Origin of the sequence: Kitasatospora saccharophila (genome assembly GCF_039529925.1) — a bacterium.
Taxonomy (GTDB): Bacteria; Actinomycetota; Actinomycetes; order Streptomycetales; family Streptomycetaceae; genus Kitasatospora; species Kitasatospora saccharophila.
Genome location: NZ_BAAANS010000063.1, coordinates 1 through 43,592, shown reverse-complemented (window position 1 = coordinate 43,592; position 43,592 = coordinate 1). Strand labels below are relative to the sequence as shown.

Genomic DNA, 43,592 nt, shown 5'->3' with positions numbered 1-43,592 from the left:
CAGGCAGTCACACCGAGCCCGGCCGCCGCAGCGGCATGACCCGATCACTGGGCGTCACCACCCCGGCTTGACAATGCCATTGGGAATCTCCTTCGGGCGGACGGACGGGTACCGGCGGTGGCCGCGCCGGACGGCGGGGCCGGACGGGCGCTGCGGCGCGCCCGTCCGGCCGGGGGAGCCGGGCCGGGTCAGGAGCGGCGGGCCGTGAGGTCGAAGCGGTCGAGGTCCATGACCTTGGCCCAGGCGGCGGCGAAGTCGGCGGCGAACTGCCCGGCCCCGTCGGCGCCGGCGTAGACCTCGGCGAGGGCGCGCAGTTCGGCGTGGGAGCCGAAGACCAGGTCGGTGCGGCTGGCGCTCCAGCGGACCGTGCCGGTGGCGTCGCGGCCCTCGAAGACGGCCGGGTCGTGGGCCGAGGGGGTCCAGGTGGTGCCCTGGTCGAGCAGGTTGACGTACCAGTCGTTGGTCAGCACGCCCGGGGTGCGGGTGAGCACGCCCAGTGGGGCGTTCTGGTAGGTGGCGCCCAGCGTGCGCAGGCCGCCGACCAGGACGGTCAGTTCCTGGGGGCTCAGGCCCAGCAGGTCGGCCCGGTCGACCAGGCGGTACTCCGCGGGCAGGGTGTCGTCCTTGCCGAGGTGGTTGCGGAAGCCGTCGGCGGGCGGCTCCAGGTAGGAGAAGCCCTCGACGTCGGTGTGCTCCTGCGTCGCGTCGACCCGGCCGGGGGTGAACGGCACCCGCACCTCGTGCCCGGCGTCGGCGGCGGCCTTCTCCACCGCGGCGGTACCGGCCAGCACGATCAGGTCGGCGAGCGAGACGCCGTGGCCGGCGGGCCGGGAGGAGTTGAACGCCTCCCGGATGCCCTCCAGCTGGCCCAGCAGGGTGGAGAGCCGGTAGGGCTCGTTGACGGCCCAGCCGTTCTGCGGCTCCAGCCGGATCCGGGCGCCGTTGGCGCCGCCGCGCTTGTCACTGCGCCGGAAGGTGGACGCGGAGGACCAGGCCAGCCACACCAGGTCCGCCAGCGGGATCCCGGCGGCCAGGACGCGGGACTTGAGCTGCTCGACGGCGCCGCCGTCCAGCGGGGCCTCGGTGGGCTCGGGCAGCGGGTCCTGCCAGAGCAGCTGTTCGGCGGCGACCTCGGGGCCCAGGTAGCGGGTGACCGGGCCCATGTCGCGGTGGGTGAGCTTGTACCAGGCGCGGGCGAAGGCGTCGGCGAACTCCTCGGGGTGCTCCAGGAAGCGCCGGCAGATCCGCGCGTAGTCCGGGTCGACCCGCATCGCGACGTCAGTGGTGAGCATCGCGGGGGTGCGGCGCCCGGCGGGGTCGTGCGGGTCGGGGACGGTGTCCTTGCCCGCGCCGGCCTTGGGCCGCCACTGGTGGGCGCCGCCGGGGCTGGTGGTCAGCTCCCACTCGTAGCCCAGCAGGATCTCGAAGTAGCGGTTGTCCCAGCGGGTGGGGGTGTCGGTCCAGATCACCTCCAGGCCGGAGGTGATGGTGTCGTTGCCGTGGCCGGTGCCGAAGTCGCTCTTCCAGCCCAGGCCCTGCTGTTCGAGCGGCGCGGCCTCCGGCTCGGGGCCCAGGTGCTCGGAGCCGGCGGCGCCGTGGGTCTTGCCGAAGGTGTGGCCGCCCGCGCACAGGGCCACCGTCTCCTCGTCGTTCATCGCCATCCGGGCGAAGGTCTCGCGGATGTCGGTGGCCGACGCCATCGGGTCCGGGTTGCCGCGCGGGCCCTCGGGGTTGACGTAGATCAGGCCCATGGTGTCGGCGGCCAGCGGCGCCAGCAGCTCACCGTCGTCCTTGTGCCGTTCGTCGGTCAGCCACACCGTCTCCGGGCCCCAGTACACCGCCTCGTCCGGGCCCCAGACCTCCTCCCGGCCACCGCCGAAACCGAAGGTGGTGAAACCCATCGACTCCAGCGCCACGTTCCCGGACAGCACCATCAGGTCCGCCCAGGACAGCGCCTTGCCGTACTTCTGCTTCACCGGCCACAGCAGGCGCCGCGCCTTGTCCAGGTTGACGTTGTCCGGCCAGGAGTTGACCGGGGCGAAGCGCTGCAGCCCGGCCCCGTTGCCGCCGCGGCCGTCGGTGACCCGGTAGGTGCCCGACAGGTGCCAGGCCATCCGGATCACGAACGGGCCGTAGTGGCCGAAGTCGGCGGGCCACCAGTCCTGCGAGGTCGTCAGGACCTGCTCGATGTCGCGTTTGACCGCCGCCAGGTCGAGCGCCCCGAACGCCGCCGCGTAGTCGAAGCCCTCGCCCTCGGGGCCGTGGGTCGCGGCGTGGCGGCTCAGCACGCCGATGTTCAGCCGCTCGGGCCACCACTGGCGGATGCCGTCGCCCTTCATCGGGTCCGCGGCGCTGTCCTTCACCGGGCAGCCGTCGGCGGCCGGGTTCGTGTTCTCGGGGAACGCGTTGGTGACCTGCTGCACGTCGTCGTTGTCGGGCACGGGAGAAGCACCTTCCGGGTACGGGTACGGGTACGGGAGCGGGGGAACCGGACGAGCGGGTGCCGGACGGGACGCGGGAGCGCCCGCGGCTCCGGGCGACGGGGCCTCCACCGGAAGAGCGACCAGGGCCTGCGCCCGGGCGTGGAGCCCGCGTCCGCACCGCCGGAACCCTGACGGAGCGGACGGTCGGCAAGCAGGCGCCGGGTGTCGTCGGCGAAGGCCGAGGAGGAGGTGGCCCGCCGGGAAGCCGCCGCCGAGCACCGGCCCCGCCGGGGCGGGCGCGCCCGGCGGCGGGGCCGTCGGGGTCAGGACGTGAGGAACTCGACCAGGTCCTGGTCGAACGTCCCCTTGTCGCCGGGCACCAGGGCGGTGCCGCGGAATCCGGCGTCGGCGACGGCCCTCAGCCGGCCCTGCCGGGCGTCGCCGTTCAGCGGCCGGCCGTGGACGAAGACGACCGGGCGGCGGCTCCCCCGCCCTGGTAGAGGATCTCGGCACCGTCGCGGGCCGTGCGGTGGGGCATGCGTGACTCCCGTTCCAGCTGCAGGGGACAGCCGGACGTACCGGCCGGAGAACGCATCGGCCCTCGTACGGACGGCCGACTGAGGCACCGGCCCCGTGCGGCACGAAGCGGGACGGCGTCCGGTGCGGAACCAGCCAATCCCACAGCAGCTACCCTCCGCACCCGACACACCGAGCCGTTGGACCGACCGGGTGGCTCCCGCCCCGGCGGTGCGTCCGCCCGGGCCGGACGCACCGCCGGCACCCCGTCCGGCGTCACCCACTGCAACGGCATCGGCTCCGGTGACGGCTCGGCGGTCCGCCGCTCCGACGGCGAACCGGAAGGTACGGCCCGCTCCATGGAAGCGCGAGGTCGAGGAGCCGTCCTCGCGGCGTTCACCGCTCCGGGACGCGCAGGGCGGCCAGCAGCCGTTCGGCCTCGCCGCGGTGGCGCTGGGCGAGCAGCACGGAGCGCATCCGGTCGGCGGCCCGCTCGACCCGGGCGGAGGCGACCCGGGCCCGCAGGTCGACGAACTCCTGCCAACTCGCACAGGCCGCCTCCAGCTGGCCCCGGGCGGCGAGCGTCTCGGCGAGCCGGGCGTGCACCAGGGCCTGCGACCGGCGCTCGGTGCCGGGGCGCAGGCGGACGGAGGCGCGCAGGGAGCTGACCGCCGCCGGGATGTCCCCGAGCCGCCGGTGGACCTCTCCGCGCTGGTACGCCAGCGTCGCGCCGTGGTAGCGACCGGTGGCGGCGGACGCGGTGGCGCCGGGCAGGGCGTCCTCCGCCCCCTCGACGGCCCGCAGCGCGTCGCCGGGCCGGGCGCGGGCGGCGAGTGCGACGGCGTACTGCCCCAGGAGGAAGGCACGGCTGTCGGGGAGGTGGCGCCCCGCACGGAGGGCGGCTTCCGCGAGGTCGAGGGCCGGGCCCGGGTGGCCGAGTTCGAGGGCCTGCACGCTCAGCGCGCGCAGGGCCAGGGCCAGGGCGCGGGCGTCGGCGGCCTCGTCGGCCAGCGCGGCGCTCAGCCGGTACCAGTGCTGGGCCTCGCCGTGCCGCCACTCGTCGAAGTTCGCGAACCCGCAGAGGTAGGCGAGCCCGGCGGCGCGCTGGAGCAGGGCGCGGCGGTGGGCGTCGGTGCCGGGCAGGCCGAGCCAGGGCCGTACGGTCAGTTCGAAGTAGGCGGTGGCCTGTTCGCGTACCGCGCCGGCGCCCAGCTGGTGGTCGACGCGGGATAACAGGGCGAGCATCTTCCCCGCCGCCTGGACGTGCGGGGCGACCAGCCGGGTGGGCCCGGGTGAGCGGACCCGGAGGTACTCGGTGCCGGTGACGCGATCGGGTATTCCGGCCAGTGCCGACAGCCGGTAGGGGAGGTTCGCGCGGGGAGCGCCGGCGTCGGCCGACGGGCGGCCGCGACGTGGTCCGGGGAGGCCGTGCCGCGGGGCGAACCCCAGTTCCTCGGCGGTGACGCCGCGGTGCAGCCGCCGGCTGAAGGCTTCGGCGACGAGCGGAGGGACGGGATCGCGGGGGACCGACCCGGCGAGCCACTGCGCCACCGACGGGCGGCGGTAGCGCAGGTCCAGGCCGTTCTCCCGGCCGACCGCGTTGACCGCGGCCGCGAGCGCGTCGCCGCTCCACCGCGCTTCCTGCAGCAGCGCGCGCAGCCGGGCGTTGGGTCGGCGGGTGGGAGTGCCCGCCGCGGCGGGCAGGGGGACGCGGGGCGTGGGGTGGTTCGCCATGGTGGAGGATCCCGTCCTGGTGCCGGCAGGGGAAGCGGGGCGCGGGTGTTCGGCGGTCAAGGCTTGCCCGGTGCGGCGACGGCGCTGCGCTCCGGCGGGGAGTACACGTCCGTGACGGTCTCGCTCGTGCTCCGGCGCCGGACGACGCTGAGCGGGCCGAGCCCCGACAGGCAGCGGGCGAGGGCGGTGGACAGGGCAGCGGTTCCGGGACGGTGGAGCGGTCCGGTCAAGGTGATCGTCGCCGCCCGGGCCAGGACCACGGGGTCGAGGTCGGCGGCTGATCCGACCGGGACGAGCCGGTGGTGGGCGAGCCAGTGCCGGGGGCGCCGGCCGTGGGGGTGCCGGTCGTCGACGAGCAGCACGAGATCGCTCGCCGCAGCGGCGGACCGTACCGCGTCGCGGGTGTCGGTGGGACGGTGGCACCACTGGTCCGGGTGCTGCCCGCGCAGCAGCGGGAACCGCGACCGCAGGACGTCCAGGATCGCGGTGAGCTCCTCGACCGGCGTGCAGGGACGTTGGAGGAAAGCCAGTTTCGCCGGGGCCGGCACCTCGACGGTCGTCGCGCGCCGCACCGAGGCCACGGGCACCACCCCGGCCCGCCGGGGTGACGGCCGGGGCGGGCGGTCGTCCCAGGCGCCCCGCCCGCTCCCCACGACGAGCACGGTGTCGCCCCGTTCCAGGTAAGCGGCCAGGGTGGCGTCGGCGCGCCCGGCCCGGCAGGCGGAGCGGGGTGGTAAGCGGGTCTGGGCGAGGACGAGGAGACCGGCGGCGCGCGGTGCCGGGAAGCAGGCGGGGGCGGGTACGGGCAGCAGCAACCTCCTGGTGCGCAAGGCGTCGCTCCAGCGGCGCAGTTCGGCGACGGCCTCGTCCAGGAGGGCCGGGAGCGTCGGGTCCGCGACCACCGCCAGGCCGACGACCTGTCCGTCGACGTCCACGTAGGTGGTGGCGACCAACCGCGGCCCCGTCGACGCCCCGGTCGGCGGTGCTCCGACCAGCGGGCCGGGCCAGGGGGCCAGGTGCACCGGGACGCCGCGCCGGACGAGTCCGGCGGCCAGCAGCGGCCCGGCCGCATCGAACGCCTCGGTCGTTCTGGTCCTGTTCATGGCGACGGGTCACGCTTCCTTCCGTGAGCCGGGCGGCAGGATGCCGTGTGCACCACCGGCCGGTGGGGACGGTTCGTCGCCGCACTCGTGACCGGATTGCCGTGCCACTCTCCCGGGTCGGTCGTGGTCCCCGCCCGCCAGCAGCGCGGGGAACCGGAGCAGTTCGGCGGCGACGCGGTTGACCGGGTCGCGGACCGACCGCGCCCGGCACGGGGTCGCGGCGTGCCACCGGGGCCGTCGGCGGGTCCGACCGGTGCGCGGACGCGTTCCGTCAACTCGTCGAAGATCCCCGGGACTTCGGTGCGCGTGCCCGCACCGTGAAAACAGCCGGCCATGGCAGCGGTCCTTCTCCTCCGTACGTGGGCTCGCCCGGAGTTCGTTCCCGTGCGGGGAGCGGCGATGCCCCGGAGCGCGGCAGCGCGCGTCAATCATCGGCCCGGTGTTAAGAATTCCTTCCACCGGAGAACCGGGAAGCCGACGAGGGGACTTCGAAGCGCCGGGTGGTTCTGCCGCAGGGCGGCCGGACCGCGCGCCGCCGCCGGTCCGGCAGGGCTGAGGCACGGAGTCGTCCTGCGCCGGGCCGTGGTCGTCGCCGGCCCTGAACAGGTGTTTCGCCTCGGCTTCGGGGCTCGTGTCCGGCCGCGGGCCGGGCCCTCCCCCCACCGAGCCGGAGGTTCCGGAGACTGCTCGTCGCGAGGCGGGCCACGGCTTCGGAGCGGGCCGGGAGAGCCTCGCGGCCGCGGGCGGGACGGCGGTGCGCCATGAGCCGCCCCCGTTCCGGCCTTGACAACCGGCCGCGGTATCGCCAGCGTCTTCGTCCCCGGCCACTCCGCCGGCTTCCGTCACTCCACCCGGTTCCCTCGGCCCGCCCCGCGTCCGCCGCTCCTCGCCGGCCCGTGCGCCGTCCACGCGACACCCGACAACCGTTCCCGCGTCACCCCGGGCGATGCGGTACGCCCCGGGAAGACGCGGCCCCACCAGGTTCCAACACCCGGAGGACTCCCCGTGCACACCGACACACTGCGCCGCCGCACCACGGTGGCCCTCGCGACGGCGGCGCTGACCAGCGCCCTCCTCGCCGGCTCCGCCCACGCCGCCCCGCTGGACGCCACCTGCGTCGGCACCGACACCACCACCTACACCCCCGGGCTGACCAACACCCCCGGAGCGTGGCCATCGCCGGCACGATCAGCCTGACCTGCCTCTCCGCGTCCCACCCCGCCATCACCGCCGGCACCATCAGCGGCGGCGGCACCGCCCCCGAACTGACCTGCGCCGTCCTGGAGCAGCCGTCCTCCGGTTCTTCCACCATCGCCTGGAACGACGGCTCCCACAGCGCCTACACCTACAGCACCGCCCTCGGCCCCGGGACCTCCGGCACCCAGGTCCTCACCGTCACGGGCACCGTCGCCTCCGGCACCTTCACCGGCGACGGCCTGCTCATCACCGTCGTCTTCGCCAACGCCGACCTCACCGCCTGCGACAGTCCCGGCGGCCTCACCAGCCGCAGCGGACCCGCCACCCTCCTCCTCTCCTGAACGTCCACCGCCACCTGCCGCCCGTCGGCACCGGAGGGCGGCGGCGAGGAACAGCACCGCGTGACAGCAGATCCGACGAGCAGGGAGAAGGGCATGCGCTTCATCAGCGGCGAGAACCCGCCGTACGAACTGACCTTCGCCGATGTGTTCCTGTTGCCGCAGGACTACGCGGGGGGCTCCCGACAGTCGGTGGACATCACCCCCACCGACCCGCTGCCCACCACCTTGCCGCTCGTGGCCGCCGACATGCTGGCGGTGACCGGCCGGCGCACGGCCGAGACGCTGGCTCGGCGCGGCGGGGTGGCGGTCCTCTCCCACGACCTGGCCGAGCGCGACGTGCGGGAGTGCATCGACTCGGTCAAGGCCGCGCACCCGGTCTGGCAGTCGGCCCCGGCCGTGTGCGCCGACACCCGGGCCGCGGACGTGCGGCACCTGGCGGACGCCCACGGGCACGGCTTCACCGTGGTGACCGACGGTTCGGCACACGCGGTGGGGACGGTGCCCGCCGGGCGTCTGAGGGCGGCGCAGGGCCACGAGCGGCTGGGGGACCTCGCCGTCGACACCCCCGTCCTCGACCCCGGAACCCCGCTCCGGGACGCCTTCGCGTTCCTGACCGAGCGGGGCGCCGACGTCGCCCTCGTGCACCGCCCCGGGCACCCGGGCACCATCGCCACACCACGGGGAACGGTGCGGTCCCTGGTCTTCCCACCCGCCCTGGACGACTCCGGCCGCCTGCTCACCGCCGTGGCGGTCGGCATGACCGGTGACGCGGCGGGGCGGGCGGAGCGCTGCGCGGCCCACGGCGCCGACGTGGTGGTGCTGCACACGCCCCACGCCGCCCAGGCGCCCGCCCGCGAGGCGGTGGCACGACTGCGCGAACGCATCGGCGACCGCGTCCTCGTCGCCGGTGTCGCCGTCACCGGGGAGGCCACCGAAGCCCTGATCGGCGCGGGTGCCGACGTCGTCAAGGTGGGTCTGGGCGGTGGCGCGATGTGCACGACCCGGATGATGACCGGCGTGGGGCGGCCGCAGTTCACCGCCGTCCAGGAGTGCGCCCGAGCCGCCCGTGCCCTGGGGCGGACGGTCTGGTCCGACGGCGGGGTGCGCCACCCCCGTGACGTGGTACTGGCCCTGGCCGCGGGCGCGTCCTCCGTCATGGTGGGCTCGTGGTTCGCCCGGACCCTGGAGAGCCCCCCGCCGCTGCTGCGCGGTGCGGCGGGGGAGCCGTACAAGGAGTCCTTCGGCATCGCGTCGAAGAAGGCCGTGGCCGACCGGTCCGCGCGCATGGAGCCGCTGGAGCGCGAACTGGCCTCCTACTTCGACGAGGGCCTGAGCACGAGCAGGCTCGGGATCGACCCGGAGCAGCCGGGACTGGAGGACGTCATCGACCGCATCGCAGCCGGACTGCGCAGCGGCTGCACCTACACGGGGGCCACCTCGCTCGCCGAACTCCACGAGCGGGCCGTGATCGGCCTGCAGTCCGGCGCCGGATACGCCGAGGGCGCCGCCCTCCCCCGTGGATGGTGACGCGGTGCGGCCGGTCCGCCGGGTCGGCTCAGGGCAGGATCGACAGGGTCGCCGTACCCGTCTGGGAGGACACGCCGGCGCCTGCGCAGGCCGTCAGGCTGAGTGCGGGCAGCACGATCACCCGAGTGGCGAGGCTCCCCTGGCCGAGTCCCGCGGTGACGCTGCCGAGCGAAGTGACGGTCGTGGTCCCGTCGACGGCACGGACCACGTTGCTCACGGTGAAGGTGATCGTCGAGGTGGCCGAGGTGTCCCACGTGTAGGTGGTCACCGCGGTGTGCGCGGGCTGGGCGGTGAGCAGGCAGCCGGCGTCCTCGGCGAAGACTGCGCTGGTGCTTCCGCTGCTCACTGCGGTCGACAGCGACGTGCAGCTGTAGTTCTCCGTGATGCTCGCCGACGTGGGCTGCGTGGTGTTGGTCATCGCCGGGCTGTAGGAGGCGGTCTGGCTTCCCACGGCGCAGGTGATGTCGACCGGTGAGGCATGAGCGGCCGTGGAGAGGCCCAACAGGCCCCCGACCAGGCCGACGGCGAGCGATGAGGTGACTGCTGCACGCGGCGGGAACGTCATCTTGACCTTCTTTCCGAGGTGGGTGGAGCACGACGAGCGAAACCGGACGGAGTGGATGGTGGTGCGGGTGGGCCCGGGGCCTGCGGACGGAGTCAGGGTTTTCCGCCGTCGATGACGATCTCGGTGCCGGTGAGATAGCTCGCGGCGGGTGAGAGGCAGAAGGCGGCGGTGCGGCCGAACTCCTCGGGCCGGCCGTAGCGGCGCAGGGCGGTGCCCGAGGAGCTCTCGCCGGGTCCGAGAGGCGCCCCTTCGGTGGGGAAGCGGCCCGGGAGCAGGGACAGGACGCGGACGCCGCGGGGACCGAGTTCGGCGGCGAGGCTGCGGGCGGCCATCGCCAGCCCCGGGCGCAGCCCGGTGGAGAGTGCGAAGCCGGGGAGCGGGGACCTGGCGGAGGTGGACAGGAGAAGGGCGAGTGCCCCGTCGGCGGGCAGCGCGGGGACGACGGCCCTGGCGCACCGCAGCACGGCGAGGAACAGCAGTTCGAAGTGGGCGCGCCAGTCCTGGTCGCCGGCGTCGAGGACGGTGCCGCGGCTACTGCTCCCGGTTCCGAGCAGGGCTCCGTCGAGTCGGCCGAAGGCCCGGTGGGCAGCCTGGACGAGCAGCTCCGGCGTGGCCGGGGCCAGGAGGTCGGCGGCAACGCCCACCGCGTGCCCCGGGGGGAGCCGGTCGACGGCCCGGTGCAGGCGGTCGGGGTCGCGTGCGCACAGCACGACCCTGGCGCCCTCGTCCGCCAGAGCCCGCGCGGTGGCGAAGCCCAGTCCGCTGCTCGCCGCGGTGAGCAGGTAGCAGCGGCCGTCGAGTCCGAGGTCCACGGTCTCAGCGGTCCGAGTCCGGGGGGAGGGCGAAGCGGTGTTCCTCCCCGTGCCGCCAGGGGAAGTAGTGAAGGGCCCAGCGGCGCAGGCAGTTGACGTACAGGGCGAGGGCGGCCGTCACCGATCGGAACTCCTCCTTGGTGCGCAGGGCGGGCAGGACGCGGTGGGTGCGGTGCACGAGGTCGTGGAGGTCGTGGAAGCCGCAGTGGCCGAGGAAGTCGGTCTGCATGGCGGTGAGCCGCGGCAGCAGCGCGCGCAGCGCGCCGACGGGGACGTCCGGGTCGAAGGTGGCGGCGACGAGCGGGTTGAGGGTGGTGGAACCGAGCAGCCGCAGTTCCCCGTTGACGTAGACCAGGGTGGAGAAGTACTGGCCGCGGCTGCCGAGCGGGACGTCTCCCCGGTGCAGGGCGAGGAGGTCGGGGGGCGGGGTGAGCCAGGCGCGTTCGGTGTGCGCGTGGAGGGCGTCGAGGAGGGCTTGGGCGTCGGGGTCGGCGACGCCGGGCTGGCGGGGCAGCTGCCAGTGGCCGGCGTCGCCGCCGTGGCGGGTGACGCGCACTTCGAGGACCTGCTTGGTCCGGTAGACCGATTCCCAGGACCGTTCGGCGACCTGGCGCAGGGTCGCGAGGTCTTCTTCGGGGACGCGGGCGATACGGGCGCATACGGTGGGTTCGAGGAGTGGCGCGTACTTGATCAGCAGGTGTTGGAGCCGGGAGAGGTAGACGCTGCCGTCGGGGGCGAGGCTGCGGTCCTCGGCGGTCCGGTGCGGGGCGTGGACGGGTTCGGAGCCCGGGGCGAGGTGGTAGAAGTGGCCGTCGGCCACGACGGCGTGGCTCTGGACGCTGCGGTAGGGGAGCATGTCCCACCAGACGCGGGCGAGTTCGGGGTTGAGGTCTTCGGTGAGGATCGCGGTGACCTTCGCGTCGAGGGCGGGCCAGGCGATGTCCACGCGTTTCACGGCTTCCTCCGGGGGAGGCGGGGCCGGGGCCGGCGGGCGGGCCGGAAGTCCGGCGGGCGGGTCAGGACGGGTGTCGGGGGCCGAGGGCGGCCGGGACCCGGGCGGGGCCGCGGAAGACGCTGGTGCGGCCGGAGCGGTGGGCGGGGTCGTCACCGGAGGTGCGCGCGCCGGGGAACCGGAGGGCGAGGGTGGAGAGCAGGGCGTCGGCCAAGGCGTACACGAGTGGCACGCCGATGCAGCGGTGGGCTCCGTGGCCGAACTGGAGGTGGCGGTTGGGCGTGCGCTCCGGATCGAGGCGCGCGGGGTCGGGAAAGACGGCGGGATCACGGTCGGCCAGGGCGAGCGAGACGATCACGATGTCGCCGGCCGAGACCGGGGTGCCGGCCAGGACGGTGTCGGTGCGGGCGAAGCGCCACACCCCGCGCACGATCGGACCGTCGAGCCGCAGGTATTCGTCGGTGACCAGACGGCGGCCGCGCGGCGTGCGGCAGCGTGCGGACCAGTCCTCCCGGGAGAGGACGCCCAGCAGGAGCGTGGCGAGGAAGTCGGTGGTGCTGCGGCGCCCGGCCCCGTACATCTGCAGCAGGACGTCGGCCCACTCGTCCGACGGCGCGTCACCGCGCAGCCCCGCGGCGGGCCGGCACCCGGGCTCCTCCGGCGGCGGGCCGGTACGGACGCGCCGCCGCAGTGCCCGGCGGGCCTCGGTGATCTCCGTCCGCGCGGCGGCGCCGGTCATCGGTTGCAGGAGGTGGTCGGCATGGGTGCGCAGCACGGTGTCGGTCTGGTGCGGGAGGCCGAGGAACTCTCCGAGGGTCTCGTCGACGAGCGGCTCCACCAAGGCGGTGACGAGGTCGGTGGTGTGCTGCGGGACCAAGGCGTCGACGAGTTCCGCGCACCGGTCCGCGGTGTGTCGGCGGAAGGCCGGAAGGACGCCGCCGGAGGACGCGCGCAGGGCTTCGGCACGCAGCCGGGTGTGGTCGGGCGGATCCTTGTCGATCAGGCCCAGGCGCATGGGCGACACGTACCGGGCCAGGTCCGGGTGCGCGTACCGCTGGTCGCTCGCGAGTTCGGGGGCGCCCAAGGCGGCGACGGCGGCCGTGTACGTGGTGACCCACCACACGTCGAACTGCTCGTACAGCCGTACGCGGACGACCGGTCCGACGCTCCGCAGGCCTTCCAGTACTGGGTAGGGGTCGATCAAGGACCCGGGGTCGTCGGACAGGTGGCGGACCGGGCACCGCTGATCACGGTCCGCCGGAGCACCTGTTGTCTCCTGGCACATGAGTTGGTCCCGTCGAGGATGAGGACGGAGCCCAGCGGGCCGGCGTCCACCAGTGGCGTGCCGGACACCCGCTCACCTCTCCGTCCGTGCTGACAGCGCCGTCATTCACCGGCGACGACGGAATCGAGCCGTCCTGCCGCCTGCACGTCCTTCCGAGTAGAGGCTGTTCCGTCTTGCTGTTCAACCGACCACCCCGCGAGCGAGACGGGTGGAGCAGGCGTTCCCGCGCCACCGCCGTGACCATGGCATCCAGAACACCCGGACCGCCGGGGGTGGTTCACTCAGGCCGTGCGAAGGGCCGGGTGCCGGAAGAAGCTCCCACGCCTGGGTGCTCGGGCCGGGAACCGCGAGGTGAGGCCGGATCAGGTGGATCCGCCCGCTGCACGGGTGCGCAGGAGGCCCGATGCCGTGCTCGCCGTGCGTCACGACCGGAGGGACGTTCCCATGGTGACTCGTCGAAGGTCCGGTGACCAGCAGCCCGGTGTCGGATCCTCGCTAAGTTCCACGGGTGTGTTAAGGAGCGGTTCTCCCACTCGTCCCGGTGAGCACCCCGCCTCGGACCGCCGGCCGCCGTCATCCCTCGATCTTCGTGCCGGCACCGGCCGCATGTGCCGTGCTCGCGGCCGCGAAGCCACTGTGCGCCCGCGTCCTGGGGTGACGGGCCCCCTCCACCTTGTTCCCGACCTGTGGAAACACCCGAGGTCGACGGTCAGGCGCCTGTCCGGCTCGTGGTCGGGCGGTCGGTGTTCGCCGTCGCGGACCGGCGGATCGTGGCCGAGTGCTCCCGCAGGCGTGCCATGGTCAACTCGGCCTCGGCCAGTTCGTCCGGGAGCAGGTAGACCGCGCGGGGGCGCCAGTGTCCTGCTGGGACATCTCGACTTCGAGTCCGATCAGGCCGGGGTGCTTTGTGGACGTCATGTCGGGAGCTCAACGGTGGTTCCGGGTAGCAGGACCATGGCACCGGGGTGCGGTGCCGGTGGCGTGTGCCCCGCCGTCGACGTGGAGGATCTGGCCGGTGGTGGCGGGCAGCAGGTCGGAGAGCAGGGTGACGCAGGCGAGGCCGACGGGGTGGGGGTCCTTGGGGTTCCAGGACAGCGGGGCACGGGCGGTGAAGTCGGCGGCGATGGCGGCGGAGTGGGGTTCGCCGGCGGCGGCGACGGTGCGCAGCGGGCCGGCGGCGACGAGGTTGACGCGGATGCGGCGGGGGCCGAGTTCGGCGGCGAGGTAGCGGGCGGCGGCTCCCAGTCCGGCTTTGGCGACGCCCATCCAGTCGTAGCCGGGCCAGGTGCGGGTGGCGTCGAAGTCGAGGGCGACGATCGAGCCGGGGCCGGTCATCAGCGGCAGGACGGCGTGGGTGACGGCGGGCAGGGTGTGGGTGGAGGCGTGCAGGACGGGGCCGGCCCGGGTCAGCGGGCGGGGCGCCGCACGACGCCGCGCGGGCGGTACTCCACGATCGTCAGGGCCAGGCTGACGTACCGCTCCACCAGGTCGTCCTCGCCGAGTTCGCCGCCGGGGCGGTACCACTGGGCGACCGCGTTGCACATCGCGATGACGGCGCGGCGGGCGTCGTCGGGGTGCGGGGTGGTGAAGACGCCCTGGTCGAGGCCGGCCTGGATGATGCCGGCCCACTGCTGGGTGGCCCCGGCGATGCGGGCCTCGTAGGCGGCCAGGTGCTCCGGTTCCAGGCTGCGCTGCTCGGTGATGGTGATGCTGCTCTTGGCGGGGTGCTCGGCGCGGAACCGGACGGTGGCCTCCACCAGGGCGGCGAGCCGCTCGGCCGGGTCGTCCCCCGCCTGCTCCAGCGCCTGGTCGCAGGAGTGGAAGTACTCGTCCATGCCCTCGTCGATGATCGCCCGCAGCAGCTCCTGCTTGCCGGGGTAGTAGTGGTACAGGGCGGACAGGCTCATGCCGGAGCGGCGGGCGATGTCCCGGATCGAGGTGGCGCCGTAGCCGCGCTCGGCGAACTCCTGCCGGGCCGTCTCGATGATCAGCTTCTGGGTGGTGGAGCTCATCCGGGTGCGTCCTCGCGGTTCCTGGGCGTTTCGCCCTCCGATCATAGGGGCGCCGCCGTCCCGGGCCCGCCCGTGCACGGGACGGCCGCCGGGGTGGCCTGCGCCGCACGGGGGTGGACAGGGCGGCACCGCCGTTCTGGTTTAACGATCGTTCGAATGGTCGTTTGGCTGATCCCCGCACTCCTGGGGGCCCCCGTGTCCGATGCGGTTCTGACCGAGTACGGCGACGGCGTCGCCGTGATCACCGGCACCGGCGGCACGTTCTGCGCGGGCATGGACCTCAAGGCGTTCCTGCGCGGCGAGCGCCCCGTGGTCGAGGGCCGGGGCCTGGCCGGGCTCACCGAGGCGCCACCCGCCAAGCCGCTGATCGCCGCGGTCGAGGGCCACGCGCTGGCCGGCGGCTGCGAGATCGTCCTCGCCTGCGACCTGGTGGTCGCCGCCGAGGGCGCCCGGTTCGGCCTCCCCGAGGTCAAGCGCGGCCTGGTCGCCGCCGCCGGCGGGCTGATGCGCCTGCCCGAGCGGATCCCGCGCCAGGTCGCGATGGAACTCGCCCTCACCGGCGGTTTCCTGGACGCCCCCAGGGCGCACGCCCTCTGCCTGGTCAACCGGCTCACCGCGAACGGCGGCGCGCTGGCCGGCGCCCGCGCCCTCGCGGCCGAGATCGCCGCCAACGGCCCGCTCGCCGTCCGGGCCACCAAGCGGATCGTCACCGAGGCCCCCGGCTGGCCCGCCGCCGAACGCTGGCGACGCCAACGCGCCCTGATCGACCCGGTGTTCGCCTCCGAGGACGCCAAGGAGGGCCCGCGCGCCTTCGCCGAGAAGCGCGCCCCCCGCTGGACCGGCCGCCGCCAGCCGCGCCGCCCGGACGCCCGCCTCCGCGGCGAAGCCCACCTGGAGCGCCTTGGCGTCGGTCCCGAACGCCCGCTGCACGCCGCCCGCCGCGGGCAGCGCCAGGGCGATCGCCCGGGCCAGGCCGTCGGCGTCCAGCCCGAGGGAGAGCCCGGCCGCGACGGCCGCCGCCGGGGCCCCGGCGGTGCAGGCGGCGTGCCAGCCCGAGGTGTAGTGCGCCCAGCCCAGCGCGCTGCCGAGCCGGGCCATCACGCCCGCGCCCGCGAGGTAGCCGCGGGCGTCGCCGGCCGCGGCCAGCACGGCGGGGACGCAGACCGTGCTGATGTGGGTGGTCGACGGCAGGTGCAGGTCGTCGAAGTCCAGGACGTGCGCCACCGCGGCCCAGCGGGCGGCGTCCGGCAGCGAGGCGGCGAGCGCGGCCATCGGGTGCTCCCGGGCGGCCAGGGCGACCGCCACGGTGTCCCGCAGCGCCCGCTCGGCCAGCAGCAGGTCCTCGGGGGAGGGGGTGAACTCGGCGGCCCACCGGGCCAGCCTCTGCGCGCTCTGCACCATGCGGACTCCTGACGCGCGCTCGGGTGATCGAACGATCGTTAAATTATCAGGTCGGGCCCCCGGCGCGGGAGGGACGGGCGTCACACCGCGCCGGCACCGCACCCGTCCGCCGGCCCGCCCGGGGGTGCACCCCGCCGTTCGGCCCACCGGCGCGCCCGCTACCCGCCGGTACCCCGGCAAGGTGGGGAGGGAGGAGCGGAGAGCGGAGAGGAAGGCAGCGGATGGTGAAGGCATTCGGGTTCGTCGGGTACGGCGGGCCGGAGCAGCAGGAGTTCCTGGACCGGCCGACGCCCGCCCCCGGCCCCGGCACGCTGCGGATCAGGGTGGTGGCGGCCGGGGTCAACCCGGCGGACTGGAAGAAGCGGCAGGGCCGCTTCGGCACCGACGCCGCCCCGCCGGTGGTCATGGGCAGCGAGGCGGCCGGCGTGGTGACCGCCCTCGGCGCGGACGTCCGGGGCTTCCGGGGCGGCGACGAGGTGTTCGGCACCACCCCCGACGGCGCCTTCGCCGAGGAGGCGCTGCTCACCGCCCGCTACCCGCTGGAACGCGCCGCCGAGGCGATGGCCGAGGTGGAGGGCGGACACGCCCGAGGGAAACTGATCCTGGAGATGAGCCGACCGTGAAGATCACCGAACCGAGCCCCGGCGCGCCCTGCTGGGTCGAACTCGCCACCAAGGACCCGGCCGCCGCCAAGGTCTTCTACCACGAGCTGTTCGGCTGGCGCGCCGAGGTGGTCCCCGACGAGAAGGCCATGGGCTACACCAAGCTCTACCTGGGCGATCAGCTCGTCGCCGGACTCAGCGGGCTGATGCAGCCCGACCAGCCCACCGCCTGGACGATCGGTTTCCACACCGCCGACACCGACATCACCGCCGACGAGGTCGCCGACGCCGACGGCAAGGTGATCGTCCCGCCGACCGTCGCCCTGGACTGGGGGCGGTTCGCCGTCGCCGCCGACCCCACCGGCGCGGTCTTCTCCACCTGGGAGCCCGCCGCCCTGCGCGGCGTCGACCTGCGCGACGAGCCCGGCGCCCTCGGCTGGGTCGAACTCGCCACCCGCGACCCGCGCGCCGCCGCCGAGTTCTACGCCCGGGTGTTCGGCTGGAGCGTCAACACCGGTGAGATGTACACCCAGTTCGGCCTGGGCGGACGCGACTTCGGCGGCATGATGGACATGTCCGACCAGTTCCCGGCCGAGGTCGCGCCCTACTGGATGCCGTACTTCGCGGTCGCCGACGTCGACCTCGGCGCCGAACGCGCCGCCCTGCTCGGCGCCACCGTCACCCTCCCGCCCACCGACGTCCCCGACGGGCCCCGGCTGGCCGTGCTGCACGACCCGCAGGGCGCGCTCTTCGGCATCCACGCGGCGGAGGCGGCGCGGTAGGAGGAGCGGAAGAGGGCCGCCCCGGGGTCGGGGCGGCCCTCCGTGCGCGGGGTCAGACCCGGGCGGGCGGGGCGCCGGCGGGGGTCGCGGACGGCGGCGGTCCCGGGCGGCGGCGTTCGCGCAGCACCGGCGCGGCGGCGCACACCGCGGCCGTCAGCACCACCGCCAGCGCCGTCAGCGGCACCCAGTCGCCCAGCCGCACGTACCAGGTGCGGGCCGCCGGATCGGCCAGCGCCAGCCGGACCGTCACCGCGCCCGACCCGTCGGTGTCCATCCGGACCAGCCGCCGCCCCTGCGCGTCGTACGCCACCGACTCGCCGGTCAGGGCGGCCTGCACCACCGGGCGGCCGGTCTCCGCGGCCCGCAGCGCCCCCAGCGAGGCGTGCTGGGCGGGCGCCCAGGTGGACTGGAAGGTGGAGGTCGCGGACTGGTAGACGATCAGCTCGGCGCCCTGCCGGGCCGCGGTGCGCGACATGTCGGGGAACGCGGACTCGAAGCAGATCAGCGCGCCCACCGGCAGCGCCCGCCCGCCGCGGTCCACCACCGGCAGCAGGTGCACCGAGCTGCCGGGCACCCGGTTCTCGCCCGCGGCCGCGCTCACCCCGGCGATCCAGCCCAGCAGCGGGCGCAGCGGGATGTACTCGCCGAACGGCACCAGCCGGATCTTGCGGTAGCGCGCCAGCACGCCCGAACCGTCCACCAGCACCGCGTCCTTGGAGATCCGGCCGTCCGCCTTCCGGGCGTCCTCGCCGACCAGCAGCTGCGCCCCGGTGGCGCTGGACAGCGCGGCCAGCCGGGCCACCGTGTCCGGCTGCCGGTCCAGGTCCTCGGTGGTCGAGCTCTCGCCCCACACGACCAGGTCCACCGGACGGGCGGCCAGGGTACGGGTGATCCGCACGTTCGCCTCCAGCCGGGCCCGCTCGTCCGGGGTCGGGCCCGCCTGCACCAGCGCCACCGTCGCCGCGCCCGAGGTCGCCGGGGCGGCCTGCGCGGCGAACGCCAGCGGGCCCGCCAGCAGCGCGGCCAGCGCCGCCGTCCCGGCCAGCGCGCGCACCCGCAGCCCGTGCGCGCGGAGCAGCACCAGCAGCGCCGTGTTCGCCGCGACCAGGACCCAACTGACCAGCCACACACCGCCGATGGAGGCCAGGCCGAGCACCGCCGGGTGCTCCCACTGGGTGGCGCCCAGCAGTGCCCACGGCCCGCCCAGCGCGTGCCAGGAGCGGGCGTACTCGGCGCACACCCACACCGCGGGCAGCACCGCCAGCGCCGCCGCCGTGCGGCGCGGCGTCGGCTCGCCGTGCAGCAGCCACCAGGCGGCCAGGCCGAACGGCGCCTGCAGCACGCCGAACAGCACGGCCAGCACCGGCAGTGCGGGGCCGATCGACGGCACCAGCCAGTACATCCCGGTGAGGATGAACCCCGCGCCGAACCACCAGCCGCGCACCGCGGCCTCGCGGGGCCCGGCCGCGGCCCGCATCAGCAGCAGGCCCGGTACCAGCGCCGCCCAGGCCAGCCAGGCCAGGCCCGCGCCGGGGAAGGTCAGGACGGGCAGCGCGCCCGAGGCCAGCGCGCCGTAGCGGGCCGGTCGGGTGAGGGCGGTTCGCAGGTTCATGGGCAGATTGTCCGTCCGGCCGGGCCGGAAGGCACCCCTATTCGATCATCGGCATGTCAAGGTCGCCCCCAGCCTGCCCGGATCCCGCCCGTTCACTCGCTCGGGGCGCCGTCACTCGCCCTCCAGGTCGCCCTCGGTCTCCAGCAGCACCTGCCGCAGCCCGTCCAGCAGCGCCGGGTCCGGCTCCGCCCACAGGCCGCGCCCGGCGGCCTCCAGCAGGCGTTCGGCGATGCCGTGCAGGGCCCACGGGTTGGCCTCGGCGAAGAACTCGCGGTTGACCGGGTCGAGCACGTACTCCTCGGTCAGCTTCTCGTACATCCAGTCGGCGACCACGCCGGTGGTCGCGTCGTAGCCGAACAGGTAGTCGACGGTCGCGGCCATCTCGAACGCGCCCTTGTAGCCGTGCCGGCGCATCGCCTCCAGCCAGCGCGGGTTGACCACCCGGGCCCGGAAGACCCGGGCCGCCTCCTCGGTCAGGGTGCGGGTGCGCACCGTCTCCGGGCGGGTGGAGTCGCCGACGTACGCGGCCGGGGCGGCGCCGGTCAGCGCCCGCACGGTGGCCACCATGCCGCCGTGGTACTGGAAGTAGTCGTCCGAGTCGGCGATGTCGTGCTCGCGGGTGTCGGTGTTCTTCGCCGCCACGGTGATCCGCCGGTACGCGCTCTCCATCTCCTCGCGCGCGGGCCGCCCGTCCAGGCCGCGCCCGTACGCGTAGCCGCCCCACACCGTGTACACCTCGGCCAGGTCGGCGTCGGTGCGCCAGTCCCGGCTGTCGATCAGCTGCAGCAGGCCCGCGCCGTAGGTGCCCGGGCGGGAGCCGAACACCCGTACCGTGGCCCGGCGTTCGTCGCCGTGCTCGGCCAGGTCGGCCTGCACGTGGGCCCGGACGAAGTTCTCCGACTCCGGCTCCTCCTGGCGGGCGGCGAGCCGGACCGCGTCGTCCAGCAGCGCCACCACGTGCGGGAAGGCGTCCCGGAAGAAGCCGGAGATGCGCAGCGTCACGTCGATCCGCGGCCGGCCCAACTCGGCGAGCGGGACCGGCTCCAGGCCGGTGACCCGGCGCGAGGCGTCGTCCCACACCGGGCGGACGCCGAGCAGCGCGAACGCCTCCGCGATGTCGTCGCCCGCGGTGCGCATCGCGCTGGTGCCCCACAGGGACAGGCCCACCGAGGGCGGGAACTGCCCGTCGTTGTCGGCCCGGTAGCGCTCGAGCAGGGACGCGGCCAGCGCCTGGCCGGTCTCCCAGGCGAGCCGGGACGGGACGGCCTTCGGGTCCACCGAGTAGAAGTTGCGGCCGGTGGGGAGCACGTTGACCAGCCCGCGCAGCGGCGAGCCGGAGGGCCCGGCCGGGACGAAGCCGCCCCGCAGGGCGTGCAGCACCGCGTCCAACTCGTCGGTGGTGGCGGCCAGTCGGGGCACCAGCTGGGTGGCGGCGAAGGCCAGCACCTCGGCGACGGCGGAGGGCAGGCCGGCGGAGACCTTCGCCACCGCGGCCGGGTCCCAGCCCTCGGCCTCCATCGCCTCGACCAGCGCACGGGCCCGCGCCTCGGCCGCGTCCGCCGCGCCCAGGGTCGGCGCCGCCTCGTCCAGGCCCAGCGCCTCGCGCAGGCCCGGCAGCGCGCTCACGCCGCCCCAGATCTGCCGGGCCCGCAGGATCGACAGCACGAGGTTCACCCGGTCGGTGCCGGTCGGGGCCTGGCCCAGCACGTGCAGGCCGTCGCGGATCTGGGCGTCCTTCACCTCGCACAGCCAGCCGTCGACGTGCAGCAGGAAGTCGTCGAAACCGTCGTCCTCCGGCCGCTCCGCCATGCCCAGGTCGTGGTCCAGCTTGGCGGCCTGGATCAGCGTCCAGATCTGCGCCCGGATCGCGGGCAGCTTCGCCGGGTCCATCGCCGCGATGTTCGAGTGCTCGTCGAGGAGCTGCTCCAGCCGGGCGATGTCGCCGTAGGAGTCGGCGCGCGCCATCGGCGGCACCAGGTGGTCCACCAGCGTGGCGTGCGCCCGGCGCTTGGCCTGGGTGCCCTCGCCCGGGTCGTTCACCAGGAACGGGTAGACCAGCGGCAGGTCGCCGAGGGCCGCGTCCGGGCCGCACTCGGCGGACAGCGCCGCGGTCTTGCCCGGCAGCCACTCCAGGTTGCCGTGCTTGCCCAGGTGCACCACCGCGTGCGCGCCGAAACCGCCGTCCGCGCGGTCCGCCGCGATCCACCGGTAGGCCGCCAAGTAGTGGTGGCTGGGCGGCAGATCGGGGTCGTGGTAGATCGCCACCGGGTTCTCGCCGAACCCGCGCGGCGGCTGGACCAGCACCAGCAGGTTGCCCGAGCGGATGCCCGCCAGCACCAGGTCGCCGTCCGGGTTCCGGGAGCGGTCCACGTACAGCTCGCCCGGCGCCGGGCCCCAGTGCTCCTCCACCCGCTCGCGCAGCGCCGCCGGGAGGGTGGCGTACCAGCGGCGGTAGTCGGCGGCCGGGATCCGCACCGGGTTGCGGGCCAACTGCTCCTCGGTCAGCCACGCCTGGTCGTAGCCGCCGGCCTCGATCAGCGCGTGGATCAGCGCGTCGCCCTCGTGGCCGTTCTCCGTGTCCGTGTGGAAGCCCGGCAGGGCGTCGCCCAGGTCCATGCCCTCCGCGCGCAGCCGCTCCAGCAGCCGGACCGCCGACGCCGGGGTGTCCAGGCCCACCGCGTTGCCCACCCGGGCGTGCTTGGTCGGGTACGCCGACAGCACGAGGGCCAGGCGGCGCTCGGCCGCCGGGGTGTGCCGCAGCCGCGCGTGCCGCACCGCGATGCCCGCCACCCGGGCCGCCCGCTCCGGGTCGGCCGCGTACACCGTCAGCCCGTCCTCGTCGACCTCCTTGAACGAGAACGGGACGGTGATCAGCCGGCCGTCGAACTCCGGCACCGCCACCTGCGTCGCCGTGTCCAGCGGGGACAGCCCGTCGTCGCTGCCCTCCCACTGCGCCCGCGACCAGGTCAGGCAGAGCGCCTGCAGGATCGGCCGGTCCAGCGCGGCCAACTCGCCCGCGTCCCACGCCTCCTCGTCGCCGCCCGCCTGCGCGTCGGCCGGCCGGGTGCCGCCCGCCGCCAGCACGGTGGTCACGATCACGTCGGCCGCGCCCAGCTCCGCCAGCAGCTCCGGCTCCGCCCCGCGCAGCGAGGCGCAGAAGTACGCCCGCACCCGGGCCCCCCGGTCCTCGACCGCCCGGCACAGCGTCTCCACGAACGCGGTGTTCCCGCTCATGTGGTGCGCCCGGTAGTACAGCACCGCGACGGTCGGCCCCCCGCCGTCCCGCGCCTCGCGCTCCAGCGGGCCCCAGGACGGCGCCGAGGCCGGGGGCGCGAAACCGTGGCCGGTCAGCAGCACCGTGTCGGACAGGAACGCGCCCAGCTCCGCCAGGTTCGCCGGACCGCCGTGCGCCAGGTACGCGTGCGCCTCCGCCGCGATGCCCGCCGGGACGGTCGACAGCTCCATCAGCTGTGCGTCCGGCGCCTGCTCACCCGTCAGCACCACCACCGGCAGCGGGCCCGCCAGCAGCGCGTCCAACCCCTCCTGCCAGGCCCGGCGCCCGCCCAGCAGCCGCACCACCACCAGCTCCACGCCGGCCAGCAGCGCGGGCAGTTCCGCGGGCGACAGCCGCGCCGGGTTCGCCCAGCGGAACGGCACCGGGCCGTCCGCCGCCCGGGCGCTCAACAGGTCGGTGTCGGACGTCGACAGCAGCAGGATCATGCGGAAGCCCTCCCGGGCGTCTCGGACGGCACGGGGCGGGCAGGCGGCACGGGGCGGCCGAACGGTGCGGGGCGGGCGGGCGGCCCGGGCAGCGCGGGGCGGACGGCACGGGACGGCCCGGCGACGGCGGGCACCCGCCGGGACGCGGGCATGCGGCAGCGCATGGAACGGCCTTCCTCGGGGTCCTCGCCCCGGGCAGTGGAGGACGGCCGGAGTTCCTGGCTCCCGCGGCTCAGTGAGCCGCGGTCACAGTGGCGGGACCGCACCGGATTCGCACCGGACTTCCTCCGCTGTGCCGTCGCTGGCAGCGGACGCCCCGAGAGGCGCCCGCCAGCATCGTACGGGGTGATCGGCGATCGGGGGAGTGTGAGCTGCGACGCTGACCGAAACCCGACCACCCGCACCCCCGGACCCCGGCCCGCACCGCCCTGAGCTGCGCAATCACCGCCCCGGCCGGGGCCGGCACCCGGCGCCGGGTGTGACGCACGAGGCGGTGGCGCGCCCGCGGCCGATGGGTATGCTCGCCGCCATGCCACCCACACCCGACGCCGCCCAGGCACCCTCCGTCGGGCCCGACCGAGGCCGCGCCGACGCCTGCCCCGGCGCGCTCCGCCTGCACTCCGCCGAGGACGGGCACCTCGCCCGACTCCGGCTGCCCGGCGGCCACTTGACGCACCGTCAGATCCTCGCCGTGGCCGACGCCGCCGACGCGCTCGGCGACGGCGGCGCCGAGATCACCTCGCGCGGCAACCTCCAGCTGCGCGGCCTCGCCGCGGGCTGCGCCGCCGACCTCGCCGAACGGCTGCGCGCCGTCGGCCTGTTGCCCTCCGACACCCACGAACGCGTCCGTAACATCGCCGCCTCCCCGCTCGCCGGACTCGACGGCCGCGGCGCGGCCGGAAACCAACTGGCCGATTGGGTGAGGGAGTTGGACGAGGCGCTGTGCGCCGCGCGGTGGGCCGCCGGACTGTCCGGCAAGTTCCTGTTCGCCCTCGACGACGGCCGCGGCGACGTCGCCGCCCTCAACGCCGATGTGACCTTGATCGCAGTCGGCGGCGGCCGCGCCCTGCTCCGGCTCGGCCGCGCCCGCCGCGCCACCGCCGTCGACGCACCCGTGCCCGCCGCGCTCGACGCCGCCCGCCGCTTCCTCGACCTCGCCGCCGGACGCGCCTGGCACCCGCGCGAGATCCAGGCCGAACTGCCCGAGGGCGACGTCCCGCTACCCCCCTTCGCCGGCGAACGGCCCGCCCTCGGCGCGCTCACCGGCGCCCTCAGCGTCGGCGTGCGCCTCGGCCGGGCCGACAGCGCCCAGTGGCGGCTGCTCGCCGACACCCTCGGCACCGGGGAGAGCGCCCGGCTCACCCCCTGGCGCGGCGTCGTCCTGCCGCACGCCGACCCGGCCCGGCTGCCGGACCTGGCCGCCGCCGGACTGCGCACCACCCCCGGCGGCCCCTGGGAGGGCGTCACCGCCTGCACCGGCCTGCCCGGCTGCAACAAGTCCCTCGCCGACGTCCGCGCCCAGGCCGCCCGCGCCCACACCGACGTCCCCGCCGAGGGGCTCCCCGTCCACTGGTCCGGCTGCGCCCGCCGCTGCGGACACCCCGCCGGCCGCTGGGTCGACGTCCTGGCCACCGCGTCCGGACACCGCGTCACCGTCGACGGCACCGTCCGCGACACCGAAGAGAACGACACGGCCGAGGCAGTCGCCGAAGCCCGCAACGCCCAATGGCGGAGGCCCAAATGATCGACTACGAGAAGGACGGCGCGGCCATCTACCGCCAGTCGTTCGCCACCATCCGGGCCGAGGCGGACCTCGACCGGCTGCCCGCCGACGTCGCCCGGGTCGCCGTCCGGATGATCCACGCCTGCGGCATGACCGACCTGGTCGACGACCTGCTCTGGTCGCCGAACGCCGTCGCCGACGCCCGCCGCGCCCTGCTGGCCGGCGCGCCGATCCTGTGCGACGTCAACATGGTCGCCAGCGGCGTGACCCGCAAGCGGCTGCCCGCCGACAACGAGGTGGTCTGCACCCTCACCGACCCCGCCGTCCCCGAACTCGCCCGCGCCCTGGGCACCACCCGCAGCGCCGCCGCGATGGAACTCTGGCTGCCCCGCCTGGAGGGCGCCGTCGTCGCCGTCGGCAACGCCCCCACCTCGCTGTTCCGCCTGCTGGAGATGATCGAGGCCGGGGCGCCCCGCCCCGCCGCCGTCATCGGCGTCCCGGTCGGCTTCATCGGCGCCGCCGAGTCCAAGCAGGCCCTCGCCGACCACCCCTCCGCCCTGGAACACCTGGTGGTCCGGGGCCGCCGAGGCGGCAGCGCCATCGCCGCCGCCGCCATCAACGCGATTGCGAGCGAAGAAGAATGACGGGCAGTCAGAGGACCGGAAAGCTCTACGGCGTGGGCGTCGGACCCGGCGACCCGTCGCTGGTCACCGTGCGCGCCGCCGAACTCATCGGCAAGGCCGACGTCATCGCCTACCACTGCGCCCGGCACGGCCGCTCGCACGCCCGGGCCATCGCCGAGCGCTACCTGACCGGCGGCCAGCTCGAAGAGCGGCTGATGTACCCCGTCACGGTGGAGACCACCGACCACCCCGGCGGCTACCGCGGCGCCCTCGACGACTTCTACCGGGACGCCTCCGAACGGCTCGCCGCCCACCTCGACGCCGGACGCGACGTCGTCGTCCTCGCCGAGGGCGACCCGCTGTTCTACGGCTCCTACCAGCACATGCACAAGCGGCTCGCGCACCGCTACCCGACCGAGGTCGTCCCCGGCGTCACCTCGATCAGCGCCGCCGCCGCCCGCCTCGGCACCCCCCTGGTCGAGGCCGAGGAGATCCTCACCGTCATCCCCGGCACCCTCCCCGAGGAGGAGATCGCCGCCCGGCTCGCCGCCACCGACTCCGCCGTCGTCATGAAGCTCGGCCGCACCTTCCCCGCCGTCCGCCGCGCCCTGGAACGCGCCGGCCGGCTGGACGACGCCCGGTACGTGGAACGCGCCACCATGGACGGCGAGCGCACCGGGCGACTGGCCGACGTCGACCCCGACGGCGTCCCGTACTTCGCGGTCGCGGTGCTGCCCAGCAAGGTCGCCGCGCTCGACTCCGCCGGGCAGCCGTACGCGGCCCCGGCCGACGCGGCCCCGACCGACGCCACCCCGGCGGACGCCACTCCGGCGGACGAGGCCCCGGCCGACGCCACTCCGGCGGACGAGGCCCCGGCCGTCGGCGAGGTGGTCGTGGTCGGCACCGGGCCCGCCGGGCCGCTGTGGCTCACCCCCGAGGCGCGCGGCGCGCTGGCGAACGCCACCGACCTGGTCGGCTACACCACCTACCTGGACCGGGTGCCGGTGCGCGCCGGGCAGGTCCGGCACGGCTCCGACAACAAGGTCGAGGGCGTCCGGGCCGAGTTCGCGCTCGACCTGGCCCGGCGCGGACGCAGGGTCGCGGTGGTCTCCTCCGGCGACCCGGGCGTCTTCGCGATGGCCACCGCCGTCCTCGAAGCCGCCTGCGAGGACCCCTACCGGGACGTCCCGGTCCGGGTGCTGCCCGGCATGACCGCCGCGCACGCCGCCGCCTCCCGGGCCGGGGCGCCGCTCGGCCACGACTACGCCGTGATCTCGCTCTCCGACCGGCTCAAGCCCTGGGCGGCGATCGCCCGCCGGCTGCGCGCCGCCGCCGAGGCCGACCTGGTCCTGGCGCTCTACAACCCCGGCTCCCAGTCCCGCACCACGCAGGTCGGATCGGCCCGCGACCTGCTGCTGGAGCACCGCGCCCCGGACACCCCGGTGGTGCTGGCCCGGGACGTCGGCGGCCCCACCGAGCGGGTGCGCACCGTCACGCTCGCCGAACTCGACCCCGCCGAGGTCGACATGCGCACCCTGCTGCTGATCGGCTCCAGCCAGACCCGGCGGGTCGAGCGCGGCGGCGGACACGAAGTGGTGTGGACGCCGCGCCGCTACCCCGAGCAGTAGCAGGGGAGTTGACGGTGCGTCAGCCGCGCAGGCGCCGCAGCCAGTCGGCCGCCCCGGCGACGTCCGGGGCGGTGCGCACCCCCGCCGGGGCGGCCGGGCGCTCCACCACCACGACGGGCAGGCCGAGTTCGCGGGCCGCGGCCAGCTTCGGGGCGGTCGCGGCGCTGCCGCTGTCCTTGGTCACCAGCACCTCGATGCGGTGTGCGCGCAGCAGCGCCCGCTCCCCGTCCAGGGTGAACGGGCCGCGCTCCAGCAGGACTTCGGTGCGCGCGGGCACCGGCGGCGCCGGCGCCTCCACCGAACGCGCCAGGAACACCAGGCCGTCCAGGTGGGCGAACGCGGCGATGCCCTGGCGCCCGGTGGTCAGGAACACCCGGCTGCCGAGCGCGGGCAGCGCCTGCGCGGCGGCGGCCAGGTCGGGCACCCGGTGCCAGCGGTCGCCGTCCCGCGCCGTCCAGCTCGGGCGGCGCAGCGCCAGCAGCGGGACGCCGGTCTCCTCGGCGGCCAGCGCCGCGTTCCGGCTGATCCGCTCGGCGAACGGATGGGTGGCGTCCACCACCGCGTCCACCGCGTGGGCCCGCACCCAGGCGGCCAGCCCCGCCGGGCCGCCGAAACCGCCGATCCGGACCTCCCCGGCGGGCAGCCGCGGCCGCTCCACCCGCCCGGCCAGCGAACTGGTCACCCGCAGCGCCGGATCGGCCACCAGCACGTCCGCCAGCCGGCGGGCCTCGCCGGTGCCGCCGAGGATCAGGACGTGCATGCGGGCTCCCGGGCCGGTGCGATCAGGACACACCACCTTAGGCCCTGTCCGGCCGATCTTGCCGGGCGCGCGACGCCGGATCGCCCCCAGCCCCGAGGGGGGCTGGGAGGTGCCCCCTCCGCCTGGAAGCACCGGCCCCACACCCAAGTACATCCAGTACGAGGGCGTCGGGCCGGCACTCCCAGCCGGGCGCCCGACGCCGCACGCTGATCCGACAAGATCGACCGGACAGGGCCTAACCGGCCCGACCGGGCGCCCGACGGGGGCGGCGTGGGACGGTGGGGGCAGCGAGGAGCACGGGAGGACGAGGAGTGAGCGGTGAGTAGCGCGGCGCAGGACGGCCCGGTGGGCGGCGGGCGCGCGGGGCAGTTGCGCAGCAGCGGGCTGCGGCCCGGCTGGACGACGGGGGCGTGCGCGACGGCCGCGACCAAGGCGGCGTACACGGCGCTGCTCGGCGGCGGTTTCCCCGACCCGGTGGTGATCACGCTGCCCCGGGGTGAGCGGCCCGCGTTCGCGCTGGCGGTGGAGGAGTCGGCGCCGGGCCGGGCCACCGCCGGCGTGGTCAAGGACGCGGGCGACGACCCGGACGTGACGCACGGCGCGCTGGTGCGCTCCACCGTGCGGATCGGACCGCCGGGCAGCGGCGTGGTGTTCCGGGCCGGGCCGGGGGTGGGGACGGTGACCAAGCCGGGCCTGCCGCTGGCGGTGGGCGAGCCGGCCGTCAACCCGGTGCCGCGGCAGCTGATCCGCGCGGCGGTCGCCGAGGTGGCGGCGGAGTTCGGCGGGACCGGGGACGTGGAGGTGGAACTCTCCGTCGACCACGGCGAGGAGATCGCCCGGCACACCTGGAACCCGCGGCTGGGCATCCTCGGCGGCCTGTCCATCCTCGGCACCACCGGCATCGTCGTCCCGTACTCCTGCTCGGCCTGGATCGACTCGATCCGCCGTGGCATCGACGTGGCCCGCGCCGCCGGGCGCACCCACGTGGCGGGCGCCACCGGCTCCACCTCGGAGAAGGTGGTGGTCGCCGAGTACGGCCTGCCCGAGGACGCGCTGCTCGACATGGGCGACTTCGCCGGCGCCGTCCTGAAGTACCTGCGCCGGCACCCGGTGCCGCGCCTCACCGTCTGCGGCGGCTTCGCCAAGCTCTCCAAGCTCGCCGCCGGCCACCTCGACCTGCACTCCGGCCGCTCCCAGGTGGACAAGGCCGGGCTCGCCGCGCTGGCCAGGGAGGGCGGCGCCACCGAGGAGCTGGCCGCCCGGGTCGCCGCCGCCAACACCGCCCTGGAGGCCGTCCAGTCCTGCGCGGCGGCGGGCGTCCCGCTCGGCGACCTGGTGGCCGAACGGGCCCGCGCCACCGCGCTCGGCGTGCTGCTCGGCGCGCCCGTCACGGTCGACGTGATCTGCATCGACCGCGCGGGCACGATCGTCGGCCGGGCCGCCCCGAAGGGCCCCCGGTCGGACGGGGGAGCGCCGGTCAGCCGGTGACGACGGCCTGGGCGTCGATCTCCACCAGCATGGGCTCCTGGGGGAGTTCGACGAAGATCGTGGTGCGGCAGGGCTTCACGCCGCCCGGGGCGACGTTCTCCTCGATGAACTGGGCGTAGACCTCGTTCATCAGCGGGAAGTCGGCGCGCTTGGTCAGGTAGACGCGGAACATCACCACGTCCTCGATGGTGGCGCCGCCCGCCTCGACGATCGCCTTGACGTTCTCCAGCGTCCGCCGGGTCTGCGCCTTCACGTCGCCGTGGTACAGGTACTCGCCGGTCGCCGGGTCCTGCGGGCCCTGGCCGGAGACCTGCAGGATCGGGCCCTTGCGCACGCCCTGGGAGAACATCCAGGCCGGGGCGGGCGCGCCGTCGGTACGGACCTCGATCTTGTCGCTCATGTGACTTGCTCCATGGGGTAGTTGACGGTGGGTCAGTGATGGCTTCCGCGGGCCGGGAGGCCCGCGTCGGCGGAGATCGCCCGGGTGCAGGCGAGCAGCTGGGGGAGCAGGTCGAGCACCTGCTCGTAGGGGAGGACCACGTCCGGCACGGATATCGACGCGGCGGCCACCACCCGGCCCGAGGCGTCCCGGATCGGCGCGGCCACGCAGTTGATGAACGCCTCGTGCTCGGCGTGGTCCTGCGCCCAGCCCTGCGCGGCGACCTGGTCGAGCTCGGCCAGCAGCGCCTGCGGGCTGGTGAGGGTGTTCGGGGTGTGCACGGTGAACTCGACGCCGTCCACCACCCGGCGGCGCTCGGCCGGCGGCAGGTCGGCCAGCAGCACCTTGGCCACCGCCGTGTTGTGCAGCGCCGCCCGCAGGCCGATCCGCGAGTACATCCGCACCGGGTGCCGCGAGTCGTACTTGTCGATGTAGACCACCTCGCCGCCCTCGTACGCGGCCAGGTGCACGGTCTGGCCGGTCGCCGCGTTCAGCTCGGCGAGGTGCGGGGCGGCGGTGCGGCGGATGCCGCGCTGCTCCAGCGCGAGGCTGGAGAGCGCGAACAGGCCCGCCCCGAGGTGGTAGCGGTACTGGGCGTCGCGGTGGACGAAGCGTTCCTCCTCCAGGCTCTGCAGCAGCCGCAGCACGGTCGTCTTGTGGACGCCGATCAGCTCGGCCAGCTGGTCGAGGGAACGCTCGCCCTCGCCGAGTTCGGCGAGCAGGCGCAGGGCGCGGGTGACGGTCTGGCTCATGGGTGTCCCGAGGGTCTTCGAGGGTGCCGGGAGGGGGTCTCAGGGGGCGTGGACGGGGGCGTGGACGGTCGCGGGCAGGGCGGGGGAGTCGAAGCCGGACGCGGAGACCCGGGTCGCCGCCCAGGCGTCCTCGTCGGCGGCCAGCAGCGCGGCCACCGTCGCCGCGTCCGGCAGTGCGCCGTGGTCGGCGCGGGCGGTCAGCGCGCCCGCCGCCGCCAGGTGGCCCAGCCGCAGCCGGGAGCGCTGGTCCAGGCCGCGCAGGGTGCCCGCCAGGTAGCCGGCCGCGAACGCGTCGCCCGCGCCGGTGGGCTCCACCACCTCGACCCGCAGCGCCGGTTCGGTGACCGTCGCGCCGTCCCGGTCGACCGTGCTGACCAGGTGCCCGGAGTCCTTGACCACCAGGGTGGCCGGGGACGGGAAGAGCCGGCGCAGCGCCCGCGGGTCGCCGGTGCCGAACGCCTCCTCGGCCTCGTCCGCGCCCAGCAGCAGCACGTCCGCGGCGTCCAGCAGCTCCGGCAGCACCGCCGGGTCGCGCCGCCGCCACAGCGCCGGGCGCCAGTTCAGGTCGAAGGAGACCAGCCGGCCCGGGCGGCGGCGGGCCAGCAGGGCGCGCACCAGGGCCAGGCAGTCGTCGGACAGCGCGGGCGTGATGCCGGTCAGGTGCAGCAGCGGCGCGGCGTCCAGCAGGGCGGCGGCGGCCGGGTCGTCCAGCAGGGCGGGGGAGAGCGCGGAGGCGGCCGAGCCGGTGCGGTAGTAGTGCAGGCGGGAGCGGCCCGGGCCCAGGTCGTGCGGCAGGGCGGAGCCGCCGGTCTCCTTCAGGTACACCCCGGTCGGGCGGTGCGGGTCCACGGCGACGGCCGACACGTCCACCCCCGCCGCGGCCAGGTCGCCGGTCAGGCGGCGGCCGAAGCCGTCCGCGCCGACCCGGCTGATCCACGCGGTGGGCACGCCCAGCGCCGCCAGCGCCGCCGCCACGTTGGACTCGGCGCCCCCCACCGAGGGGTGGAACGCGCCGACGGCCTCGAACGGCCCCGGCCGGTCGGGCAGCAGCACCGCCATCGACTCGCCCAGGCACACGGCCCGGGCGGCGGCCGCATGGTCCTGGCCCGCCCCGTCCTGATCCGCCATCAAACCCGCTCCCTCACCCTCGGGCCCGTGCCCCGCTCCCGCCGCCGACGGCCCGCGCGGCCCGGTGCTCGGCGGTGAGCCCGGTGCTGCGTGCCTGGTGGGAGGGGTGGACGGGCCGCGTCGCGGTCCGTTGACCGCCGTCCGGCGTGAATGCTAGAACCGTATCACCAACATGCGCAATACAGGTTGCGCATGTTGCAACTTCCCAGCTCGCGAGTGGGCCGGGGTTTGCTACGGAGGCAGCGCGATGAGCGGAACGGCAGGAACGGCAGGAACTGCGGCGGCGGACGGGGTGGCGGCGGACGGGGTGGCGGGCGCTGGCCCGCGGTACTTCGCCGACCCCGTCGACGGCCCCGGCATCGACACCGCCGCCGTCGCCGCCCTCGCCGACGAACGGCTCGACTTCCGGTTCAAGGCCGTCCCCGCCGCCGCCCACGGCCGCAGCGTCCGCGACTGGCTCGCCACCCGCCCCGCCCTCGACGGCCTCGGCACCCCCCTGCTCACCCTCGACGCCGCCGCCCTCGACCACAACCTGCGCACCATGGCCGCCTGGTGCCGCGCCGCCGGCGTCCGGCTCGCCCCGCACGGCAAGACCACCATGGCCCCCGCCCTCTGGCAGGCCCAACTCGCCGCCGGCGCCCACGCGATCACCCTCGCCAACCTCCCCCAGCTGCGGGTCGCCCGCGCCTTCGGCGTCCAGCGCCTGCTGCTCGCCAACACCCTGCTCGACCCCGCCGGACTCGCCTGGATCGCCGCCGAACTCGACCGCGACCCCGGCTTCGCCTTCGCCTCCTGGGTCGACTCCGCCGACAGCGTCCGGCAGATGGACGCCGCGCTGCGCGCCGCCGGAGCCCGCCGCCCCGTCGAGGTCCTGGTCGAACTCGGCGGCCCCGGCGGCCGCACCGGCGCCCGCGGCGTCCCCGCCGCCCTGGAGGTCGCCGCCGCCGTCCTCGCCGCCCCCACCCTGCGCCTGGCGGGCGTCGGCGGCTACGAGGGCGCCCTCGCCCACGACGCCTCCGACCCCGCGCTCGCCGCCGTCCGCGGCTACCTCGCCGACCTCGCCGACCTGCACCGCCGCCTCGCCACCGACTACCCCACCGGCACCCCCGTGGTCACCGCCGGCGGCAGCGCCTACTTCGACACCGTCGCCGAGGAACTCACCCCCCTCGCCCGGCAGGTCCCCGGCACCACCGTCATCGTCCGGGCCGGCGCCTACCTCGCCCACGACGACGGCTTCTACCGCGGCATCTCCCCGCTCTCCCGCACCGCCGACGCCACCCCGCTGCGCTCCGCCATGCACGGCTGGGCCCGGGTCGTCTCCCACCCCGAACCCCGACTCGCCCTGCTCGACGCCGGGAAGCGCGACCTCCCGTTCGACGAGGGCCTGCCCGAACCCCAACTCGTCCGCGGCGCCGGCCCGCTGACCGGCGCCACCGTCACCGCCCTCAACGACCAGCACGCCTTCCTGCGCGACGCCGGACCCGCCGCCCCCGTCGGCGCCGTCCTGCGCCTCGGCCTCTCCCACCCGTGCACCGCCTTCGACAAGTGGAGCCTCATCCCCGTCCTCGACCACGCCGACGCCGAGAACCCCCGCGTCGTCGACCTGATCCGGACGTACTTCTGATGGCCGACCTGTTGCTGCGCGGCGCCACCGTCATCGACGGCACCGGCGCCGACCGCCGCCACGCCGACGTCACCGTCACCGACGGCCGGATCGACGGGATCGGCCGCGGACTGACGGCCCGCCGGGTCATCGACGCCGACGGACTCGTCCTCGCCCCCGGCTTCATCGACATGCACGCCCACTCCGACCTGCGGCTGCTCCTCGAACCCGACCACCCCTCCCGGATCACCCAGGGCGTCACCCTCGAAGTCCTCGGCCAGGACGGCCTCTCCTACGCCCCCGTCGACGACACCACCCTCGCCGCGCTGCGCCGCCAACTCGCCGGCTGGAACGGCGACCCCGCCGACGAGGAGTTCGACTGGAACTGGCGCACCGTCGCCCAGTACCTCGACCGCCTCGACACCGGCGCCGCCGTCAACACCTGCTACCTCGTCCCGCACGGCTCGGTCCGGATGCTCACCACGGGCTGGGACAACCGTCCCCCCACCGGAGCCGAACTCGACCGGATGAAGCGGCTGTTGGACGAGGCACTGACCGACGGCGCGGTCGGCATGTCCACCGGGCTCACCTACACCCCCGGCATGTACGCCGACACCGCCGAACTCGTCGAACTGTGCACCGTCGTCGCCGCCCGCGGCGGCTTCCACGCCCCGCACCAACGCTCCTACGGCGCGGGCGCGTTGGAGGGCTACGCGGAGATGGTGGAGATCTCCCGGCGCTCCGGCTGCCCGCTGCACCTCACCCACGCCACCATGAACTTCGGCGTCAACGAGGGCCGCGCCGGACAGTTCCTCGCCCTGGTCGACGCCGCCCTCGCCGACGGCATCGACATCACCCTCGACAGCTACCCCTACCTGCCCGGATCCACCACCCTGGCCGCCCTGCTGCCCAGTTGGTCCACCGAGGGCGGCCCCGCGGCCACCCTCGCCCGGCTCGCCGACCCCGCCGCCCGCGACCGCATCCGCGCCGACGTCGAGGAGCACGGCAGCGACGGCTGCCACGGCGTCGTCACCGACTGGGACACCATCCAGATCTCCGGCGTCCGCGACGGCGCGCTGTCCGCCGCCGTCGGCAGGAAGGTCTCCGAGCTCGCCGCCGAACAGGGCCGCACCGGCACCGAGGTCTTCTTCGAGCTGCTGCTCGCCGACCAGTTGGGCACCACCATCCTCCAGCACGTCGGCCACGAGGAGAACGTCCGCGCCATCATGCGCCACCCCGTGCACACCGTCGGCAGCGACGGACTGCTGGTCGGTGCCCGCCCGCACCCCCGCGCCTGGGGCACCTTCCCCCGCTACCTTGCCCGCTACGTCCGCGAGTTGGGCGTCCTCACGCTCGAACAGGCCGTCGCCCGGATGACCGGACGGCCCGCCCGCCGCCTCGGCCTCGACCGGCGCGGCCTGATCCGCCCAGGCCACCACGCCGACCTGGTCCTGTTCGACCCGGACACCGTCCGCGACACCGCCACCTTCGACCACCCCCGGCAGGCCGCCGACGGCATCCGGCACGTCCTGGTCAACGGCGTCCCCGCCCTCACCGACGGCAAGCCCACCGGCGACCCGGCCGGGCGGGCGCTGCGCCGCGGCGCCGACCACAAGGTCCGGGCCGTCGACTGACGGTCCGTCAACTTCGCTGCGGGACAACGCCGTTCCGCCGCACCGATTCGAAGACCCCCCGTACACCGTGTGTGAAGAGGAGCTGCCCAGAATGGGAACGGAAACGACGGACCTGCGCGCGGCACTGGCCCGGCAGCCGGTGATCGCCGTGGTGCGGGCCCCCGTGATCCCCGACGCGGTCGCACTCTGCGAAGCGCTCGCCGAAGGCGGCATCGCCTGGACCGAACTCACCTTCACCACCCCCGACGTGACCCGCCACCTCGCCCGCGCCGCCGGAGCCGGCTGCCGGATCGGCGTCGGCACCGTGCTCACCGCCGACCAGGCCCGGGCCGGGATCGCCGCCGGCGCCGGCTTCCTGGTCACCCCCGGACTGCGCCCCGCCGTCGCCGACGTCGCCCGCCAGGCCGGGATCCCGGTCGTGATGGGCGCGTTGACCCCCAGCGAGGTGGCCGACGCGGTCGACCTCGGCGCCGCCGCGGTCAAGGTCTTCCCCGCCAAGGCGTTCGGCCCCGGCTACTTCAAGGACCTGCGCGGCCCCTACCCCGACGTCCCGCTGGTCGCCTCCGGCGGCGTCAACGCGGGCAACGCCAGGGCCTTCCTCGACCACGGCGCGCTCGCCGTCTGCGCGGGCACCGACGTCGTCCCGCCGCAGGCCGTCGCGGACGGCGACTGGGCCGACATCACCCGCCGCGCCAAGGAGTTCGTCGCCTCGCTGGGCTGAGCCCGGCACCGCGTGCCCGCACCGCCGCCCGCTCCTGCCGCCGCCCGCCCCTGCCGCCGCCGCGGCACGGGCCGGTGAGCGGTGCGCCGCCGGTTTCGTTCCCGGGTGGGCGCGGGGCGGTTCTCACGGCAGGCGGGCCGGGTCCGTCCGTCCGGCGGGCCGGTGCCCGGCGGCCAGGGCGAGGACCTGGTCGACGGACCAGTGGTCGGCCGCGTGGGTGCCGTAGTGCGCGGCGACGACCCGCCCGTCCGCGGTCAGCAGGAAGTCGGCGGGCAGGCCCAGCCGGCCGCCGAGCGGACGGGACGCGGGCGGGCGCTCGCGGCCGCGCAGGACCAGCGGAACGCTCCGGGCCAGCCCGCGGAGCACGGACGGCCAGGCCCGCGGGTCGAGCAGGGCCCGGGCACCGCGCTCCACCCCGTACGCCCGGTACAGCTGCTGCTCCGGGTCGGCCAGCAGCGGGAACGGCAACCCGTCGGCGTACGGGCGCAGTTCGCCGGCGGGCGAGTGGAAGGCCGCCAGCTCCCGCACCCCGGCCGCGCGCAGCTCCGGGTGCCGGACGGCGAAGCCGCGCAGGTGCAGGTTGCAGATCGGGCAGCCCGCGAAGCGGCGGAACTGCAGGTGCGTCAGGCCGTCCGCGGGCACCGGCGGCAGCGGGCGGCCGGCGGCGTCGTCGGCGGGGAGGGCGGGGGCGGTGGTGCCGGTCCGGAGTCGGGACACGGTGGCTCCTCGGTGGCGCCTCGTAGGTGTATGCCGTACGCCAAAACTGTAGGCGTATGGCGTACGCTGTCAACCCGTGCCCCGCCCACGCTCACTGACCACCCACCAGATCGCCGCCGCCGCGCTCACCGTGATCGACCGCGACGGCCTGCCCGCCCTCTCCATGCGCACCGTCGCCGCCGAACTCGACCGCCGCACCATGGCCCTCTACCGCTACGTCGAGGACCGCGAGGAACTGGAGTGCCTGGTCGTCGACCTCGCCCTCGGCCCCGTCCTCGACCGCGCCGCCGGCAGTTCCGCCGACGGCTCCGACGACCCGCCCGCGCCGCGGGCCCGGCTGCTCGCCCTGCTGGAATCGATGCGCGAAGCCGTCGGCGCCCACCCCGGCGTCCTACCGCTGGCCGTCCGGCACCACGGCGGCTGCCTGCCCGTGCTGCGCTGGCGCGAACGGCTGCTGGAAACCCTCGCCGAAGCCGGACTCGACGGACCGCGCCGGGCGGCCGCCCTGCACGCACTGGTGTCGTACGTGACCGGGGCACTCGAACTCGAACACCGGGCGCCCGCCACCACCGCCACCCCCGGCCCGGCCGTCCCCGAGACCTTCCCGCTGCTCGCCGCGGCCCTCACCACCCGCGCCGCCACCGACCCGGCCCGCGCCTTCGGCGACGGCGCACGCACCGTCCTCGACGGCCTGGCCCTGGAGCCGGGCCCCGACTGAGCCGGGTCCGGGACACGATCTGCTGGACCAGAGCCCACTGCGAGGGAGGAACCCGCCAATCGATCACCACCAGATAAGCGCGCCAAGGGTTGTTCCTGCGGGTGCAAAGGTGGTGGGGGCGGAGGGCGGCTGATTTCTGCGGGTGCGGAAAGTGCATCTTGCGGAGCGAGTGGCCTCGCAGCAGACGAGAGCGGGAGCGCCGCCATGAGTCAGCCCGAGCACGACGGGGTCGAGCTGATCCCCCGGCCCGAACAGAACCCGGCCGCGCTCAAAGCCGCCCTGGCCGTCGTTGCGGGGACCGCCTCCCCGAGATGATCGACGGACAGACGAAGGCCATGGCCGAGGCCATCACCAGCGGTGACACCCGACCCATCCAGGCATTCGTCGCACACCGGGCCGCCGTGGTGGAGATCGAACGGCACCCGGCCACCGCCCGCGCCCACCACCGGGCGAACCACCTCGCCAACCACGCCGGCACCGTCCAGGAGCGCAGCGAGCACGCCATCGCCGTCGCCGAGATCTACCGCGCCGCCTACACGACGGTGAACGGATGACCCGGAGCTGGGAGCACCTGCCCAGCAAGCAGCACGTCACCGCCGGAGCGCCGGCCGACTTCCTCGCCGCTGTCGAGCAGAGGGCCGCCGAGCTCGTCCGTGCCGCCCAAGCCCTCCACCCGGACGGGACCGCCTACCAGGGCAGCGGCGAGCCGGTGCACTACCTCGACCTCGCAGGCGTCCTCCCCGCCCACTACGCAGTCCCACACCTGGAACTCGTCGTCCTCTGCCAGATCACACCACCAGCGCTCCGACCACACACCCACCCCTCCGGTAAACCAGAATCGGGAGCCACCCCCACCCAGGCGGGGAGCAGTGCGGTTCGGCGTACTCCGGTGACTTGCCGTAGGGACCATCCCCGCGGGCGCGGGGAACAGCAGAGCGGCCCTGTGGCCCACGCTGTCGGCTCGGGGCCATCCCCGCGGGCGCGGGGAGCAGGGTGCCGGCCGCAAGCCTCTCGCCGCGAAGCAGGGACCATCCCCGCGGGCGCGGGGAGCAGCGACCAGGAGGAGGAGCCATGCAGCTGCCCGACGGACCATCCCCGCGGGCGCGGGGAGCAGCCAACCCTCCTCGATCAGTACGCGCAACGCCTGGGACCATCCCCGCGGGCGCGGGGAGCAGAAGCCGACCAAGTCGTACACCTGGAAGTCGAAGGGACCATCCCCGCGGGCGCGGGGAGCAGTGGTGCGTGCCACCCGGCCCTCCTGGTGAGCTGGGACCATCCCCGCGGGCGCGGGGAGCAGCAGGGCCTGCTGGTCGCGGGCGCCGCCGGGACGGGACCATCCCCGCGGGCGCGGGGAGCAGTCGTAGCCGTTCTGCACGAGGGTCAGCACGCCGGGACCATCCCCGCGGGCGCGGGGAGCAGATCGGAACTCGCACCGAGCGATGCTGCGGTGGAGGGACCATCCCCGCGGGCGCGGGGAGCAGGGTCACCTGGGACGGCGAGTGCGCGACGGAGGGGGACCATCTCCGCGGGCGCGGGGAGCAGATCGCGCTCAAGCCCGCACTCAGCGACCTCAAGGGACCATCCCCGCGGGCGCGGGGAGCAGCCGGGAGGCGGCGGCGGCGATCGCCGAGTCGTGGGACCATCCCCGCGGGCGCGGGGAGCAGCAGGCGCTGCCGGCCGCGGCGATGAGCGCGGTGGGACCATCCCCGCGGGCGCGGGGAGCAGCCATGGGCCTGCTCCAGGTGTCCAAGTACGTCGGGACCATCCCCGCGGGCGCGGGGAGCAGTGTCCAGGAGTCCGGACGAATTCCGTGAATTGAGGACCATCCCCGCGGGCGCGGGGAGCAGTCGCCGGAGTCGACATGGCCGCCGGGCAGCGCGGGACCATCCCCGCGGGCGCGGGGAGCAGGGCCTGGTCGATCGAGTCGATCGCGTGCCGGAGGGACCATCCCCGCGGGCGCGGGGAGCAGGCCGCTTCACCTGCGCGGCCTGCCAACCGGCCAGGGGACCATCCCCGCGGGCGCGGGGAGCAGTCGTCGCCGATGGAGGCCCTGCGGTCGATCCTGGGACCATCCCCGCGGGCGCGGGGAGCAGCGCCATCAGGCAGCCTCCAAGTACAAGTCGACGGGACCATCCCCGCGGGCGCGGGGAGCAGACCGTCTGCACCCGCCACGACTTCGCGCCGTCGGGACCATCCCCGCGGGCGCGGGGAGCAGCCTTGGTGTCCGCAAGACGGGGTGCAACCGTGGGGACCATCCCCGCGGGCGCGGGGAGCAGCGCCCGCGTCAGCGGCTGCTCCACCGGCGCCCTGGGACCATCCCCGCGGGCGCGGGGAGCAGTGATTCGACGTCGGGGAGCTCGTGTTCGCCGAGGGACCATCCCCGCGGGCGCGGGGAGCAGGGCACCGTCCCCGACCCCGAGCAGCGCGGCCGGGGACCATCCCCGCGGGCGCGGGGAGCAGCTCCCCGGGCGCGGTTGTGACGCTGATCAGCTGGGACCATCCCCGCGGGCGCGGGGAGCAGGTGTACTCGGCGAGGGCGAGCTCGCGGGTCCAGGGACCATCCCCGCGGGCGCGGGGAGCAGCGTGTGCCGTTGCGGCACGTCGGCGCCGGCCCGGGACCATCCCCGCGGGCGCGGGGAGCAGGTGGTGTTCTCCACGGTGGTGGAGCCCACGGAGGGACCATCCCCGCGGGCGCGGGGAGCAGCCGTGGCCTGTCCCGCGCTGAGCAGGACAGGGTGGGACCATCCCCGCGGGCGCGGGGAGCAGCCCGGCACATGACGTTCGGCGGCGGTCGGGTCGGGACCATCCCCGCGGGCGCGGGGAGCAGGACTTCCTGCTGGGAACCTCCCCCTCGCTCGGGGGACCATCCCCGCGGGCGCGGGGAGCAGCGGCCGCCGCGCTCGACCCGTACGTGCGGATCGGGACCATCCCCGCGGGCGCGGAGAGCAGGCCGGGGCCGGGGCCGGGGCGGGGGCGGGGGTGGGACCATCCCCGCGGGCGCGGGGAGCAGCGACTGCGGCACCTCATGGCCAAGGAGTCGGGGGGACCATCCCCGCGGGCGCGGGGAGCAGGGTCTGGGCGTCCATCGGGGTCTCCTTCAGAGGGGACCATCCCCGCGGGCGCGGGGAGCAGTCTTGTTGACCTGCGGTGTTATGTGCGGGTGGGCCGGGAATCTGCAAGCTTCAGGGATTCGGACATTAGCGACATCGAGTTGCTTCCTTTCCTGGGGCGGGGGGCTGGTAGTCCTTCGGGACGTGGGTGGGGCGGGGATTGGTGGTCGCCTGGTTCTGTGTCAGGAGGCCGGCGTTCGGCATGGCGGCGGTCGGTCGTTGTCGGTGGTGCTTGTGGAGGTGTCAAGGAGCGCGGTGGTGCGGGCGCATGCTTTCACGGCCCTCCGACACCAGCTGCCAGCTCCCCCGCAGGCGCGGGGAGCGGACGACGGCACCTCCCGCAAGGGGCCATCTCCGCGCGGGCTGGGAGCAGACGTTCTCGGCGCGGTTGCGTGCGGCGAGTCCGGGGCCATCCCCGTGCGAGTGCGGGGGTAGGTGGGAGTGCGGGTGGGTTGTAGAGCGTGGAGTGTTGGCCTGGGTTTGGGGTGGGAGGATGGCGGTATGGCTGAGTTCCGTGTTCCTGAACGCCACGCGCAGTTGTTGGAGTTCGCGCAGAGCCTGACACCTCCTGCTGGCTGGAAGGTCGAGGTGTCGGGTGATGAGATCATCATGATGGCTGGGCCGTCGGTGATCCATCAGCGGAACCTGCTCATCGTGCGGGAGCAGTTCGACGCTCACCGGCCGGCGGGGCTGATGCCCAGCGAGAACACGGATCTGGCCTCGCCGAACGTCGGCAAGCTCCGCAACCCGGACCTCACCTACATCCCAATGTCAGTGGTGGAGCTTGGCGGGAACGAGGTTTCGGCGGACCTCGCCGAGATCGCCGTGGAGATCGTCTCCGTGTCGAACCCTGAGAACGACCTGGTCGGCAAAGTCCGCGACTACCCGCTGATGGGCATCCCCCTCTACTTGATGGTCGATCCGCGTGAAGGCACGGTCGTCCTGTTCTCCGAGCCATCAAACGGGTCGTACCGTCAGCAGTGGACCGGCAAGTTCGGTGACACCGTCCCGATCCCGCCGCCCTTCGACTTCGGCCTCACCACAACGAACCTGATCCGCTATACCACCTGAACCTGCAGAGGCCATCCCCGCGGGCGCGGGGAGCAGCAGGGTGTTTTTACCGGGGTGAAGTAGAGCCACGGATTCGGTCTGTTGGGGAGCCAGCGGTTCTTCGGTGAGTTTGGGAGCCAGTCGGTGTGATGGTGTGGAACATGCCGCTTTCGGAGTAATCGCGGTGGCTTGGGCTATTCGGCCGTCACGCTGTGCCTGTTGATCACGGTCCAGGTCAGGGAGACCGCTGGTGCACAGGTCACGGGAGTGGCTGTTCGAGAGGATCCGCCGGGCTCACCGCGAGCAGGGGCTGTCGGGGCGGGAGCTCGCGGTGCGGTTCAAGGTGTCGCGGAACACGGTGAAGAAGGCGTTGGAGTCGCCGGTGCCGCCGAAACGTAAGGCGCCGCCGCCGCGCAAGAGCGTGCTGGAGCCGGTGAAGGGCTTCATCGACGCGATGCTGCGCGAGGACCTGGACGCGCCGGCGAAGCAGAAGCACACGATCCCGCGGATCATGGAGCGTCTGGCCGCGGAGCACGACTTCGAACTGGGTCGGCAGACCACGGTGTGGGAGTACGTAAGGAAGCGGCGCCCCGAGATCAAGGCGGAGGCCCTGGAGGGGCGCCGGCACCTGGAGGGGATGGTGCCGCAGGCGAAGCGGCCGGGCGAGGAGGCGGAGGTCGACTTCGCGGACTTCTGGCTGGACCTGGCCGGGCAGCGGCGCAAGTGCGTGCTGTTCACGCTGCGGCTGTCCTACTCGGGCAAGGCGATCCACCGGGTATACGCCACCGCCTCGCAGGAGGCGTTCCTGGAAGGGCACGTGGAGGCGTTCACGGTGCTGGGCGGGGTGCCGTCGGCGCACATCCGCTACGACAACTTGAAGCCGGCGGTCAAGCAGGTGCTGTTCGGCCGCTCCCGGCTGGAATCGGCCAGGTGGGCGTCGTTCAAGTCCTGGTACCAGTTCTCGGCGTTCTACTGCGCGCCGGGTGAGGACGGTGCCCACGAGAAGGGCGGGGTGGAGCACGAGGGCGGGCGGTTCCGCCGCAAGCACCTGGTCCCGCCGCCGCAGGTGGAGTCGCTGGCGGAGCTGAACGAGCGCCTGGCCGCGATCGATATCGCCGAGGACGCCCGGCACATCCACGGTCGGCCGACCTCGATCGGGTTCGACTTCGAGGCCGAGCGCGAGCGGCTGCGGCCGCTGCCCGCGGACGACTACGACTGCGGGATCGACCTGACGCCGGTGGTTGCGCGCAACTCCCGGATCACGGTGCGGCAGTGCTACTACTCGGTGCCGGCGAAGTTCATCGGCGCGAAGGTCCGCGTCAAGCTGCGGGCGAACGAGTTGTGGGTGTTCGACGGGCGCAAGGTCGTCGCACGCCACCCGCGCCTGACGCGCCGTTACACCTACCACGACTTCCTGGACCACTACCTGGAGATCCTGCTGGTCAAGCCGGGCGCGTTCGCGGGAGCCTCGGCGCTCGCGCAGGCCCGCGCGGAGGGCGGCTTCACCAAGGTCCATGAGGCGTTCTGGGCGGCGGCGAAGAAGAAGGCCGGCGACCGCGAGGGCACCCGAATGCTGATCGAGGTGCTGCTGCTGCACCGCCAGCTGCCCGCCGAGGCGCTGGTTGCGGCGATGGAGACCTGTCTGCGGATCGGGTCGGTCTCCACCGACCTGGTCGCCATCGAGGCCCGCAAGGCGATGGAGGGCACCGACGCCGACGACGCCGAGCTGCTGGCCGACGTCGAAGCGGAGACCGAGGACGGCCCGGCGGCCACGGACGGCGGGGCCCGTGTGATCTCCCTGCACGCGCGCCGCCTGCCGCCCGACCCGCGCCAGGGCTTGCCCGACATGAGCAAGTACGACCGGCTGCTGAGCCCGCTCGCCAGCCGCGACAGCCAGACCCAGAAAGGCCACGGCGCATGAACCCGACCATCACCGTCACCGACCAGGACGACGAGCCGGACACCGGCGGCAAGGTCCCCGGCCGCCGGCTGTCACTGCCCGGGGATCCGGAGGACATGCTCATCGACGAGGCATGCCGCGAGCTTCGCCTTCCCGCGTTCCGCGAGCGGTTCATCGACCTGGCCGCCAGCGCCCGGCGCGACCAGGCCACCTACAAGCAGTTCCTGCTGGACATGCTGCAGGCCGAGCTCACCGACCGCGACCTCCGCCGCCAGCAGCGCCTGCTGCGGCTGGCCCGCTTCCCGCTACCCAAGCGGCTGGAGGACTTCGACTTCTCGAAGAACCCGAACGTCACCCCCGAGGTCGTCGCGGACCTGAAGTCCCCGACCTGGGTTCGCGAGGGCCGGCCGCTGGTGCTGATCGGCGACTCCGGCACCGGCAAGTCCCACCTGCTGATCGGCATCGGCACCGCGATCGCCGAGACCGGCCTGTCGGTCCGCTACACCACCACCTCGGCGCTGGTGAACGAGCTCGCCGAGGCCGACGCGAACCGCCGCCTGTCCTCGGTGATCGCCCGCTACAGCAAGATCGATCTTCTGTGCCTGGACGAGTTCGGCTACCTCAACCTGGACCGCAAGGGCGCCAAGCTGCTGTTCCAGATCTTCACCGAGCGCGAGGAGCGCAAGGCCACTGCGGTCGCCACGAACTCGCCGTTCACCGAGTGGGACAAGACCTTCGGCGATGCCCGCCTCTGCGCGGCCATCGCTGACCGGATCACCTTCCGCTGCACGCTGATCCAGACCGGCACCGAGTCCTACCGCTACCAGGCCACTCAGGAATCCCTCTTCACCGCTCAGAGCTGACAACCCGCCAGGCAGCGCGAAGGACTGACTCCCACCGATGGCTGGCTCTGAGCATAAGAAGCGGTTCTGGCTCAGCTTTCGATTGCGCCGTGAGGCGCCGTTGGTTCAGTGCTGGAGAGCGCAGTCATCCGCTGTCAGGTGCAGGTGCCGA

At 74.9% G+C, this 43,592-nt stretch carries 33 protein-coding genes, 2 pseudogenes, 1 CRISPR repeat array and 1 riboswitch; of the genes and pseudogenes, 18 read left to right on the top strand and 17 right to left on the bottom strand.

What is annotated here, in order from left to right:
- Positions 1-188: 188 nt before the first annotated feature.
- The 3 genes from katG to ABD345_RS32905 all read right to left on the bottom strand — a co-directional run bounded on the left by katG (position 189) and on the right by ABD345_RS32905 (position 5,776).
- Complete coding sequence (katG, locus tag ABD345_RS32915; RefSeq protein ID WP_380276559.1) at positions 189-2,423, bottom strand: catalase/peroxidase HPI; 2,235 nt, start codon at positions 2,421-2,423, stop codon at positions 189-191.
- 912 nt (positions 2,424-3,335) lie between these two features.
- Positions 3,336-4,673 (bottom strand): NsdA family TPR-like regulatory protein, encoded by a 1,338-nt coding sequence (locus ABD345_RS32910; protein WP_344557553.1) that lies wholly within the window; start codon positions 4,671-4,673, stop codon positions 3,336-3,338.
- A gap of 56 nt (positions 4,674-4,729) precedes the next feature.
- Positions 4,730-5,776: a hypothetical protein gene (locus ABD345_RS32905; protein WP_344557551.1), complete on the bottom strand. Its 1,047-nt coding sequence runs from the start codon at positions 5,774-5,776 to the stop codon at positions 4,730-4,732.
- 1,005 nt (positions 5,777-6,781) lie between these two features.
- Here ABD345_RS32905 and ABD345_RS32900 point away from each other — a divergent pair.
- The 3 genes from ABD345_RS32900 (at position 6,782) to ABD345_RS32890 (ending at position 8,841) form a co-directional block, all read left to right on the top strand.
- Positions 6,782-6,973, top strand: coding sequence for a hypothetical protein (locus ABD345_RS32900; protein ID WP_344557549.1), 192 nt, complete (start codon positions 6,782-6,784; stop codon positions 6,971-6,973).
- Positions 6,946-7,314, top strand: coding sequence for a hypothetical protein (locus ABD345_RS32895; RefSeq protein WP_344557548.1), 369 nt, complete (start codon positions 6,946-6,948; stop codon positions 7,312-7,314). The genes ABD345_RS32900 and ABD345_RS32895 overlap by 28 nt, the downstream gene beginning before the upstream one ends.
- Before the next feature lie 93 nt (positions 7,315-7,407).
- Positions 7,408-8,841 carry an IMP dehydrogenase gene (locus ABD345_RS32890; RefSeq protein ID WP_344557547.1) on the top strand — a complete coding sequence of 478 codons (1,434 nt, stop codon included), beginning with the start codon at positions 7,408-7,410 and terminating at the stop codon, positions 8,839-8,841.
- A gap of 28 nt (positions 8,842-8,869) precedes the next feature.
- Here the strand turns inward: ABD345_RS32890 and ABD345_RS32885 are convergent, their stop codons facing one another.
- The 6 genes from ABD345_RS32885 to ABD345_RS32860 form a co-directional block, all read right to left on the bottom strand.
- Positions 8,870-9,406, bottom strand: a complete 537-nt coding sequence (locus ABD345_RS32885; protein ID WP_344557546.1) for a hypothetical protein — start codon at positions 9,404-9,406, stop codon at positions 8,870-8,872.
- A gap of 92 nt (positions 9,407-9,498) precedes the next feature.
- Positions 9,499-10,218: an SDR family oxidoreductase gene (locus ABD345_RS32880; RefSeq protein ID WP_344557545.1), complete on the bottom strand. Its 720-nt coding sequence runs from the start codon at positions 10,216-10,218 to the stop codon at positions 9,499-9,501.
- A 4-nt stretch (positions 10,219-10,222) separates the two neighbouring features.
- Positions 10,223-11,173, bottom strand: coding sequence for a cucumopine synthase-related protein (locus ABD345_RS32875; RefSeq protein WP_344557544.1), 951 nt, complete (start codon positions 11,171-11,173; stop codon positions 10,223-10,225).
- 61 nt (positions 11,174-11,234) lie between these two features.
- Positions 11,235-12,374 carry a cytochrome P450 gene (locus ABD345_RS32870; protein ID WP_344557543.1) on the bottom strand — a complete coding sequence of 380 codons (1,140 nt, stop codon included), beginning with the start codon at positions 12,372-12,374 and terminating at the stop codon, positions 11,235-11,237.
- 1,008 nt (positions 12,375-13,382) lie between these two features.
- Complete coding sequence (locus tag ABD345_RS32865) at positions 13,383-13,979, bottom strand: SDR family oxidoreductase (RefSeq protein WP_344557557.1); 597 nt, start codon at positions 13,977-13,979, stop codon at positions 13,383-13,385.
- A complete protein-coding gene (locus tag ABD345_RS32860) occupies positions 13,862-14,467 on the bottom strand; it encodes a TetR/AcrR family transcriptional regulator (protein ID WP_344557542.1) in 606 nt (201 codons plus the stop codon). The genes ABD345_RS32865 and ABD345_RS32860 overlap by 118 nt, the downstream gene beginning before the upstream one ends.
- Before the next feature lie 156 nt (positions 14,468-14,623).
- On the opposite strand from ABD345_RS32860, the pseudogene ABD345_RS32855 reads away from it, so the two are divergent.
- Positions 14,624-15,301: pseudogene (locus ABD345_RS32855) on the top strand (crotonase/enoyl-CoA hydratase family protein); the annotation flags it as partial.
- Here ABD345_RS32855 and ABD345_RS40375 read toward each other — a convergent pair.
- Positions 15,299-15,739, bottom strand: a pseudogene (locus ABD345_RS40375) (MmgE/PrpD family protein); the annotation flags it as partial. The pseudogenes ABD345_RS32855 and ABD345_RS40375 sit on opposite strands and share 3 nt — an antisense overlap.
- Positions 15,740-16,089: 350 nt before the next feature.
- Here ABD345_RS40375 and ABD345_RS32850 point away from each other — a divergent pair.
- Positions 16,090-16,491 (top strand): alcohol dehydrogenase catalytic domain-containing protein, encoded by a 402-nt coding sequence (locus ABD345_RS32850; protein WP_344557540.1) that lies wholly within the window; start codon positions 16,090-16,092, stop codon positions 16,489-16,491.
- A complete protein-coding gene (locus ABD345_RS32845; RefSeq protein ID WP_344557538.1) occupies positions 16,488-17,252 on the top strand; it encodes a VOC family protein in 765 nt (254 codons plus the stop codon). The genes ABD345_RS32850 and ABD345_RS32845 overlap by 4 nt, the downstream gene beginning before the upstream one ends.
- Before the next feature lie 52 nt (positions 17,253-17,304).
- On the opposite strand, the gene lnt is transcribed toward ABD345_RS32845, so the two are convergent.
- Both lnt and cobN read right to left on the bottom strand, forming a co-directional pair.
- Positions 17,305-18,864 carry an apolipoprotein N-acyltransferase gene (lnt, locus tag ABD345_RS32840; protein WP_344557536.1) on the bottom strand — a complete coding sequence of 520 codons (1,560 nt, stop codon included), beginning with the start codon at positions 18,862-18,864 and terminating at the stop codon, positions 17,305-17,307.
- A gap of 111 nt (positions 18,865-18,975) precedes the next feature.
- Positions 18,976-22,584: a cobaltochelatase subunit CobN gene (gene cobN / locus ABD345_RS32835; RefSeq protein WP_344557535.1), complete on the bottom strand. Its 3,609-nt coding sequence runs from the start codon at positions 22,582-22,584 to the stop codon at positions 18,976-18,978.
- A gap of 216 nt (positions 22,585-22,800) precedes the next feature.
- A riboswitch (cobalamin riboswitch) is annotated at positions 22,801-22,865 on the bottom strand.
- 248 nt (positions 22,866-23,113) lie between these two features.
- Here cobN and ABD345_RS32830 point away from each other — a divergent pair.
- Genes ABD345_RS32830 through ABD345_RS32820 form a run of 3 tightly spaced genes read left to right on the top strand, consistent with a single transcriptional unit; the run spans position 23,114 to position 26,558 of the window.
- Entirely contained in the window at positions 23,114-24,328 is a 1,215-nt protein-coding gene (locus tag ABD345_RS32830; RefSeq protein WP_344557534.1) for a hypothetical protein, read from the top strand.
- On the top strand, positions 24,325-24,951 hold the full coding sequence (locus ABD345_RS32825; protein WP_344557533.1) for a precorrin-8X methylmutase: 627 nt from the start codon (positions 24,325-24,327) through the stop codon (positions 24,949-24,951). The genes ABD345_RS32830 and ABD345_RS32825 overlap by 4 nt, the downstream gene beginning before the upstream one ends.
- Positions 24,948-26,558 (top strand): precorrin-2 C(20)-methyltransferase, encoded by a 1,611-nt coding sequence (locus ABD345_RS32820; protein ID WP_344557532.1) that lies wholly within the window; start codon positions 24,948-24,950, stop codon positions 26,556-26,558. Before ABD345_RS32825 ends, ABD345_RS32820 begins: the two co-directional genes overlap by 4 nt.
- 19 nt (positions 26,559-26,577) lie before the next feature.
- Here ABD345_RS32820 and ABD345_RS32815 read toward each other — a convergent pair whose 3' ends face one another.
- Positions 26,578-27,318: a cobalt-precorrin-6A reductase gene (locus tag ABD345_RS32815; protein ID WP_344557531.1), complete on the bottom strand. Its 741-nt coding sequence runs from the start codon at positions 27,316-27,318 to the stop codon at positions 26,578-26,580.
- A gap of 318 nt (positions 27,319-27,636) precedes the next feature.
- Here ABD345_RS32815 and ABD345_RS32810 point away from each other — a divergent pair, with 318 nt between their 5' ends.
- Positions 27,637-28,806: a cobalt-precorrin-5B (C(1))-methyltransferase gene (locus tag ABD345_RS32810; RefSeq protein WP_344557530.1), complete on the top strand. Its 1,170-nt coding sequence runs from the start codon at positions 27,637-27,639 to the stop codon at positions 28,804-28,806.
- On the opposite strand, the gene ABD345_RS32805 is transcribed toward ABD345_RS32810, so the two are convergent.
- The 3 genes from ABD345_RS32805 to ABD345_RS32795 are packed head-to-tail and all read right to left on the bottom strand — an operon-like array spanning position 28,796 to position 31,125.
- Positions 28,796-29,206 (bottom strand): RidA family protein, encoded by a 411-nt coding sequence (locus ABD345_RS32805; protein ID WP_344557529.1) that lies wholly within the window; start codon positions 29,204-29,206, stop codon positions 28,796-28,798. The genes ABD345_RS32810 and ABD345_RS32805 overlap by 11 nt on opposite strands.
- A gap of 32 nt (positions 29,207-29,238) precedes the next feature.
- Entirely contained in the window at positions 29,239-29,997 is a 759-nt protein-coding gene (locus tag ABD345_RS32800; RefSeq protein ID WP_344557528.1) for an IclR family transcriptional regulator, read from the bottom strand.
- 39 nt (positions 29,998-30,036) lie between these two features.
- Entirely contained in the window at positions 30,037-31,125 is a 1,089-nt protein-coding gene (locus tag ABD345_RS32795) for a sugar kinase (protein ID WP_344557527.1), read from the bottom strand.
- Between the two features lie 247 nt (positions 31,126-31,372).
- Between ABD345_RS32795 and ABD345_RS32790 the strand changes: the two genes are divergently transcribed.
- The 3 genes from ABD345_RS32790 to ABD345_RS32780 all read left to right on the top strand — a co-directional run bounded on the left by ABD345_RS32790 (position 31,373) and on the right by ABD345_RS32780 (position 35,083).
- The gene (locus ABD345_RS32790; RefSeq protein ID WP_344557526.1) at positions 31,373-32,749 is read left to right on the top strand and encodes a type III PLP-dependent enzyme domain-containing protein; all 1,377 of its coding nucleotides are present in this window, start codon (positions 31,373-31,375) and stop codon (positions 32,747-32,749) included.
- The gene (locus tag ABD345_RS32785) at positions 32,749-34,362 is read left to right on the top strand and encodes an N-acyl-D-amino-acid deacylase family protein (protein ID WP_344557525.1); all 1,614 of its coding nucleotides are present in this window, start codon (positions 32,749-32,751) and stop codon (positions 34,360-34,362) included. The genes ABD345_RS32790 and ABD345_RS32785 overlap by 1 nt, the downstream gene beginning before the upstream one ends.
- Positions 34,363-34,453: 91 nt before the next feature.
- Complete coding sequence (locus tag ABD345_RS32780; protein WP_344557523.1) at positions 34,454-35,083, top strand: bifunctional 4-hydroxy-2-oxoglutarate aldolase/2-dehydro-3-deoxy-phosphogluconate aldolase; 630 nt, start codon at positions 34,454-34,456, stop codon at positions 35,081-35,083.
- 123 nt (positions 35,084-35,206) lie between these two features.
- Here the strand turns inward: ABD345_RS32780 and ABD345_RS32775 are convergent, their stop codons facing one another.
- Positions 35,207-35,800: a peroxiredoxin-like family protein gene (locus ABD345_RS32775; RefSeq protein WP_344557521.1), complete on the bottom strand. Its 594-nt coding sequence runs from the start codon at positions 35,798-35,800 to the stop codon at positions 35,207-35,209.
- A gap of 76 nt (positions 35,801-35,876) precedes the next feature.
- Here ABD345_RS32775 and ABD345_RS32770 point away from each other — a divergent pair, with 76 nt between their 5' ends.
- The 5 genes from ABD345_RS32770 (at position 35,877) to istB (ending at position 43,441) form a co-directional block, all read left to right on the top strand.
- Positions 35,877-36,518: a TetR/AcrR family transcriptional regulator gene (locus tag ABD345_RS32770; RefSeq protein ID WP_344557517.1), complete on the top strand. Its 642-nt coding sequence runs from the start codon at positions 35,877-35,879 to the stop codon at positions 36,516-36,518.
- Between the two features lie 311 nt (positions 36,519-36,829).
- Positions 36,830-37,072, top strand: a complete 243-nt coding sequence (locus tag ABD345_RS32765; protein WP_344557515.1) for a hypothetical protein — start codon at positions 36,830-36,832, stop codon at positions 37,070-37,072.
- A gap of 348 nt (positions 37,073-37,420) precedes the next feature.
- Positions 37,421-39,650: a CRISPR direct-repeat array (repeat unit 29 nt; unit sequence GGGACCATCCCCGCGGGCGCGGGGAGCAG).
- Between the two features lie 479 nt (positions 39,651-40,129).
- On the top strand, positions 40,130-40,699 hold the full coding sequence (locus tag ABD345_RS32760; RefSeq protein ID WP_344557513.1) for a Uma2 family endonuclease: 570 nt from the start codon (positions 40,130-40,132) through the stop codon (positions 40,697-40,699).
- A 229-nt stretch (positions 40,700-40,928) separates the two neighbouring features.
- Positions 40,929-42,599 (top strand): IS21 family transposase, encoded by a 1,671-nt coding sequence (gene istA / locus ABD345_RS32755; RefSeq protein ID WP_380275533.1) that lies wholly within the window; start codon positions 40,929-40,931, stop codon positions 42,597-42,599.
- Between the two features lie 95 nt (positions 42,600-42,694).
- Positions 42,695-43,441 (top strand): IS21-like element helper ATPase IstB, encoded by a 747-nt coding sequence (gene istB / locus ABD345_RS32750; protein ID WP_425556915.1) that lies wholly within the window; start codon positions 42,695-42,697, stop codon positions 43,439-43,441.
- Positions 43,442-43,592: the final 151 nt, after the last annotated feature.

Excerpts from the sequence above, each read along its gene's own strand:
- ABD345_RS32910 (WP_344557553.1), bottom strand. The coding sequence starts at position 4,673 with ATGGCGAACCACCCCACGCCCCGCGTCCCCCTGCCCGCCGCGGCGGGC.
- ABD345_RS32905 (WP_344557551.1), bottom strand. The coding sequence starts at position 5,776 with ATGAACAGGACCAGAACGACCGAGGCGTTCGATGCGGCCGGGCCGCTG.
- ABD345_RS32890 (WP_344557547.1), top strand. The coding sequence starts at position 7,408 with ATGCGCTTCATCAGCGGCGAGAACCCGCCGTACGAACTGACCTTCGCC.
- ABD345_RS32885 (WP_344557546.1), bottom strand. The coding sequence starts at position 9,406 with ATGACGTTCCCGCCGCGTGCAGCAGTCACCTCATCGCTCGCCGTCGGC.
- ABD345_RS32860 (WP_344557542.1), bottom strand. The coding sequence starts at position 14,467 with ATGAGCTCCACCACCCAGAAGCTGATCATCGAGACGGCCCGGCAGGAG.
- ABD345_RS32850 (WP_344557540.1), top strand. The coding sequence starts at position 16,090 with ATGGTGAAGGCATTCGGGTTCGTCGGGTACGGCGGGCCGGAGCAGCAG.
- lnt (WP_344557536.1), bottom strand. The coding sequence starts at position 18,864 with ATGAACCTGCGAACCGCCCTCACCCGACCGGCCCGCTACGGCGCGCTG.
- cobN (WP_344557535.1), bottom strand. The coding sequence starts at position 22,584 with ATGATCCTGCTGCTGTCGACGTCCGACACCGACCTGTTGAGCGCCCGG.
- ABD345_RS32830 (WP_344557534.1), top strand. The coding sequence starts at position 23,114 with ATGCCACCCACACCCGACGCCGCCCAGGCACCCTCCGTCGGGCCCGAC.
- ABD345_RS32825 (WP_344557533.1), top strand. The coding sequence starts at position 24,325 with ATGATCGACTACGAGAAGGACGGCGCGGCCATCTACCGCCAGTCGTTC.
- ABD345_RS32820 (WP_344557532.1), top strand. The coding sequence starts at position 24,948 with ATGACGGGCAGTCAGAGGACCGGAAAGCTCTACGGCGTGGGCGTCGGA.
- ABD345_RS32815 (WP_344557531.1), bottom strand. The coding sequence starts at position 27,318 with ATGCACGTCCTGATCCTCGGCGGCACCGGCGAGGCCCGCCGGCTGGCG.
- ABD345_RS32805 (WP_344557529.1), bottom strand. The coding sequence starts at position 29,206 with ATGAGCGACAAGATCGAGGTCCGTACCGACGGCGCGCCCGCCCCGGCC.
- ABD345_RS32800 (WP_344557528.1), bottom strand. The coding sequence starts at position 29,997 with ATGAGCCAGACCGTCACCCGCGCCCTGCGCCTGCTCGCCGAACTCGGC.
- ABD345_RS32795 (WP_344557527.1), bottom strand. The coding sequence starts at position 31,125 with ATGGCGGATCAGGACGGGGCGGGCCAGGACCATGCGGCCGCCGCCCGG.
- ABD345_RS32790 (WP_344557526.1), top strand. The coding sequence starts at position 31,373 with ATGAGCGGAACGGCAGGAACGGCAGGAACTGCGGCGGCGGACGGGGTG.
- ABD345_RS32785 (WP_344557525.1), top strand. The coding sequence starts at position 32,749 with ATGGCCGACCTGTTGCTGCGCGGCGCCACCGTCATCGACGGCACCGGC.
- ABD345_RS32780 (WP_344557523.1), top strand. The coding sequence starts at position 34,454 with ATGGGAACGGAAACGACGGACCTGCGCGCGGCACTGGCCCGGCAGCCG.
- ABD345_RS32765 (WP_344557515.1), top strand. The coding sequence starts at position 36,830 with ATGATCGACGGACAGACGAAGGCCATGGCCGAGGCCATCACCAGCGGT.
- ABD345_RS32760 (WP_344557513.1), top strand. The coding sequence starts at position 40,130 with ATGGCTGAGTTCCGTGTTCCTGAACGCCACGCGCAGTTGTTGGAGTTC.
- istB (WP_425556915.1), top strand. The coding sequence starts at position 42,695 with ATGCTCATCGACGAGGCATGCCGCGAGCTTCGCCTTCCCGCGTTCCGC.